Source organism: Candidatus Villigracilis sp. (genome assembly GCF_057083605.1).
Genome location: NZ_JBXMTI010000112.1, coordinates 57,672 through 115,342, shown reverse-complemented (window position 1 = coordinate 115,342; position 57,671 = coordinate 57,672). Strand labels below are relative to the sequence as shown.

General features: G+C 49.1%; 55 protein-coding genes, 1 tRNA gene and 1 riboswitch (2 of these 57 cut by a window edge). Of the genes, 40 read left to right on the top strand and 16 right to left on the bottom strand.

Annotated features, from left to right (window positions below; all coding sequences use genetic code 11):
- From AC14M5_RS16445 to AC14M5_RS16415, 7 genes are all read left to right on the top strand, one after another.
- Positions 1–117, top strand: partial view of a nuclear transport factor 2 family protein gene (locus tag AC14M5_RS16445; RefSeq protein ID WP_484030776.1) — the end only. It extends 258 nt beyond the left edge of the window; 117 of the gene's 375 nt are visible here — the last part of the coding sequence; its start codon lies beyond the left edge, outside the window; it ends in the stop codon at positions 115–117.
- A gap of 32 nt (positions 118–149) precedes the next feature.
- Entirely contained in the window at positions 150–1,550 is a 1,401-nt protein-coding gene (locus tag AC14M5_RS16440; RefSeq protein WP_484030775.1) for an FAD-binding oxidoreductase, read from the top strand.
- Between the two features lie 7 nt (positions 1,551–1,557).
- Positions 1,558–3,807 carry an ATP-binding cassette domain-containing protein gene (locus AC14M5_RS16435; protein WP_484030774.1) on the top strand — a complete coding sequence of 750 codons (2,250 nt, stop codon included), beginning with the start codon at positions 1,558–1,560 and terminating at the stop codon, positions 3,805–3,807.
- A gap of 63 nt (positions 3,808–3,870) precedes the next feature.
- Positions 3,871–5,196: an MFS transporter gene (locus AC14M5_RS16430; protein WP_484030773.1), complete on the top strand. Its 1,326-nt coding sequence runs from the start codon at positions 3,871–3,873 to the stop codon at positions 5,194–5,196.
- Between the two features lie 12 nt (positions 5,197–5,208).
- Positions 5,209–5,817: a DUF1801 domain-containing protein gene (locus tag AC14M5_RS16425; RefSeq protein ID WP_484030772.1), complete on the top strand. Its 609-nt coding sequence runs from the start codon at positions 5,209–5,211 to the stop codon at positions 5,815–5,817.
- A gap of 11 nt (positions 5,818–5,828) precedes the next feature.
- The gene (locus AC14M5_RS16420; protein WP_484030771.1) at positions 5,829–6,227 is read left to right on the top strand and encodes a DUF1801 domain-containing protein; all 399 of its coding nucleotides are present in this window, start codon (positions 5,829–5,831) and stop codon (positions 6,225–6,227) included.
- A gap of 20 nt (positions 6,228–6,247) precedes the next feature.
- Positions 6,248–6,835, top strand: coding sequence for a dihydrofolate reductase family protein (locus AC14M5_RS16415; protein ID WP_484030770.1), 588 nt, complete (start codon positions 6,248–6,250; stop codon positions 6,833–6,835).
- Positions 6,836–6,879: 44 nt separating this feature from the next.
- Here AC14M5_RS16415 and metA read toward each other — a convergent pair whose 3' ends face one another.
- From metA to AC14M5_RS16385, 6 genes are all read right to left on the bottom strand, one after another.
- Positions 6,880–7,797 carry a homoserine O-acetyltransferase MetA gene (gene metA, locus AC14M5_RS16410; RefSeq protein WP_484030769.1) on the bottom strand — a complete coding sequence of 306 codons (918 nt, stop codon included), beginning with the start codon at positions 7,795–7,797 and terminating at the stop codon, positions 6,880–6,882.
- Between the two features lie 165 nt (positions 7,798–7,962).
- Positions 7,963–9,246 (bottom strand): O-acetylhomoserine aminocarboxypropyltransferase/cysteine synthase family protein, encoded by a 1,284-nt coding sequence (locus tag AC14M5_RS16405; RefSeq protein WP_484030768.1) that lies wholly within the window; start codon positions 9,244–9,246, stop codon positions 7,963–7,965.
- Between the two features lie 280 nt (positions 9,247–9,526).
- Positions 9,527–9,643: riboswitch (SAM riboswitch) on the bottom strand.
- Between the two features lie 25 nt (positions 9,644–9,668).
- Positions 9,669–10,718 (bottom strand): aspartate-semialdehyde dehydrogenase, encoded by a 1,050-nt coding sequence (asd, locus tag AC14M5_RS16400; RefSeq protein WP_484030767.1) that lies wholly within the window; start codon positions 10,716–10,718, stop codon positions 9,669–9,671.
- A gap of 148 nt (positions 10,719–10,866) precedes the next feature.
- Positions 10,867–12,309, bottom strand: a complete 1,443-nt coding sequence (locus AC14M5_RS16395) for an aspartate kinase (RefSeq protein ID WP_484030766.1) — start codon at positions 12,307–12,309, stop codon at positions 10,867–10,869.
- Positions 12,310–12,636: 327 nt separating this feature from the next.
- Positions 12,637–13,302 carry an MT-A70 family methyltransferase gene (locus AC14M5_RS16390; protein WP_484030765.1) on the bottom strand — a complete coding sequence of 222 codons (666 nt, stop codon included), beginning with the start codon at positions 13,300–13,302 and terminating at the stop codon, positions 12,637–12,639.
- A gap of 3 nt (positions 13,303–13,305) precedes the next feature.
- Positions 13,306–13,896, bottom strand: coding sequence for a BglII/BstYI family type II restriction endonuclease (locus tag AC14M5_RS16385; protein WP_484030764.1), 591 nt, complete (start codon positions 13,894–13,896; stop codon positions 13,306–13,308).
- Between the two features lie 483 nt (positions 13,897–14,379).
- Here AC14M5_RS16385 and ilvD point away from each other — a divergent pair, with 483 nt between their 5' ends.
- The 20 genes from ilvD to AC14M5_RS16285 all read left to right on the top strand — a co-directional run bounded on the left by ilvD (position 14,380) and on the right by AC14M5_RS16285 (position 35,608).
- Positions 14,380–16,047: a dihydroxy-acid dehydratase gene (ilvD, locus tag AC14M5_RS16380; RefSeq protein WP_484030763.1), complete on the top strand. Its 1,668-nt coding sequence runs from the start codon at positions 14,380–14,382 to the stop codon at positions 16,045–16,047.
- A gap of 75 nt (positions 16,048–16,122) precedes the next feature.
- Complete coding sequence (gene ilvB, locus AC14M5_RS16375; RefSeq protein WP_484030762.1) at positions 16,123–17,814, top strand: biosynthetic-type acetolactate synthase large subunit; 1,692 nt, start codon at positions 16,123–16,125, stop codon at positions 17,812–17,814.
- Positions 17,815–17,905: 91 nt separating this feature from the next.
- Entirely contained in the window at positions 17,906–18,466 is a 561-nt protein-coding gene (gene ilvN, locus AC14M5_RS16370; RefSeq protein ID WP_484030761.1) for an acetolactate synthase small subunit, read from the top strand.
- Between the two features lie 199 nt (positions 18,467–18,665).
- Positions 18,666–19,718, top strand: coding sequence for a ketol-acid reductoisomerase (gene ilvC / locus AC14M5_RS16365; protein WP_484030760.1), 1,053 nt, complete (start codon positions 18,666–18,668; stop codon positions 19,716–19,718).
- A gap of 101 nt (positions 19,719–19,819) precedes the next feature.
- Positions 19,820–21,457, top strand: a complete 1,638-nt coding sequence (locus AC14M5_RS16360; protein WP_484030759.1) for a 2-isopropylmalate synthase — start codon at positions 19,820–19,822, stop codon at positions 21,455–21,457.
- A gap of 115 nt (positions 21,458–21,572) precedes the next feature.
- Positions 21,573–22,982 carry a 3-isopropylmalate dehydratase large subunit gene (gene leuC / locus AC14M5_RS16355; RefSeq protein ID WP_484030758.1) on the top strand — a complete coding sequence of 470 codons (1,410 nt, stop codon included), beginning with the start codon at positions 21,573–21,575 and terminating at the stop codon, positions 22,980–22,982.
- A gap of 178 nt (positions 22,983–23,160) precedes the next feature.
- The gene (gene leuD / locus AC14M5_RS16350; protein WP_484030757.1) at positions 23,161–23,748 is read left to right on the top strand and encodes a 3-isopropylmalate dehydratase small subunit; all 588 of its coding nucleotides are present in this window, start codon (positions 23,161–23,163) and stop codon (positions 23,746–23,748) included.
- 29 nt (positions 23,749–23,777) lie between these two features.
- Complete coding sequence (cimA, locus tag AC14M5_RS16345) at positions 23,778–25,340, top strand: citramalate synthase (protein WP_484030756.1); 1,563 nt, start codon at positions 23,778–23,780, stop codon at positions 25,338–25,340.
- A gap of 81 nt (positions 25,341–25,421) precedes the next feature.
- Positions 25,422–26,480 carry a 3-isopropylmalate dehydrogenase gene (leuB, locus tag AC14M5_RS16340; protein WP_484030755.1) on the top strand — a complete coding sequence of 353 codons (1,059 nt, stop codon included), beginning with the start codon at positions 25,422–25,424 and terminating at the stop codon, positions 26,478–26,480.
- 60 nt (positions 26,481–26,540) lie between these two features.
- Positions 26,541–27,455: a branched-chain amino acid transaminase gene (locus AC14M5_RS16335; protein ID WP_484030754.1), complete on the top strand. Its 915-nt coding sequence runs from the start codon at positions 26,541–26,543 to the stop codon at positions 27,453–27,455.
- Between the two features lie 266 nt (positions 27,456–27,721).
- Positions 27,722–28,699 carry a 30S ribosomal protein S2 gene (gene rpsB / locus AC14M5_RS16330; protein WP_484030753.1) on the top strand — a complete coding sequence of 326 codons (978 nt, stop codon included), beginning with the start codon at positions 27,722–27,724 and terminating at the stop codon, positions 28,697–28,699.
- A 37-nt stretch (positions 28,700–28,736) separates the two neighbouring features.
- Positions 28,737–29,345 (top strand): translation elongation factor Ts, encoded by a 609-nt coding sequence (gene tsf / locus AC14M5_RS16325; protein WP_484030752.1) that lies wholly within the window; start codon positions 28,737–28,739, stop codon positions 29,343–29,345.
- An 81-nt stretch (positions 29,346–29,426) separates the two neighbouring features.
- Positions 29,427–30,143 carry a UMP kinase gene (gene pyrH / locus AC14M5_RS16320; RefSeq protein ID WP_484030751.1) on the top strand — a complete coding sequence of 239 codons (717 nt, stop codon included), beginning with the start codon at positions 29,427–29,429 and terminating at the stop codon, positions 30,141–30,143.
- A gap of 312 nt (positions 30,144–30,455) precedes the next feature.
- Positions 30,456–30,977 (top strand): ribosome recycling factor, encoded by a 522-nt coding sequence (gene frr, locus AC14M5_RS16315; protein ID WP_484030813.1) that lies wholly within the window; start codon positions 30,456–30,458, stop codon positions 30,975–30,977.
- 57 nt (positions 30,978–31,034) lie between these two features.
- On the top strand, positions 31,035–31,781 hold the full coding sequence (locus tag AC14M5_RS16310) for an isoprenyl transferase (protein ID WP_484030750.1): 747 nt from the start codon (positions 31,035–31,037) through the stop codon (positions 31,779–31,781).
- Complete coding sequence (locus AC14M5_RS16305) at positions 31,774–32,586, top strand: phosphatidate cytidylyltransferase (protein ID WP_484030749.1); 813 nt, start codon at positions 31,774–31,776, stop codon at positions 32,584–32,586. The genes AC14M5_RS16310 and AC14M5_RS16305 overlap by 8 nt, the downstream gene beginning before the upstream one ends.
- A 14-nt stretch (positions 32,587–32,600) precedes the next feature.
- On the top strand, positions 32,601–33,593 hold the full coding sequence (gene glpX, locus AC14M5_RS16300) for a class II fructose-bisphosphatase (RefSeq protein ID WP_484030748.1): 993 nt from the start codon (positions 32,601–32,603) through the stop codon (positions 33,591–33,593).
- A gap of 155 nt (positions 33,594–33,748) precedes the next feature.
- Positions 33,749–33,821: transfer RNA gene (locus AC14M5_RS16295), tRNA-Asn, on the top strand.
- Between the two features lie 153 nt (positions 33,822–33,974).
- Positions 33,975–34,463 carry a hypothetical protein gene (locus tag AC14M5_RS16290; RefSeq protein ID WP_484030747.1) on the top strand — a complete coding sequence of 163 codons (489 nt, stop codon included), beginning with the start codon at positions 33,975–33,977 and terminating at the stop codon, positions 34,461–34,463.
- A gap of 158 nt (positions 34,464–34,621) precedes the next feature.
- Positions 34,622–35,608, top strand: a complete 987-nt coding sequence (locus tag AC14M5_RS16285) for a Hint domain-containing protein (RefSeq protein ID WP_484030746.1) — start codon at positions 34,622–34,624, stop codon at positions 35,606–35,608.
- Between the two features lie 65 nt (positions 35,609–35,673).
- Here AC14M5_RS16285 and AC14M5_RS16280 read toward each other — a convergent pair whose 3' ends face one another.
- The 4 genes from AC14M5_RS16280 to AC14M5_RS16265 form a co-directional block, all read right to left on the bottom strand.
- A complete protein-coding gene (locus tag AC14M5_RS16280; protein ID WP_484030745.1) occupies positions 35,674–36,423 on the bottom strand; it encodes an SH3 domain-containing protein in 750 nt (249 codons plus the stop codon).
- Positions 36,424–36,569: 146 nt separating this feature from the next.
- Positions 36,570–37,088 carry a hypothetical protein gene (locus tag AC14M5_RS16275; RefSeq protein WP_484030744.1) on the bottom strand — a complete coding sequence of 173 codons (519 nt, stop codon included), beginning with the start codon at positions 37,086–37,088 and terminating at the stop codon, positions 36,570–36,572.
- Between the two features lie 57 nt (positions 37,089–37,145).
- A complete protein-coding gene (locus AC14M5_RS16270) occupies positions 37,146–37,970 on the bottom strand; it encodes a DNA-methyltransferase (RefSeq protein WP_484030743.1) in 825 nt (274 codons plus the stop codon).
- A 9-nt stretch (positions 37,971–37,979) separates the two neighbouring features.
- The gene (locus tag AC14M5_RS16265; protein WP_484030742.1) at positions 37,980–38,723 is read right to left on the bottom strand and encodes a DsbA family protein; all 744 of its coding nucleotides are present in this window, start codon (positions 38,721–38,723) and stop codon (positions 37,980–37,982) included.
- Between the two features lie 279 nt (positions 38,724–39,002).
- Here AC14M5_RS16265 and AC14M5_RS16260 point away from each other — a divergent pair, with 279 nt between their 5' ends.
- The 4 genes from AC14M5_RS16260 (at position 39,003) to AC14M5_RS16245 (ending at position 43,270) form a co-directional block, all read left to right on the top strand.
- The gene (locus AC14M5_RS16260; protein WP_484030741.1) at positions 39,003–40,862 is read left to right on the top strand and encodes a VanW family protein; all 1,860 of its coding nucleotides are present in this window, start codon (positions 39,003–39,005) and stop codon (positions 40,860–40,862) included.
- 157 nt (positions 40,863–41,019) lie between these two features.
- On the top strand, positions 41,020–41,238 hold the full coding sequence (locus AC14M5_RS16255) for a Trm112 family protein (RefSeq protein WP_484030740.1): 219 nt from the start codon (positions 41,020–41,022) through the stop codon (positions 41,236–41,238).
- Positions 41,239–41,241: 3 nt separating this feature from the next.
- Positions 41,242–41,805 (top strand): HEAT repeat domain-containing protein, encoded by a 564-nt coding sequence (locus tag AC14M5_RS16250; protein WP_484030739.1) that lies wholly within the window; start codon positions 41,242–41,244, stop codon positions 41,803–41,805.
- 13 nt (positions 41,806–41,818) lie between these two features.
- A complete protein-coding gene (locus AC14M5_RS16245) occupies positions 41,819–43,270 on the top strand; it encodes an LCP family protein (RefSeq protein WP_484030738.1) in 1,452 nt (483 codons plus the stop codon).
- 68 nt (positions 43,271–43,338) lie between these two features.
- Here AC14M5_RS16245 and AC14M5_RS16240 read toward each other — a convergent pair whose 3' ends face one another.
- Both AC14M5_RS16240 and AC14M5_RS16235 read right to left on the bottom strand, forming a co-directional pair.
- On the bottom strand, positions 43,339–43,773 hold the full coding sequence (locus AC14M5_RS16240) for a DUF4870 domain-containing protein (protein ID WP_484030737.1): 435 nt from the start codon (positions 43,771–43,773) through the stop codon (positions 43,339–43,341).
- Between the two features lie 181 nt (positions 43,774–43,954).
- Complete coding sequence (locus AC14M5_RS16235; RefSeq protein WP_484030736.1) at positions 43,955–44,266, bottom strand: DUF4870 domain-containing protein; 312 nt, start codon at positions 44,264–44,266, stop codon at positions 43,955–43,957.
- Between the two features lie 114 nt (positions 44,267–44,380).
- Between AC14M5_RS16235 and fmt the strand changes: the two genes are divergently transcribed.
- From fmt to AC14M5_RS16220, 3 genes are all read left to right on the top strand, one after another.
- Positions 44,381–45,304, top strand: a complete 924-nt coding sequence (gene fmt, locus AC14M5_RS16230; RefSeq protein WP_484030735.1) for a methionyl-tRNA formyltransferase — start codon at positions 44,381–44,383, stop codon at positions 45,302–45,304.
- Between the two features lie 52 nt (positions 45,305–45,356).
- Positions 45,357–46,124, top strand: a complete 768-nt coding sequence (locus AC14M5_RS16225) for an MIP/aquaporin family protein (RefSeq protein WP_484030734.1) — start codon at positions 45,357–45,359, stop codon at positions 46,122–46,124.
- Positions 46,125–46,373: 249 nt separating this feature from the next.
- The gene (locus tag AC14M5_RS16220) at positions 46,374–47,996 is read left to right on the top strand and encodes a peptide chain release factor 3 (RefSeq protein WP_484030733.1); all 1,623 of its coding nucleotides are present in this window, start codon (positions 46,374–46,376) and stop codon (positions 47,994–47,996) included.
- A 41-nt stretch (positions 47,997–48,037) separates the two neighbouring features.
- Here AC14M5_RS16220 and arsB read toward each other — a convergent pair whose 3' ends face one another.
- Genes arsB through AC14M5_RS16200 form a run of 4 tightly spaced genes read right to left on the bottom strand, consistent with a single transcriptional unit; the run spans position 48,038 to position 50,892 of the window.
- Complete coding sequence (gene arsB, locus AC14M5_RS16215; RefSeq protein ID WP_484030732.1) at positions 48,038–49,129, bottom strand: ACR3 family arsenite efflux transporter; 1,092 nt, start codon at positions 49,127–49,129, stop codon at positions 48,038–48,040.
- Between the two features lie 54 nt (positions 49,130–49,183).
- Positions 49,184–49,438 (bottom strand): thioredoxin family protein, encoded by a 255-nt coding sequence (locus AC14M5_RS16210; protein WP_484030731.1) that lies wholly within the window; start codon positions 49,436–49,438, stop codon positions 49,184–49,186.
- An 11-nt stretch (positions 49,439–49,449) separates the two neighbouring features.
- Positions 49,450–50,499: a permease gene (locus tag AC14M5_RS16205; RefSeq protein WP_484030730.1), complete on the bottom strand. Its 1,050-nt coding sequence runs from the start codon at positions 50,497–50,499 to the stop codon at positions 49,450–49,452.
- 3 nt (positions 50,500–50,502) lie between these two features.
- Positions 50,503–50,892: an ArsR/SmtB family transcription factor gene (locus tag AC14M5_RS16200; RefSeq protein ID WP_484030729.1), complete on the bottom strand. Its 390-nt coding sequence runs from the start codon at positions 50,890–50,892 to the stop codon at positions 50,503–50,505.
- Positions 50,893–51,008: 116 nt separating this feature from the next.
- Here AC14M5_RS16200 and glpK point away from each other — a divergent pair, with 116 nt between their 5' ends.
- The 6 genes from glpK to AC14M5_RS16170 form a co-directional block, all read left to right on the top strand.
- Positions 51,009–52,544 carry a glycerol kinase GlpK gene (gene glpK, locus AC14M5_RS16195; protein WP_484030728.1) on the top strand — a complete coding sequence of 512 codons (1,536 nt, stop codon included), beginning with the start codon at positions 51,009–51,011 and terminating at the stop codon, positions 52,542–52,544.
- Between the two features lie 32 nt (positions 52,545–52,576).
- Entirely contained in the window at positions 52,577–54,283 is a 1,707-nt protein-coding gene (locus AC14M5_RS16190) for a glycerol-3-phosphate dehydrogenase/oxidase (RefSeq protein ID WP_484030727.1), read from the top strand.
- Between the two features lie 106 nt (positions 54,284–54,389).
- Positions 54,390–55,349, top strand: a complete 960-nt coding sequence (locus AC14M5_RS16185) for a glycosyltransferase family 2 protein (RefSeq protein ID WP_484030726.1) — start codon at positions 54,390–54,392, stop codon at positions 55,347–55,349.
- Complete coding sequence (locus AC14M5_RS16180; protein ID WP_484030725.1) at positions 55,336–55,980, top strand: histidine phosphatase family protein; 645 nt, start codon at positions 55,336–55,338, stop codon at positions 55,978–55,980. The genes AC14M5_RS16185 and AC14M5_RS16180 overlap by 14 nt, the downstream gene beginning before the upstream one ends.
- A 40-nt stretch (positions 55,981–56,020) precedes the next feature.
- A complete protein-coding gene (locus AC14M5_RS16175; RefSeq protein WP_484030724.1) occupies positions 56,021–57,124 on the top strand; it encodes a ketopantoate reductase family protein in 1,104 nt (367 codons plus the stop codon).
- Between the two features lie 40 nt (positions 57,125–57,164).
- On the top strand, positions 57,165–57,671 hold the 5' portion of the coding sequence (locus AC14M5_RS16170; RefSeq protein ID WP_484030723.1) for a uridine kinase family protein. Its footprint extends 1,185 nt past the window's final position; 507 of the gene's 1,692 nt are visible here — the first part of the coding sequence; it begins with the start codon at positions 57,165–57,167; its stop codon lies beyond the right edge, outside the window.

The following is a 57,671-nucleotide window of genomic DNA, read 5'->3' as shown; positions in this document are numbered from 1 at the left end:
GACCTCGGCGCGGCTGTTGTTCACATCTTCCGCTTTGAGAATGACCGCATCGTAGAACTTTGGGACCTTGGGCAACCGCTGCTAGAGAAATCACCAAACCAATATGGAATGTTTTAGAAGAAACCCCTAATTAAATTTGGAGAAATATCATGACGATCAAGAATCAGCTAACATCGAGAAAGACCAAACCCACTACCCTTTCAATTCCCAAACTCCGTACCAGCTTCAAGGGCCAGGTGATCATGCCAGGCGACGCTGAGTATGACAAGGCACGCACAGTTTTTTATGGCGGCGTTGATCGTCATCCGGCGGCGATCATCAAAGTGAAGAATGCTGCCGAAGTGGCACAGGTGATTGCATTGGCGCGCGAGCATGGACTCGAACTCGCTGTTCGCAGTGGTGGCCATAGCGGTGCTGGTCACAGCATCACCGAAGGCGGCATCGTGTTGGATCTTTCCAAAATGAAGGATCTGCAAATTGATCTTGAGTCGCGAACTGCATGGGCTGAAACAGGTCTGACTGCCGGCGAATTCACAACCGCTACAGCTGCTCACGGACTCGCCGTTGGTTTCGGTGACACCGGTACGGTTGGGCTTGGCGGTATTACATTGGGCGGCGGTGTTGGCTACCTTGTCCGCAAGCATGGGCTGACGATTGATAGTTTATTAGCCGCCGAAATTGTGACGGCAGATGGTCAAATTTTAAATGTAGATGAAAAGAATCATTCAGATTTATTTTGGGCGATTCGCGGCGGCGGCGGCAATTTCGGGGTTGCAACACGTTTCCAATTTCAATTGCATGAAGTGGATAAAGTGTACGGCGGAATGTTATTTCTGCCAGCCACAGCAGACGTGATCGCTTCCTTCATCGCCGAGGCTGAATCTGCCTCCGAGGAGCTTTCGACCATTGCGAACGTCATGCCCGCGCCGCCGATGCCGTTTTTGGCGGAGGAGCATCACGGCAAATTGATCATCCTCGCAATGATGGTCTACGCCGGCGATGTGGCGAACGGCGAACGAGCCTTTGCGCCATTCCGTGCATTAGCAACGCCTCTCGCCGATATGTTACGCCCCATGAGCTACACGGAAATGTATCCGCCGGAAGAAAGCGGAGATTATCATCCTGTTGCGGCAGGTCGTACGATGTTCATCGACTACGTTGATCGTGCTGTTGCCGAGACGATCCTTGAGCATCTAAAATCTTCAACGGCGATGATGTCTGTGACGCAGTTGCGTGTTTTGGGCGGGGCTATGGCGCGCATCCCCGAAGATGGGACAGCCTTTGCGCATCGCAAATCAAAGATCATGGTGAACCTTGCCGGGCTGTATGGAAACCCTGATGAAAAAGCTACTCATGAAGCCTGGGTGACTGAATTTGCAAAGACAATTCAACAAAGCGATAAAGGAGCATATGTGAACTTCCTTGCGGATGTGGACGAGGCGCAAGTCCGCACTGCGTATCCAGATGCCACGTGGGAACGGCTGCGCAAGATCAAGGCGCAATATGACCCGACGAACCTGTTTCACATGAATCAAAACATCAAACCTTAGAGGAATCATGCCCCAGGAATATATTGAAATACGCAACGCGCGCGAAAACAATCTCAAAAATGTGTCATTGCGCATCCCCAAGCGTAAGATCACCATCTTTACCGGGGTGTCAGGTTCGGGCAAATCGTCCATTGTGTTCGATACGATCGCCACCGAATCACAGCGCCTGCTCAACGAAAACTTCAGCATGTTCGTGCGGAACTTTCTGCCGAAGTATTCCCAGCCTGAGGCAGATTCCATCGAGAACCTGAGCATGTCCATCGTGGTTGATCAGAAGCGGATGGGCGGCGGTTCACACTCGACCGTTGGGACGATCACCGACATCAACACGATCCTGCGCATGATGTTTTCGCGCATCGGACAGCCCCACGTGGGACCTACCAACGTATTCGGTTTCAACGACCCTCAAGGGATGTGCCCGAACTGCAACGGACTCGGTCGCAAACTGGACGTGGACATGGATAAGTTCCTGGACAAATCAAAATCCTTGAATGAAGGCGCGATCCTATTTCATGAATATGCTGTAGATAGCTGGTACTGGAGTAATTTAATTAATACGGGTTTGTTCGACCCCGACAAGAAAATATCCAAATATTCTCAGAAAGAACTGCACGACTTGTTATACAGCGAACCGATCAAGGTCAAGACCAAGGTGGGTGCGAAAGACTTCAACATGACCTACGAAGGTATCATCAATCGCTTTACCAACAAGTACATCAAGCAAGATCTAAAAACCAAATCTGAACGAACCCAGAAGTCGATTGAACCCTACATGACGATGGGCCCGTGTTCCGAATGCAATGGCACGCGGTTGAATAAAACCATCTTGAAATGCAAGATCAACGGGTACAACATTGCCGACCTGACGAGCATGGAGATCCCTGAATTGATCGAAGCCGTGAAAAAGATCAAAGTGCCCGCCGCCGAGCCAATCGTCAAAGCGCTTCTCGAACGGTTACAGAACCTCGTGGATATTGGCTTGGAATACCTCAGCCTTAGTCGTGAGACGGACACTTTATCAGGCGGAGAGTCGCAACGCGTAAAAGTCGTTAAACACCTCGGCAGCAGCCTGAGCGATGTAATCTATATCTTCGATGAGCCGAGCGTGGGTTTACATCCACGTGACGTACATCGCATGAACGAGTTGTTGCAGAAACTGCGCGACAAGGGCAACACGGTCATCGTCGTGGAACATGACCCCGATGTGATCAAAGTGGCAGACCATATCGTGGATGTGGGTCCGCATGCAGGTCCGCAGGGAGGCGAGATCGTCTACGAAGGTAGTTATACAAATTTGCTCAAGGCGAACACGATCACGGGCAAACACATGCAGCAATCCATCCCGATAAAAGATTCATTTCGCACGCCGACGGGCAAGTTGCCGATCAAGAATGCCAAGGTCAACAACCTGCAAAACGTCAGCGTGAATATTCCAACAGGCGTGTTGACTGTGGTCACTGGCGTGGCGGGCTCTGGCAAGAGTTCGCTTATCAATGAGGTCTTCCAACACCAACATCCCGATGCGATCGTGATCGATCAATCTGCGGTGGGAGTCAACAGTCGTTCCAATCCCGCCACGTACACAGGCATTCTGGACGATGTCCGCAAAGCGTTTGCTTCGGCGAACAAAGTGCAGGCTTCGCTGTTCAGTTTCAACTCGAAGGGTGCGTGCGAAAACTGTCAGGGATTGGGCGTGGTCTTCACCGAGTTATCATTTTTCGATAGTGTGAAATCACCTTGTGAGGTCTGCGGCGGCAAACGCTTCAAAGACGAAGTGCTGGCGTACAAACTTAACGGCAAATCCATCAGCGATGTGCTGGCGATGAACGTGGAACAGGCGCTCGAATATTTCGAGCTCAAGGAAGTCCTGCGAAAACTGCAAGCCATGAGCGATGTGGGCCTGGACTATCTGAGTCTGGGGCAACCGCTGAGCACATTATCTGGCGGCGAATGTCAACGCATCAAACTCGCCAGTGAACTGCACAAGCAGGGGAGCATCTACATCATGGATGAGCCGACCACTGGCTTGCACATGTCGGATATCGGTCACCTCATGCAAGTCATCAACCGCCTCGTGGACACGGGCAACACGGTCGTTGTCATCGAACATAATTTGCACGTCATCAAGAACGCCGACTGGATCATTGACATGGGTCCCGAAGGCGGCAGTAAGGGCGGGAAAATTATGTTTGAGGGTACGCCAAAGCAGCTCCTGACTGCCAAGCATTCCATCACGAGTGAATACCTGCGTACTTAATGGACTCAATACCAACCCGTAAGTTGGAGACTCGATGAGAAAAGTAATTTCAAAGGATGATACATGAAAACTTTTTATCAAATTCTCGGCAATACCCTGCTTGCCAACGTCACCAATATGACCGTCTGGTTTGCGTTGATATTTTTTATATTTCTTGAAACACATTCGGTGACGGCAACTTCCATCGTTTCGGGGACATATCTGGTAGCTGTTGCAATTTCAGGCATCTGGTTTGGGAGCCTAGTCGACCATAACAAGAAAAAGAACATCATGATCCTTTCAGGCTTTGTCTCGTTGATCATTTACTCGATCGGATTTGTGGTCTACTTGACCGCCCCAGCCGAGACCTGGAAGAATCCCACCAACCCTACACTTTGGATTTTCGTGCCGCTTCTTCTGCTCGGAGTAATCATGGGCAACATCCGCGGCATCGCACTCCCAACACTGGTCACTATCCTCATCCCGGAAGATTCGCGGGATAAAGCGAATGGCCTGGTTGGCACGACCACAGGCGTCATCTTCCTCATTACTTCCGCCATCAGCGGATTCCTCGTCGGTCATTCGGGTATGTATCTGGTATTGATCCTCGCCATGGTGGTGATGGCCCTTTCGATTGCACACCTCTCGGCCATGAAAATTCCAGAGAATGAAATCGTTCATCTGGATGGAAAACCTGCCAAAGTGGATTTACGCGGTACATTCGCAGTTGTCCTCGCCATCCCCGGTATGATCGCGCTGATCTTCTTCACCACCTTCAACAACTTTTTAGGCGGCGTTTTTATGGGTTTGATGGATGCCTATGGATTGTCGCTGGTTTCGGTTCAGGTATGGGGCGTGCTTTGGGCGATCCTCAGCTGCGGATTTATCGTCGGCGGACTCTTTATTGCGAAATGGGGTCTCGGTAAAAATCCCTTATTCGCGATGTTTGCCGCCAATATTTGCATCTGGGTCATCTCCAGTGTATTTACGATCCAGCCGTCTATTGTGCTTCTTTGCGTCGGCATGTTCATTTATATCAGCGTGGTTCCGTTCATTGAAGCGGCGGAGCATACCATCGTTCAAAAAGTCGTTCCGCTGGAAAGGCAGGGACGGGTCTTCGGATTCGCTCAAAGTGTGGAGATGTCCGCTTCGCCTCTGACGACCTTTATGATTGGTCCTATTACCGAGCTTTTCTTCATCCCGTTCATGACCACCGGAGCAGGAGTCGACTTGATCGGCGGCTGGTTTGGCACCGGAGCAGACCGCGGTATTGCTCTCGTATTCACATTGACAGGCATCATTGGGCTCATTATTACCTTGATTGCGATGAATACAAAATACTATCGCTTGCTCTCGAATCGTTATATGTCAGAAGCAAGTAGTAGCGTGCTGGAAATGGAACCGTCCTGAAAAGGAGCGATCATGAAAGGTAAAAATCAGGAGACCAGTCCGTTTCCCAAAATTAGTGCCCCGGCCATGCGAGCATTGGAAACGGCTGGCTATTCTCACCTCAAGCAGTTGACCAAAGTTACCGAAGCAGAACTGGGTCAATTACATGGTATGGGCCCGAATGCACTTGGAAAACTTCGCGAGGCACTCAAAGAAAAGGGATTATCGTTTAAAGCGGAGGCGGCAAATGACGTGCCTAAAAAGAAGAAGGCTTCGCCTGTGAGCCGCACTGATAAGGTGGATGAATTCCTCGAGAATCTCAGTCACCCGCTCAAGGCGGAGGTTGAAGCGATGCGGAGCATTATCAAAGGTGTGGACAAAAACATCGTCGAAGAGATCAAGTGGAACGCACCATCTTTCAGCTACAAGAGGGAATACCTGGTTACCTTTAACCTGTGGGAAAAGAATCGCATTCATCTTGTGTTTCATAACCCCATGATATCGAAAGTAAAGAGCAAATTATTGGAAAGGGATTACGACCACAGAAGGATGGCTTATTTTTCAAACATGAAAGATATAAAAGCCAAAAAGGCAACTCTGGAAAAAGCGTTGAAGGATTTGATCAGGTTGCAGAAAAAATAAAAGGAGAAGTCATGAAAAAAATGGATGCAAAAGATGATATGGCAGCCTCTGAGCGCATCGATAAATACATTAAAGAACTCACCGACTGGCGCGGCAAATTGCTCACTCGCTTGCGCAAACTAATTCTGGATGCCGCTCCTGAACTCGCCGAGGAATGGAAATGGGATACCCCAGTCTGGTCTTACAAAGGGAATGTCGTTGCTGGCGGCGTCTTCAAGGATCATGTGAAGCTCAACTTTTTCAAAGGTGCTTCATTGAATGACCCAAAAGGACTCTTCAATGCGGGCCTGGATGCAAAGGCCACGCGTGCCATTGATTTTAGTGAGAATGACAAGATTGATGAAGCTGCCTTGAAGGAACTGGTTCGCAACGCCGCTGCCCTGAATATGTCTGGTGGAAAAAAGAAGTAATCAACTACAGGAGAATTAAAATGAGAAAACTAGTTGTTTCTGAATTTGTTACGCTGGATGGTGTCATGCAAGCGCCGGGCGGTGTGGATGAAGACATGGATGGTGGATTCAAGCATGGCGGTTGGACAGGGCCTTACTGGCATGACGACATTGGCGCGAACTTCATGCAGGAGGTAAGCCATTGCGATACCTTTCTGTTGGGACGCAAAACATGGCAGACCCATGGCGAGGCATTTGAACCGATGCCCGCAGGCGACCCATTTGGCGACATCATGAACAACATGCGCAAGGTTGTGGTCTCGACCACACTGAAATCAGCAAAAGCGTGGCGAAACTCTACCCTCATCAGCCAGAACGTAGTAGACGAAGTACGCAAGCTGAAGGAACAGCCTGGTAAAGATATTTATGTGGATGGCAGCAGTGTGTTGGTGCATACGTTGGCACAGAATAATCTGGTGGATGAATACCATCTGCTTGTTTTTCCACTCTTGCTTGGCAGTGGAAAGAAGGTTTTTCCTGATGGTTTTCACCAGGGATTAAAACTCGTTGAGACAAAAACATTTCCTTCAGGAGTTGTTTTGATGCGCTATCAGCCTGATAGAAAATAACCATCAATCGTTTACAGGGTGGTGTTACACCGCCCTGTAACTTTTTAGGGTATTTGATTTATATCGTACGGCGTGACCTGATAGACGTAGTAATTCAGCCAATTTGAATACAACAGATTTGCATGCCCACGCCAGCGGACGTTGGGTGTTTGTGTTGGGTCATCATTGGGATAATAATTCTGCGGTACGTGAATCGGTAATCCCTTGCTCACATCACGGTCATATTCACCTTTGAGCGTGAGCGGATCATATTCCGAGTGACCGGTGATGAAGAGATGACGGCCATCTTTGGTGCCGACTATGTAGATACCTGCTTCATCTGACTCTGCGAGGATATTTAGCTCATCAACTTTTTCAACATCCGCGCGGCGGATCTCGGTGTGACGGGAATGTGGGGCGAGGAAAATGTCGTCGAATCCACGCAGCAGGCTTTCGGTCGAGGAGAGGATGCGGTGCTCGTAGACTCCGAACATCTTATTAGGAAGGTCATATTTCTGGATTTGATACTTGTGATACAGCGCGGCTTGCGCCCCCCAACAAATATAAAAATTGGATTCGACATTGGTCTCAGCCCAATCCAGGATGTGAGTCAGCTCATCCCAATATTCGACTTCTTCAAAAGGCATCTGCTCCACAGGCGCGCCCGTGATGATGAGACCGTCGAATTTTTCCTTTTCAATTTCCTTGAAGGTAACGTAATGCTCCAGCAGATGATCCGCATCGGTATTCTTTGATTCGTATGTGGCGGTGTGCAGCAATGTGACTTCCACTTGCAGCGCGGAGTTGGAAAGCAATCGCAGAAGCTGCGTTTCGGTTGTGACTTTGGTTGGCATGAGGTTGAGAATCGCAACACGCAGCGGACGGATATCCTGATGCGCGGCGCGCTCTTCATCCATGATGAAAATATTCTCGCGTTCAAGTGTCGCGCGGGCGGGGAGGGTGGTTGGAATTTTTACGGGCATGGCTTTCTTTCCATATACTCGGTGGTTGAGTAGCGAGCGTTTTTTGCGAGCGTATCGAAACCACCAGTCAGCAAAGCAATTCTTGTTCCAACATTGCTCTTGAAAACTGTTGGTTTCGATACGGCGACGGAAGTACATCGTCACCTACTCAACCAACGGAGTATTTTATGCAAGCGCCTGATCAATATCCCAGAGAATATCTTCGATATCCTCGAGGCCAATGGACAGACGAATGAAATCGGGACTGACGCCCGCGGCTTTTTGTTCTTCATCTGAGAGCTGTGAATGGGTTGTGCTGGCAGGGTGAATGGCAAGCGACTTTGCATCGCCAAAATTTGCCACGTGACTGAATAACTTCAGGCTGTCAATAAACTTTGCGCCTGCCTCACGTCCGCCTTGTACGCCGAAACCTAACACCGCGCTTGAGCCTTTGGGCAAATATTTTTGAGCACGTATATAGTCAGGATGATTGGGCAGACCCGAATACGTGACCCAACTCACTTTTGGATGATCAGATAAATATTCAGCTACCGCTTGTGCATTACTTACGTGACGATCCATGCGCAGGGATAGAGTCTCCAGGCCTTGAATGAACATCCATGAATTGAATGGTGATTGACAGGTTCCGAGATCACGCAGAATTCCTGCGCGCGCTTTTGAAATAAATGCCAGCGGACCAAAATCTTCGGCGTAGACAACATCATGATATGAAGGATCGGGCGTGTTGAAGTTTTTATGGCGCTTGCTCTTTGCCCAATTGAATTTTCCGCTGTCCACGATCACGCCGCCAAGAGATGTGCCATGCCCGCCGATATATTTCGATGTGGAATGAGTGATGATGTGCGCACCCCATTCAAACGGACGGCAAAGATATGGCGTTGCAACCGTATTATCGATCATTAATGGGATGTGATATTCCTCGGCGATCCTGGCTACTTCTTCAAGCGGAAAGACATTTGCGAATGGGTTGCTGATGGTCTCACCATAAAGGATTTTCGTATTAGGCTGGATTGCGCGGCGGAAGTTATCAGGGTCAGATGGATCGACCATGGTTACTTGAATGCCCAATCGCGGAAATGTATATTTGAATTGACTGACTGTCCCACCGTATAAAGTTGAAGAAGAAACAATGTGATCTCCCGCTTCACAAATCGCGAGAATGGCCGTCGTCTGCGCAGCATGACCTGAACTGGTCTCCACCGCGCCGACTCCACCTTCAAGGTCATTGATTCGTTTTTCCAACACATTCGAGGTTGGGTTTCCAATCCGCGTATAAATATTTCCCGCTTCCTGCAATGCAAACAAACGCGCAGCGCGATCCGTGCTTTGCAGGTCATACGCTGTCGTCTGATAGATCGGCACAGCGCGGCTTCCCGTTGTCCCTTCGGGATCATATCCCGCGTGCAGTTGCCTTGTATTGAATCCAAATTTACGTTCTGTTGTAGACATATGAATCTCCTCTTGAATATGGTTTCATCTTTTGTTGCGTCACCCTGAGAGAAGCGAAGGGTCTCTTAGATAATCTTCGAGATTCTTCGCTGTCGCTCAGAATGATACAAGGTGAAATAATGTTTATCCGCTTTTCAGAAGAGTGATTTTCCCTCATCCCCAGCCCTTCCCCCACAAAGCGGGGAGGGGAGTCCCCTCTCCCTTTTTTGGGAGAGGGCCAGGGTGAGGGTAAAAAAATACCCCTTCTGAAAGTACAAGAAGAGGTACATACGATACCGTCCTCTCATCTTCCAGTGTTTGAATGGCAATTGCCATTCACTGTCGGATTTGGCACCATAACTATTGTCTGGTTGCCGAGACTTCAAAGGGCCGTTCCCTCAGTCTCTCTGGATAAGAGCGAATATTTAATTGGGCGGGTTATATCACAAAAGATTTTCGTTGACAAGTAACTCAGCATTATAGATCGAACCGCCCGCCGCGCCGCGGATCGTGTTATGTGAAAGCACAACAAATTTAAGATCAAGGATTGGATCACGCCTTAAGCGGCCGACCACTGTCGTCATGCCTTTTCCTGTTAATCGGTCGAGTCTTGGCTGAGGACGATCCGCTTCATCTCTTACGCTGATCACTGGTCGCGGTGACGATGGTAGTTCCCTCGCTGATAGCGGCGCAGCATAATCACGTAATGCTTGAATCGCAACTTCAGGCTTAACAGAATTTTCCAACTCCACGCTGACACAAACCGTATGCCCATCGATCACAGCCACTCGATTCGTATGCGCGCTGAATTGTATGTCCGCTAATTCAATTTTGGTGTCATTTAATTTGCCTAGCATCTTGCGCGGTTCCCATTCCACTTTTTCTTCTTCACCATTGATATTGGGAATCACATTGTCAATAATATCCAGCGAAGAAACGCCAGGATAACCAGCACCTGAAAGCGCCTGTAACGAGACTGCAAAAACTTTCTTCACACCGAATGCGTCATCAAGTGCCTTGAGCGCAACTGTGAGTCCCGTGCTCGTGCAATTTGGATTCGTGAGAATGCATCCGCTCCATCCGCGTTGCTGGCGTTGTATCTTCACCAGTTGAATATGCTCCGCATTGACTTCGGGGAGAAGCAATGGAATATCTTCGCCACGTCGATGGGATGATGCATTGGAACAAACCGCCGCGCCCGCATGCGCGAATTGCGGTTCAAGGTCTTTTGCAATTTCATTATGCAATGCGGAGAAAACGATCTTTGCCTGCACTGATTCTGGCGTGGCAGGTACGACGATCATATCGCCAGCGTATTCAGGCATGGGATCATTCAACACCCAACGACAGGCATCCGAATATTTTTGTCCGACCGAACGATCCGACGCGGCAAGGGCAACCACCTTGAACCACGGATGATTATCAAGCAATGAAATAAATCGCTGACCGACAGAACCTGTTGCGCCGAGCACCGCTACGGGGATTTGATTCATAATAAGAACTCCTTTGATTTATCCCTCGGTGGTTGAGTAGGGCGAATGCTTTTCTCGCCTGTATCGAAACCACCAATTGCATGTGTACTTGAAATAAAAACTTACATTTTATTGGTGGTTTCGATACGTTCTTCGCTATCGCTCGGAACTACTCAACCACCAGGGGTTGATTCACTATCAACTCATGCAACGCCCTCACCGCGCACTCTGTATCCTTCGTCTCGACCACCATGCTGATCGAAACATCGGATGAACCGTGTGCAATCGCGAGGACGTTGATATTGTTATCCCCAAGCTTGCTAAAGATCTGGCCCGCGACTCCGGGCGTGTTGCGTGTGCCTGACCCAACGGCGGTGATGATCGCCACTTCCTCCGTTACCCAGACTCGGTCAATATCACGTTCGGAAATCTCAATGGCGAAATTCCTTTGCAGAGCATCCAAAACTTGATTCGCAGATTCAGACGGGATCGCAAAACAAATGGACTGTTCCGAGGATGCCTGCGTAATAAGCGGAACACTGGTGCCTGTGGATGCCACCGCGCCAAACGCGCGCGCCGCCACGCCGGGGACTCCCAGCATCCCGCGCCCTTCAATGGTCACCAATTTTTGCTTGCGGATGGCGGTCACAGCCTTGATGACCTGCTCGCCTTTGTGAGCTTTTCCATTGGAATGTCCGTTCGCGGTGAGACGTGTGCCCGGATGAGATGGATTGAACGTGTTACAAATCCGCAGTCCGATGCCTGCTTCCACAATGGGACGGATCGTCTTCGGATGCAAAACTTTTGCGCCGTAATAGGCAAGTTCAGCGATTTCTCCATAACTGATCTCAGGCAATGTCTTTGCCTCTTTCACAATCCGCGGATCGGTAGTCATCACGCCATCCACATCTGTCCAAATCCAGACATCATCGGCGGGTAGTACGGAACCAATGATCGCGGCGGAGTAATCACTTCCACCACGTCCCAGCGTTGTGATGACACCGTCAGGCGTTGCACCAATGAATCCCGTTGTCACGGGGACGATGCCTTTATCCAAAAGCGGATTCAAAACCCTGCGCACTTTTTCAGTCGTCGCCTTGAAATCAGGGTGTGCGTTTTGAAAATGTGTATCTGTCACAATGAATTCAGTTGATTCAATCGCTCTAACTCGGATACTTCCATCATGGATCACTGCTGCAAGCAAACGAAGGCTCATCCTTTCTCCCAAAGATGCGACAGCATCCAACGCCCGTGGACTGGCTTCGCCCAGCACAGCAATGGCTTTACACAAATCCATAAACAAGAGGATCAGCTTATCAATTTCACTTTTTGTTTCGCACAATGCATCGCCCAGGATGAGTGCCTCCGCCGCAGAGAAGTGTTTTTCCCTCAGTGTGGACTCTGCGCTCGAAAGCGAATCAGTTTTCCCCTGTGCAGCGAGCGTTGCGCATTTTAATAACAAGTCCGTCACGCCAGACATCGCCGAAGTGATCACCACCACTCGCGGATATTCATCCCGCGCATTCTGTACGATTTGAGTCGCCTTCATCAGCGCGTCGATTGAACCCACAGACGTACCACCGAATTTCATCACAAGCGTTTGTTTAGGCATGATCTTCTCCTTATGTAGTTAAGACCTGACATGTCTTCGCGAAAGTCTGATTGTCTATGGCCTTTGTCCACGCGATGATCATTGAAGGCAACGGCGCGGATGAGACATGTCAGGTCTATGAGTTAAGGTAAACAAAAACGCCCCACGTTTCCGTGAGGCGTTGTGCGTTTTGAGAGTACTTTTATTTCAGTTACTTCTACCCAACACTACGCGTAAATTCCTCACGGGAGTCCGGGAGGTATTCATAGTCATGGTCATGTAGAAGTGGGCTGTATTCATATTGGGCGGTATTCTATGCGAGTGAGGAGAATGAGTCAAGGGAGTAAATTACTTTACAGTTTCTTTGATTTGCATAGCTAATTGTTTTTCTGGGCTTTGACTAGTGTAATTATATGTAGGCCATGAAGGAGAATAATCTTCAACTTCATTGCCCCACTGATCCCAACCTTTTCTTTGTCCACGCGCAAATAGTTCTAAGTATGGGCTAGGGCTACATTTTTCAATGAGCTCGTAAAGTTCATCAGGTTTTCTAGAATGTTCACGTTTTCGAGTTTTAATAATGTTTACTTGGCTTCTTCCTGGACTTAAAGTTCTTAATTTCCCACGAATCCCAAAAAGTATAATCTCAGTCGTATTTCTGAAATAAAAGCCAACTCCTCTTCCATCAGGTCCACCATCTTGTCTGATTTTGTGCCAAATAATATTTGTTTTGTATTCAAACCCCCAAGCATTTAGTACTTCTAAACCTTCTTTTAGAAGAGCATTTGGAACCCAAAGATACAAATGACTTTGTTCTGCCGCCACAAGGGAAACTGGGATTTCTTTAATTTCTTTTAAAGACAATGTGCTATACCGAGATAGACGTTTATGCTCTGGTGCAACTTTGCCAGTACGATTTTGGAATTGCCAAGGCGGATCGGCTAGAATTGTAGTGTATTGTTTTCCCTTGGTGCATTCAAGAAAATCTTGGGCGGGTGTTAAAATGTTGCTCATAATTTAGCAATCCTCAGAATATAAATTTTTAGTTATTCCAAAAACCAATATTGGACATCCGCCGCCACTACCTCCTTCAATCCTGGGAAGCAATTTTGACATGTGAGTGGTTGATGCTCCATATGACGAGCCTCTGCCTAAGTTATCAAATATATTTTGTAAATGATCGCTTCGGGTAATGATTATTCCAACACTTATTGCTCTTAAATCAAAGAGCAGACGAAAGTTGTTGAGATCACGATCAAAAAATGGATCTTTGTTATTCCATTCGATTTCAAGTGCAATTTTGTTCTTATAACAATCTACCTTGTGGGTAGGGGAATCCATTATATGTTCATCAACCTTGACTGAAGTAGAAAACTCTTTTTCAATCCAGCCCCGATGATATAAAAAATCATCAATAGACTCGGAAACTTTTGATTTCCTGCCCCCGCCCACTGTAATCCAACTTTTGCAGAGGCCAAATTGAGAAAGTAAATCAATAATGTTTTCCCATTCTTCAGGGAAATCATTTTTTAGAATAGCACAAGCATGTTTCCATTCATGAACTTCGTAATTATCAAGAATAGACTTTGGGAGTAAATCTGTGCCCATATTATTGTGATCCTCAAATTGGGTTGATTTTGAGAGTATATCATAACTGAACATCAGTTCAGTTTATTCATAAACGTATACTTTGCAAATTAACCTTTGTGCTTGAACGGAAAAATGCAGTTACCCTTAACCGAATCCTACACCAGCCCCTTGACTTATTTCCCATTCTGCCTATAATCGTGCGAAATCACACGCCCATGAATTTGTCTTTGTTCAGCCTCTCCCTTATTGTAGTCGTCCTTGCGGTCCTTATTATTAAGGATCAATTTTCGGTTAGGATGGCAACGGTGAGAGTGAAGTAACAAATCACACCTTAGTAAGTGCAAAGAGCCGCCCTAACCACGGGCGGCTCTTTTTTTATTAAATTTTCAAGACCTGACATGTCTCATCCGCGCCATTGCGTTCAATAACTTCTGCGTGGACAAAGGCGAAATATGATCAACTCCTCGCGGAGACATGTCAGGTCTAACCCAAAGGAGCACCATGAGATCAGACACAGTCAAAAAAGGTTTTGATAAAGCGCCGCACCGTGCGTTACTGCGCGCCACGGGTTTGCAGGATGACGATTTCAAGAAGCCCTTTGTTGCCATTGTTAATTCTTATGTGGATATTGTCCCCGGGCATGTGCATTTGCAGGACTTCGGCAAACTGGTCAAAGATGCTGTCCGCGCGGCGGGTGGAGTACCGTTCGAGTTCAACACCATCGGCGTGGATGACGGCATCGCGATGGGTCACATGGGGATGAAGTACTCGCTTCCTTCCCGTGAACTAATTGCTGACTGCGTCGAGACCATGATCGAAGCTCATAGATTTGACGCCATGGTCTGCATCCCGAACTGCGACAAAATAGTCCCTGGCATGTTGCTGGCCGCCATGCGCGTCAACGTCCCCACCATTTTTGTTTCGGGCGGCGCAATGAAAGCGGGCATGACTCCCGAAGGCGAAACAATTGATTTGATTTCCGTCTTTGAAGGCGTGGGTGCATATTCAGCGGGGAAAATTGATGAAAAGCGATTATCCATTCTTGAAAAATTTGCCTGTCCATCTTGCGGTTCCTGCTCTGGCATGTTCACTGCCAACTCCATGAACTGCCTGATGGAAGTGCTCGGCCTCGCTTTACCTTATAACGGCTCTGCCTTAGCCAAGACTCCTGAACGGGAAGCATTGGCGAAGAAGGCCGCCGCACAAGTGATGACTCTCATCGAACGCGACATCAAGCCGCGAGACATTGTCACCGCTGAAGCAATAGACGACGCGTTCGCACTGGACATGGCAATGGGTGGCTCCTCGAATACAGTTCTCCACGCTTTAGCCTTAGCCAACGAAGCAGGCGTGGACTATCCACTTTCGAGAATCAATTCAGTCGCAGACAAAGTTCCGCACATCTGCAAGGTGAGTCCAGCGGGCAAATGGCATATGGAAGATGTCCATCGTGCAGGTGGCATCCCTGCCATATTGAACGAGATCCAATGGGGAACGGGCATGTTGCATTTTGACCGTTTGACGGTGAGCGGTATGACCCTGGGGGAATCTATTCAAAGCGTGGATATCAAAGATGAAGAAGTAATTCGGCGTTATGACAACGCTCATTCCAAACGCGGTGGCTTGTCCATTTTATTTGGCAATCTCGCACCGAAAGGCGCGGTTGTTAAAGTGGGCGGCGTCAGCGAAGCCATGATGAAGTTTGAAGGGCCTGCCGTCATTTTTGAATCACAAGATGATGCAATGACTGGCATTCTCGCAGGTAAGGTCAAAGCAGGTGATTGCGTTGTGATTCGCTATGAAGGCCCCAAAGGCGGACCTGGAATGCAAGAGATGCTATCGCCCACGTCCGCGATTATGGGGCAGGGACTCGGCGATAAAGTTGCGCTCATCACCGATGGCCGATTCAGCGGTGGGACTCGCGGCGCGTGCATTGGTCACGTGTCGCCGGAGGCTGCGTCAGGTGGGCCGATTGGTGCGCTAAAGGCTGGGGATGTAATACAAATTGATTTAATGGCACGCAGCCTCAACGTTAAGTTAAGCGACGCGGAGATTCAGAGTCGGCTGGATGCGCTGCCTCCATTCCAATCCAAAACAACATCCAAATGGTTAAAACGATATTCATATTTTGTGACGAGTGCGGATACGGGCGCGGTGTTGGAATCGTAGGTCACGCTTTTAGCGTGACATATCCAGGCAATTTAGTAAGTCACGTTGCAAACGTGACCTACGCAAGGAGAGTGTATGAAAAAAACAGGCGCAGAAATTTTATGGGAGTGTCTCACCCGCGAAGGTGTGGAAGTGGTCTTTGGGTATCCGGGCGGGGCGAATATGCCGATCTATGATGCGATGTTGAGTTACCCCGTGCATCATGTGCTGGTGCGGCATGAACAGGGCGCGGCGCACATGGCCGATGGATACGCGCGCGCCTCTGGAAAAGTTGGCGTGGCGATGGCAACCTCAGGCCCAGGCGCGACAAATTTAGTAACGGGTATTTGCACCGCAATGATGGACTCGGTTCCAGTTGTATTTATCACAGGGCAAGTTGCCGCGCATTTGATTGGCGGCGATGCATTTCAGGAAACCGATGTGACGGGGATTACATTGCCGATCACAAAACATAATTATCTTGTAACACGGGCCGACGAAATTGCAGAAGTGGTGCGCGAGGCATTTTACATTGCCCGCAGTGGTCGCCCCGGCCCGGTGCTGATCGACATCTGCAAAAATGCGCAAGTGGAACAAACCGAATTTATTTATCCTGAAGAAGTGAAATTGCCTGGCTATCAACCTGTTGATCATGCGCCCGGGGAATTACTGGAAAGCGCGGTGAAGTTAATCGAGAAGGCGCAGCGTCCTGTCATTTTATGCGGGCATGGTGTGCTGATGTCCAAAGCTGAAGAAGCCTTGATGAATTTCGCGGTCAAGACTCAAACGCCTGTGGCAAGCACGCTCTTGGGGCTTGGTGCATTTCCAGCATCACATTCGTTGAGCCTCGGCATGATGGGGATGCACGGTGAAGTACATACGAATATGGCGATCCAAAACTCTGACCTGATCCTGGCTTTCGGTATGCGTTTCGATGACCGCGTCACTGGGACGTTGAAAACCTACGCACCGCGCGCGAAGAAAATCCATATCGAAATTGATCCTTCGGAGGTGCATAAGAACGTGGCAGTGGATGTTCCGCTCGTTGGCGATCTCAAAACTGTTCTCACTGATCTCGTGCCTTTGGTGGATGAATATGATCATGATGAATGGTTGAAAGAGATTAACGGTTGGAAGACCGAAGCCGATGCACGCAGCATCATGAACTGGCCTGAGGATGGCAAGTTGTATGTAGCGCATTTGATCGCGGATATTTGGAAAGCAACGGGCGGTGGCGCAATCGTCACCACGGATGTCGGCCAACATCAGATGTGGGCGGCGCAATATTATCAACTGGATAAACCGAATCGCTGGCTCACCTCAGGCGGCGCAGGCACGATGGGCTTTGGTCTGCCATCAGCCATTGGCGCATGGTTCGCGGCGAAAGATCAGGAGATTTGGGCCATTGCTGGTGATGGCGGATTCCAGATGACCGCTGCCGAATTGACGACTGCTGTGCAGGAGAGCGCGAATGTCAAAGTGGCGATCATGAATAACAGTTTTCTCGGCATGGTGCGCCAATGGCAGGAGTTCTTCTTTGAGAAGCGTTATTCCGCTGTCAACATGCTTTCGCCTGATTTTGTAAAACTTGCCGAGGCACACGGAGTCCCTGCAAGGCGCGTGACCCTGCGCGAAGAAGTTAACGAGGCCATTGAATGGGCGCGCAAGACTCCTGGCCCGGTTGTGTTGGAGTTCCGCGTGGAACAGGAGGAAGCCGTGTATCCCATGGTTCCCGCAGGCGCGTCGTTGGATCAGATGATACAGAGACCTGTTCGTGTCGAGAAATAAATCCGCAGATTACGCAGATTTAGCAGATTGAGATCAAAAAATAAAAATCTGCATAATCGGGTAAATCTGCGGATCAGAATTGGAGAATCAAATGAACCACACCTTCATCGCACTAGTAGAAAATAAACCTGGCGTTCTAAATCGCGTGGCTTCCTTGTTCCGCCGCCGCAATTTCAATATTGAATCACTTGCGGTTGGGCGCACCGAGAAGCCTGACATTTCACGTATGACCGTTGTTGTGGATTGTCCCAACGGCGATATGGATGCGCACAAGATCGAAGCGAATCTATATAAACTGGTCAATGTGATCGATGTGCAAGACGTCACGCATCAACCTTCGGTGACCCGCGACCTGGCTCTGATCAAAATAAAGGTCGGCCCCGAAAAACGCGCCGAAGTTAATGGCCTCGCCGAAATCTTCCGCGCCCGCATCGTGGACGTGGCTGTTGATTCGGTCATCGTTGAGATCACTGGCACAGAAGACAAGATCGAAGGCATGATCGAGCTTCTTCGTCCGCTGGGCATCGTGGAAATGGTTCGCACGGGGCAAGTCTCCATGACGCGCGGAGTCAATGACGGCGTGCGCCGTGTGGCCGGTGTTACAGGCAATCGTTTTGAAGATGTGGATGAGTTGGCGGCGATGGCGCCGTGAGCAACCATACTCCGTTGGTTGAGTAGCCCCGAATGCTTCCTTCGACAAGCTCAGGACAGGCTTTGAGGGGCGTATCGAAACCAACAAGTGAATGGTGAACAAGAAGTAACTTGAAAACATGGTGGTTTCGGTACGTTCCTCGCCAAAAGCGGCTCGGAACTACTCAACCACCAGCTTATAAAAATTATAAGGAGTAATCATGGCAAAAATAAATTTCGGCGGTACGGAAGAGGAAGTGGTCACACGCGATGAATTTCCGCTTGAGAAGGCGCGTGAAGTATTGAAGGATGAAGTTGTGGCTGTGCTTGGCTATGGTGTGCAGGGACCTGCTCAGGCGATGAACATGCGCGACAACGGGATCAACGTAATCGTTGGTCAGCGCGAAGGGACGAAAAATTGGGAAAAGGCTGTTGCAGATGGCTGGGTTCCAGGCAAGACATTATTTAATGTGGAAGAAGCCGCAGAAAAGGGGACTGTCATTCAATATTTATTATCAGATGCAGGGCAGCGCTCGCAATGGCCGAAGCTTGTGGAATGTTTGAACGAAGGCGATATGCTGTATTTCTCGCACGGCTTCTCTGTCACATTCAAAGATGATACGGGTGTTGTCCCTCCGCCGCATGTGGATGTGGCTCTCGTTGCGCCGAAAGGTTCAGGCACAAGCGTTCGCCGTAACTTTTTAGCGGGCAGCGGAATCAATGCCAGTTATGCTGTCCATCAGGATCACACGGGACGTGCAAATGAACGCGCGATTGCTTTGGGCATTGCCATCGGCGCGGGATATTTATTTCCAACCACATTCAAGAATGAAGTGTATAGCGATCTGACAGGCGAACGCGGCGTTCTCATCGGCGCATTATCTGGTGTGATGGAGGCGCAGTACAACGTCCTGCGCAAGCATGGACATTCTCCATCTGAAGCCTTCAACGAAACTGTCGAAGAACTGACTCAATCCCTGATCCGACTCGTCGGCGAGAACGGCATGGACTTCATGTATGCCAATTGTTCCACCACCGCCCAGCGCGGCGCACTGGACTGGCATCCGCGCTTCCGCGATGCGGTTGCTCCTGTGTTTGATGCGCTCTATGAATCCGTGGTCACTGGTAATGAAGCACGCATCACTCTCGAAGCGAATAGTCGCGCAGACTATCGCGAAAAATTGGAAGAAGAATTAGCCGCCTTCCATGATTCTGAAATGTGGCAAGCCGGTGCGGCGGTGCGTTCATTGAGGCCTGAGAATTGGAAGAAATAGATATGTAGGTCACGTTTGTAACGTGACTTGTGAAATAGTATGTGGCGTCACGCTTCATACCCATATCTGGGCACTTAGCGTGACCTACTGGAGTTGATTTCATGACAAGTAATTACGTTCGTATTTTTGATACTACATTAAGAGATGGTGAACAATCCCCGGGCGCGACGATGACTTCTGCTGAGAAGCTGGAAATTGCACATCATCTCGCGCGTCTCGGCGTGGATATTATCGAAGCTGGATTCCCTGCAGCCTCGCCAGATGATCTGGAAGCCGTCAGACGAATCGCTGTTGAAGTTGGGCAACCAGCTATCGGCGAGGTGGATGCGAGAGTCCCCGTTATCGCAGGATTGGCGCGCGCAAATAAATCCGATATTGATAAAGCTTGGGAAGCTGTCAAAGAGGCGCAGAAGCCGCGCATCCATACTTTTCTTGCGACTTCTGAAATCCATATGAAGCACAAATTGAAAATGGATTCCGAAGAGGTGGTACAGCGTGTTTCAGAAATGGTAGCGTATGCAAAATCATATTGTGCCGATGTTGAATTTTCACCAGAAGATGCAGGCCGCTCTGACCCTGAATTTTTATATGTGGTTTTGGGTGAAGCCATCAAGGCTGGCGCAACCACGTTGAACATTCCCGACACTGTGGGATACACAACGCCCGATGAATTTTATAAATTAATTGATGGCATTATCAAGCACACGCCTGGCATGCATAATGGCATTACTGTTTCAGTGCATTGCCATGATGATCTCGGACTCGCAACCGCGAATACATTGGCGGGGATCCAAGCGGGCGCGCGTCAGGCCGAAGTGACCATGAATGGGATTGGCGAACGCGCGGGCAACACATCGCTTGAAGAAGTTGTGATGGCGTTGAAGACTCGGCATCCTGTTTTTCAACTTGAAACAGGAATCGAAGCCAAACAAATTTCGCGCATTAGCAAACTCGTCAGCAATTACACGGGCATACTTGTTCAGCCGAATAAGGCGATTGTTGGTTCCAATGCGTTTGCGCACGAAGCTGGCATTCATCAGGACGGAATGTTAAAACATCAGACCACCTATGAGATCATGCGTCCCGAAGATGTCGGCGTGAATCAAACCAAACTTGTACTCGGCAAACATTCAGGCCGCCACGCATTGCGTAACCGACTCGCCGAGATGGGTCATTCACTTGATGAAGTTGAACTCGATAAAGCCTTCACACGTTTCAAGGAACTTGCAGACCGCAAGAAATCCATCACTGACCTTGACCTCGAAGCCGTCATTGCCGATGAGTTTTATCGTCCACGGGATGTCTATTTGATCAATGGGATGCAAGTCTCATGCGGCACTATGGGGATGCCTACCGCAACTGTTCGTTTGCGCGGGCCTGATGGCGTGATCCAAACTCAGGCCGCGATTGGCACAGGGCCTGTTGATGCAACCTATAAGGCGATTGATTCAATTATCAATGTTCCGTGTACCTTGCTTGAGTTCAACGTCCACGCCATCACTGCGGGCATTGACGCACTCGGCGAAGTGACTGTCCGCATTCAAAGTGATAACGGCTCGACCACAATGGACGCGCAAAGTGAAGTTGAATATGCGCGCGTCTATGGCGGTCACGGCGCAGACATGGATATTATCGTTGCCAGCGCCAAGGCTTATATCAATGCATTAAATAAACTCATCATCGCGCAGACCGAAGTATATGAAAAAGTCCCGAATGATTTTGGAGTGATGTTGGGATGAAGACCATGTCATTGCGAGGGCGGTGTTCTTCCGCCCGAAGCAATCTCCAACACTGTTGGAGATTGCTTCGTCGCAAAGAACAAGAGCGCTCCTCGCAATGACGACGAAGGAACCTATGTCAAAACCACCCAAAACACTCTTTCAAAAAATCTGGGACTCGCATGTTGTGGCTGAACAACCTGAATCCCCAGCCGTTCTTTACGTTGACTTGCACCTCGTGCATGAAGTCACCTCGCCGCAAGCATTTACAGGATTACGTCAACGTGGACTTAAAGTCCGCCGCCCTGATAAGACTCTTGCGACGATGGATCACTCGATTCCAACTACGCCGATAGAGGTTCCCATTGCTGACGCGATGGCCGCCGCCCAGATCAAGCAAATGGAAACCAACGCCGCCGAATTCGGGATTACCTTGCACGGCATGACCAGCCCGCACCGCGGAATTGTCCACGTCATTGGCCCTGAACTTGGACGTACCCAGCCAGGCATGACTATTGTCTGTGGTGATAGTCACACCGCTACGCATGGTGCGTTTGGTGCGCTCGCATTCGGTATCGGCACATCTGAAGTGGAGCATGTGCTTGCATCTCAATGTATATTGCAAAGAAAACCAAAGACGTATGAAGTTCGAGTCAACGGCTCACTTGCAAAAGGTGTTTCTGCTAAAGACATCATTCTTGCCTTGATCGCAAAGATCGGCGTTGGTGGGGGTACGGGTCATGTCTTCGAGTTCACAGGTGAAGCCATTCGCGGCTTGACCATGGAACAGCGCATGACTATCTGCAATATGTCCATTGAAGGCGGCGCGCGCGCTGGCATGATTGCCCCCGATGAAGTGACCTTCGAATATCTCAAAGGCCGCGAGTTTGTTCCTCAAGCTGAAGAATGGGATAAGGCAGTTGCCTACTGGAAGACATTACCCAGCGATGAAGGCGCAGTCTACGACAAGTCCATCACACTTGATGCTTCTGAACTTGAGCCGATGATCACCTATGGCACAAATCCTGGCATGGGCATGAAGATCACAGACCGAGTCCCGATCACTGAGTCATTCATTGAACCTTCACAAAAAGCCGCCTTCGAAAAAGCATTGACCTACATGGGACTTCAACCCGGTCAATCTCTTTTGGGACAAAAGGTTGATGTTGTCTTCATTGGATCATGCACCAACTCACGCATCTCTGATTTACGTCTCGCCGCTGGAATGTTGAAAGGACACAAGGTTTCTAAAACTACACGTGTGATGGTTGTGCCTGGTTCACAGGATATTAAGAAACAAGCTGAACTGGAAGGCTTGGATAAAATTTTCAAAGAGTCAGGCGCAGAATGGCGTGAAGCAGGCTGCAGTTTATGCATAGCCATGAATGGTGATGAACTCAAACCTGGTCAATATGCTGTCTCAACTAGCAACCGAAATTTTGAAGGTCGCCAAGGCAAGGGCGGACGTACTTTCTTGGCAAGTCCCGTCACTGCGGCAGCTACAGCGATCAGCGGTGTTGTCACTGACCCGCGCACAATTTTATAAATTTAAATCCATGCTGGTGGTCGAGCGCAAGCAGTCGAGACCACACCACTAAATGTAAATTTTATATTTCATTGCTGGTTTCGATACGCCCCTCAAAGAGCATTCGGGGCTACTCAACCAGCGGAGCAACCTTCAACCTTAAAACTTTCAAACCTTTCAACTCGAATCGGAAATCAAAATGGCAACTTTCACAACACTCACCTCCCGCGTCATGCCTCTGCCTGTCAACGACATTGACACGGATCAGATCATTCCCGCGCAGTTCTTGAAAGTCACAGACAAGAACAATCTCGCCGATGCTCTTTTTTATAACTGGCGCTATCACGATGATAAATCTCTCAAAACGGATTTCATCATCAACAAACCTGAATCAGCTGGCTGTCAAATCCTTTTGGCAGGTGACAACTTCGGGTGCGGGTCGAGCCGCGAACATGCTCCCTGGGCGCTCACCAGTTACGGCTTCCGCGCCGTCATCTCAACTTCATTTGCAGACATCTTCCGCAACAACTCTTTGAAGAATGGATTAATTCCGATCATCGTGGATGATGCGACTCACAAGATGCTCTTTGATTTGATAGAAGAAGCGCCTCGCGCCGAGCTGACAGTTGATCTCGCGACACAAACATTATCCTTCCCCGGAGGTTCTGTCTCATTCCCAATTGACCCATTTAATAAAACTTGTTTATTAAATGGCGTGGATGAACTGGGCTACATATTAGGTTTTGAAAAACAAATCTCAGATTTTGAAGCAAAACCCAATCTCTAATCTCTTTTATCACGCAACATGGAACGGCCATGACTTTACATAAAATCCAAATCTACGACACCACCCTCCGCGATGGGACTCAGTCCGAAGGTTTCACGCTTTCGAGCAACGACAAGATTCGCATCGCTCAAAAATTGGATGAACTCGGTGTTGCCTTTATCGAGGGCGGCTGGCCTGGCTCGAATCCAAAGGATGTTGAGTTCTTTGAACGCGCGCGTGATATGCAATGGAAGAACGCACTCATCACAGCATTCGGTTCCACCTGCCGTGTCAAAGGCGGGCCTGAAGACGATGCCAATATCAAAGCCTTGCTTGATTCCAATACGCCTGTCTGCACCATCTTCGGCAAAACGTGGACTCTGCACGTCAAAGAAGTTTTGCTCACTACCAACGATGATAATCTGCGCATCATCGAACAATCGGTTGCGTATCTCAAGGCCAATGGCAAGCGCGTCATCTATGATGCCGAGCATTTCTTCGATGGCTATAAAGCAGATTCATTCTATGCGCTTGAAACTTTGCGCGCGGCAATCCGTGGCGGTGCAGAGACTGTTGTCCTGTGCGATACCAACGGCGGGACATTACCCTGGGAAGTGGAAGGTATAGTTTGTGAGATGAAACCTGCGTTCAACCATCCATTTGGGATTCATACTCATAACGACGGTGAGTGTGCCGTGGTCAATTCGTTGATGGCGATACGTGGAGGTGCAATTCAAGTCCAAGGGACGATCAATGGGGTAGGTGAGCGCTGCGGAAATGCCAACCTGGTTTCCATCATGGCTGACCTTGAACTCAAGATGGGTTATCAATGTTTGCCCAAAGGAAAACTTGAGCATTTGTATGAGCTTTCGCATTTTGTGGCAGAAGTTGCCAACCTCACACCCGATGAACACTTGCCATTTGTGGGTAAATCTGCATTTGCTCATAAAGGCGGCGTACATGTTGCAGCCATGAGACGTTCGCCGCAGTCGTATCAACACATTGAGCCAGAGAAGATCGGCAATAAAATGCGCGTGGTGGTCTCTGACCTTTCGGGTCGCGGCAATTTATTAAGCAAAGCCGAAGAACATGGCGTGGAAGTTGAAGGCGAAGAAGTCGTTGGCGTACTCAATGACATCAAGGATCTTGAATCACGCGGCTTTTCATTTGAAGCGGCCGAAGCCTCCGCCACGATGATGCTAAAGCGCCAGGAATATGGTTACAAACCTCCGTTTGAGCTGATAGATTTTTCTGTCAACGTTGAGCATAGGCAGGGGCGTGGAATCTTTGCCGAAGCAACTGTCAAGGTGAAAGTGCAGGATGAGTTGTTTCATACTGCCGCCGAAGGGAATGGTCCTGTCAATGCGTTGGATAAGGCATTGAGAAAAGCGTTGATCAGTTATTATCCGCAACTGTCAAATTTTCATTTATCTGATTACAAAGTTCGTATCCTCGATTCAGACCACGGCACCGAAGCCATCACGCGCGTATTGATCGACACGCGCAATAACACCAGCCGTTGGAGCACCGTTGGCGCGAGCACGAATATCATTGAAGCGAGTTGGCGTGCACTGGCCGATTCCGTGGAATATGGTTTGATGGTGGCACATTGATATTATGTAGGGGCACAGCGGACGATTAACGGATCACATCCGTGGAACTCTCTGCTGTGCCCCTACGGATTGGAAATTATTTTGAAAGCAAACATTACCCTCCTCCCCGGCGACGGCATTGGCCCTGAAGTTGTTGCAGAAGCCGTGCATGTGCTGGAAGTGATCGCCAGTAAATATAAACATACATTTAATTTTCAAGAATATTTGATGGGCGGTTGTTCCATTGATAAATATGGATCATCGCTTACAGATGAAACCCTCGCCGATTGCCAGTCTGCGGATGCGGTTTTGCTTGGTGCGGTAGGCGGCCCGAAATGGGATGACCCCACTGCAAAAGACCGGCCTGAGCGCGGATTGCTTGCGCTTCGTAAAGGTCTCGGCGTGTTTGCAAATTTGCGCCCTGTCAAAGTGCATCCTGCGCTGATGGAATGGTCGCCGCTTAAGCCTGAGAAATTGCAAGGTGTGGATATCCTCGTCGTGCGCGAACTCACGGGCGGACTTTATTTCGGCTGGCCGAAAGGACGCGATATCAAAGATGGCCGTGAGCGCGCGGTGGATACGCTTGAATATTATGATTACGAAATCCGCCGAGTGATGGAGCTTGCTTTCACGTTGGCAAAAGGCCGCAAGAAAAAAGTGACTTCTGTGGATAAAGCCAACGTTTTGGAATCATCAAGACTTTGGCGTCAGATCGCAACTAAAGTTGGTGCGGATAATCAGGACGTGGAACTCGATCACATGCTGGTAGACACCGCATCCATGCGGCTGATCACTGCTCCTGTTTCGATGGATGTGGTCGTCACTGAAAACATGTTCGGCGATATTCTTACGGATGAAGCCTCGGTCTTGGCAGGGTCAATGGGGATATTGCCTTCTGCCAGTTTGGGCGAATCAACTGCCGGCTTATATGAACCGATTCATGGATCTGCACCAGATATCGCAGGCAAAGGAATCGCAAATCCGATTGGTACGATTCTTTCATCAGCCATGTTGTTACGTCACTCACTTAAGTTAGAATCAGAAGCATCCGCAATTGAAAAAGCTGTAGATGAAACCATCACCGCTGGTGCGCGCACAGCAGATATTGGCGGCAAGTTGACGACCCGTCAGATGGCGGATGAAATTATCAAAAATTTATAAACTGTAGGGACACAGCGCCGCTGTGTCCCTACACACAAAAAGGAGAATTGAGTTATGGGTATGGAATCGAAATTTATCTGGAAGAATGGTGAACTTGTGCCATTCGAACAAGCGACATTGCATTTTCTGACCCCCGCTTTGCATTATGGCGCGGCTGTGTTTGAAGGCATTCGATCTTATAACACTGCAAAAGGCCCTTCCATTTTTCGTTTGAGAGAACATGTTGAACGATTATTTGACTCGGCGCGCGTGCTGGGCTTTCGCGAATTTCCGTGGTCAGTAGATGATCTCTGCAAGGCTCACAAAGATACTGTGCGTGCGAATGGGTTTACAGATTGTTATGTGCGCCCCTTGATGTATCTTGATGCTGGCGGCTGGAATCTAAATGTGGATAGCGGCAAGCCCTCTTTGATGATCGGAGTATGGGAATGGAACAATTACCTTGGCGATGAATCGCGTGAAAAGGGAATTCGAGCGAATATCTCATCCTTCACACGCCATCATCCGAATGTAGCCATGACCAAAGCCAAGATTTCAGGCAACTATGTCAACAGCGTCCTTGCCAAGACTGAGTCACAGCGTTTAGGCTTTGAAGAGGCGATCATGCTCGACCCGCAGGGCTATATTGCTGAATGCACTGGTGAGAACCTGTTTCTTGTTCGCCGTGGAAAAGTGATTACACCTTCTACTGCACCTGTCTTGGAAGGGCTTACACGCCATGCGATTTTTGTGATCGCTAAAGATTTGGGATATGAAGTATTGGAGCAACCTGTTTCGCGCGATCAACTGTATGTGGCAGATGAAGTCTTTGTATGTGGCACTGCTGCTGAATGTATTGGCCTGAGCGAAATTGATTTCCGCACTATTGGCAATGGCAGGACAGGCCCAGTAACACGCAAAATCCAGGATGTATATCACGATGCGATTCGCGGTAAGGTGGCGAAATATGAAGAGTGGTGCGATTACGTGGGGTAAATGACGATGGACGATGGACAACGGACGATAAGTTCTTACTCGTCCGTTGTCTGTAATTGAAAATTTAGCACCAAGAATCCTGTGTTATAATCTCGCCGCTTTGATCCTTCAACTTCATTCAGGATTAATGCACATTCTGCCTGGGACGGGCAACAAGCGTCCCTGAGCGGGTCTGGCCGTAAGGCTGTATCCCCGCTAAACTCATTCCGTTCCACATCAATCTTTGGATTGCGTGTTGGAGAACGGCAAATGTTAAGGAGTAACAAATGGGCGTCATTTCCATGAAGGCCCTGCTTGAGAGTGGTGTTCACTTTGGACATCGCACAAACAAGTGGGACCCCCGTATGAAACCGTACATCTTCACAGAGCGTAACGGTATTCATATTATCGACCTGCAACAGACTGTAAAGTTGTTGAACCAGGGTTACAACGTTATCCGCGATACTGTTGCGAATGGCGGCAATGTTCTTTTCGTTGGCACCAAACGCCAGGCGCAGGAAACAGTGGCTGAAGAAGCTGCTCGCTGTGGCATGCCTTACGTCACCGAGCGTTGGATGGGCGGTATGCTCACCAACTGGGCTACCATGTATAAGCGCATCCAGGAACTGGAACGCCTTGAGAAAGTACACGCTTCGGATGAGATCACCCGCCTGACCAAAAAAGAAGGCTTATTGATCGAGCGCGAGATCACACGCTTGCAGACTCGTTTGTCAGGCGCACGTATCATGAAGCGCCGCCCCGATCTGCTCTTCATTATCGATGTTGGGCGTGAGGAAGCTGCCGTTCGTGAGGCGAACCTGCTCAAGGTCCCGATTGTGGCGTTGGTAGATACCAATTGCAACCCCCAGAATGTTGATTATGTCATCCCTTCCAACGACGATGCCATTCGTGCCATCAAATTGCTTGTTGCCAAAATGGCGGATGCCGTGCTCGAAGGCAAAGCCATGCGCAAGGAAGAAGAACCTGAGATGGCTGGCGATGCTAAAGCTGAAGGGAAGCCAAAATCCCGCCCATCTCGCAAGCCTGTTGTCGAAACAGAGCAGGATGAGAATATGGGTGAGGATGCACTGCTGGGTGAATCCACTCTGGCTAAGTTGAATGTCAGCCGCAAGGTGGATGACGTTGTACCAGCCGAAGAAAAAAAGGTGGATAATGTTGTCTTAGCTGAAGAACAAATTGAAGAAGCTAAGAAACCAGAAGCCCCCAAGGCAAAAGATGATACTGCCAAAGACGCAGCAGAATAATTAACAAGAAGTGCCAGGATAAGTTAAGGATTGTGAAATGGAAATAACAACAGAGATGATCAAGCAACTGCGGGCCGCAACCAACGCCCCCATGTTGGATTGCCGCAAAGCGTTGCAGGAAGCGGATGGAGATTACCAGAAAGCTGTAGATTGGTTGCGCGAAAAAGGCATGGCTACCGCTGCCAAGCGCGCCGACCGTGAAGCATCCAACGGCGTGGTGGAAATGTATTCCCATGGCGGCGGACGTGTGGGCGTGATGGTTGAGATCAATTGCGAAACAGATTTTGTTGCCCGCGCTGAACAATTCCGTACCCTTGCGCATGAGATCGCATTGCAGATCGCGGCGAGCGCACCAAAATATATCACTGCAGAGGAAATCCCTGCGGCAGAACTCGAACATGAAGCAGAGATCGCCCGCGCCCGTGCCAAAGAAGAAGGCAAGCCTGATAACGTTCTGGCAAAGATCGTGGAAGGCCGCGTTGAAAAGTATAAAGATGAAGTCTGCCTGATGCGGCAGGCTTACATTCGTGACGAGTCGCTCACCGTTGAAAAGCTCATTTTGCAAAATGTGGCTGCCATTGGCGAGAACGTGATCGTTCGCCGCTTCCAGCGTTGGGAGTTGGGCGAAAGCACGAATAAAGCATAAGTTTAAAAAGCCAGCCTTCGGGTTGGCTTTTTTTCTAATTGGTGTAAACTCTTAGTCGGTTGAATCAACAAGGAGACAAGAATGGCTGAGTTGAAGTATAAAAGAATCCTGCTCAAGTTAAGTGGCGAAGCGCTGAGTGGTAAATCAGGTTTTGGCATTGACGTGGATGAGGCCGAGTCCATTGCCAGCCGCATAAAGCAAGTCCGCGAGATGGATGTGGACGTGGCTGTGGTAATGGGGGCGGGCAACTTGTGGCGCGGCAAGCAGGGGCTCGAGCGCGGCATGGATCGTTCCACTGCAGATTATATGGGTATGCTCGCCACAGTGATGAATGCCATGGCTCTGATGGATGCCCTCGAACGACAGGGTGTTTACACTCGCGTCATGTCTGCGATTGAGATGCGCGCGATTGCCGAGCCATACATCCGCCGCCGCGCCGTGCGCCATCTTGAAAAGGGACGTGTGGTCATTTTTGGCGCAGGGACGGGCAATCCGTTTTTCTCCACAGATACTGCCGCAGCTTTGCGTGCCACTGAAATAGACGCGCAAATTGTTATTAAGGCCACCAAGGTGGATGGTGTTTATGATGCGGACCCCAAGAAGAACGCGGATGCGGTAAAGTTTGACAAATTAACTTACATCGAAGTCCTCAACCGCCGCCTGGAAGTAATGGACAGCACCGCCATCACCCTCTGCATGGAAAATAACCTTCCAATTCTTGTGCTCAACCTTTGGGATTCAAAGGCGCTGATCGGATTTTTACACGGTGAAGAAGTGGGTACTCTGGTCACAAGTTAATTTCGTGGTTTTTCCTTATGCATTCTTCTTTCCCTTCGCGAGTGAAGGGAAAGAAGAATGTTTTTATTTCCTGATAGGCTCTCAAATTTTTGCATATCCTCTCACTTTTTTTCGCTCCCATAGCCTAAATTCTTGTTTTAAGGTATCCTTATGTGGTACATATTTTTACAAAGTGCCGCGTAAATAGCTAAACCAGAATTTGCTATACCTGTAATTTTCCAGGCAGATTTAGCAATTTATACAACCAGCGGTAGGAGGAAGATAGTGAGTACCGATGAAGTTAAAGACCTGTTGAAAGATGCTGAATCCCGCATGAGCGGTGCGATCCAATCTCTTTCGGATGATCTAGCCGCAATTCGCACGGGGCGAGCCAGCCCGGCTCTGATAGAAAAACTGCCCGTCGAATACTATGGCACGCCGACGCATCTTATGCAACTTGCCTCCATCAGCGTGCCTGAACCCCGCTCGTTGATGATCAAGCCCTTTGACGTATCTTCCATCAAGGATATTGAGAAAGCGATCCGAGCCTCAAACCTCGGCTTGAATCCCAATTCCGACGGAAAAGTCATACACCTGAACCTGCCTCCGCTTGATGAAGAGCGCCGCCGCGAGCTGGTGAAGCAAATGAACCATCGCCTTGAAGAAGCCCGCATTGCTGTGCGCAATATCCGCCGTGATTTGCACAACGACATTCGTGAATACGAAAAGGAAAAACTGATCACGGAAGATGATCTCAGGCATGGCGAGGAAGACCTGCAAAAATTGACCGATAAGTTTGTGGAAGATATCGCCAGGCACGGTGTGCACAAAGAAAAAGAAATCATGGAAGTCTAGAAATATCTTCTTTTCCGATGCGAAATAATGTATGGCATCGGGATAGAATGCAAAAATATGGCTGAATCCCCCCTCAATATCCCTTTGGAAAAAGTCCCTCAACACATTGCCATCATCATGGATGGCAATGGACGTTGGGCTCTTCAACGCGGTTTGCCACGCCTGGCAGGGCACAAGGCGGGTACAGAAAACCTGCGCCGTGTCATCCGCTCCACGGTTGAGTTTGGTGTTAAGTATCTAACGATCTATGCCTTTTCCACCGAAAACTGGGGACGCCCGCCTGAGGAAGTGAAAGGATTGATGCTCATCCTTCAGGATGTGATCGACCGTGAACTAAACGAGCTCCATAAAGAAGGTGTGCAGTTGCGTCACATTGGGCGGTTGGAAGGACTTGACCCGCGCATCCAGAAAAAAGTTCTTAAAGCCATTGAGCTTACCAAGAATAATGACCGACTCATCTTAAATGTCGCATTTAATTATGGTGGACGGGACGAGATCGTCTTTGCCATTCAAAAGATTATCGCTGATGGCATTCCAGCCGGGGAAGTAACGGACGAATTGGTAAACAAATATTTGTTCACTGCCGGCGTGCCCGACCCTGACCTCATCATCCGTACCTCAGGGGAATTGCGTGTGAGCAATTTCCTCATCTGGCAGGCCGCTTATTCTGAATGGTATATCACCCCAACCTTCTGGCCCGATTTTGACAAGGAAGAATATCGCCGCGCATTGGAAGACTTTGCCCATCGCGACAGGCGCTTTGGAAAGGTATCATCGGGGGAACTTCAGGAATCCAATGCGTAGAAGGCTGATCACAACCCTTGGTTTGACTCTTATAGGAATGCCCGCCATAATTCTTGGCGGCATCTTTTATTTTCTATTGATGGGCACATTCCTGATCGGTGCAATATGGGAATATGTCCACCTGTTTCGCGCGGTGAAGTTTGAGCCGCAGATGCAGATCACAGTGGGAGGCGTAGCGCTCATTCTGATTGCGCGCATGTTCTTTCCACAATATGCCATGCCTGTTTTTGCAGGGACCATCCTCCTTGCATTGGCATTTCACCTTTATGCATACGAGCGCGGCAGAGACCAGGCCGCGCTTGATTTTACTGTGACCGTTGCGGGGTTGGTTTACATCGGCTGGGTTGGTGCATACCTGCTCGACCTGCGCACGCTCCCCGAAGGCGGCTGGTGGTTCATGCTGGTTCTGCCCTCCGTCTGGCTCGCGGATTCAGGCGCATATTCGATTGGCCGAGCCTATGGCAAACATAAAATGGCGCCGCGCCTCAGCCCCAAGAAAAGTTGGGAAGGTTATGCAGCCAGTGTATTCACTGGCATGATCGGCGGAGCATTCCTTGTGTATGCTTATTCTGCCTATGGAAACCTCGCGGGCGATATTACAATCTGGCAGGGTGCTGTTCTTGGACTCATCCTCGGTGCACTGACACCATTGGGTGACCTGGGCGAAAGCATGATCAAACGCCAGTCTGGTATTAAAGATTCGAGCGATATTATTCCCGGTCACGGCGGCTTTTTTGACCGCGTCGACTCATGGTTGTGGGGCGCAGTGATCGGTTATTACTTCCTCGTTTGGTTCATACTATAAACTCTGGAGGCAAAATGGATGTTCTTGGCCAGACCCCAACTCGAAACCTCGCACTCGAACTCGCACGCGTCACCGAAGCGGCGGCGATGTTGGCAGGTCGCTTTATGGGACGAGGCGATAAAGAAGGGGCGGATCAGGCAGCGGTGAATGCGATGCGGCTCGTCCTCAGCACAGTGGATATGAACGGAGTCATCGTTATCGGGGAAGGGGAAAAGGATCAGGCTCCGATGTTGTTCAATGGCGAGTTTGTGGGTAACGGCTCACAACCTGACGTGGATGTTGCTGTGGACCCAATTGACGGGACTCGCCCTTTGGCCTTTGGCCGCTCGAATTCGCTGGCGATGGTGGCGATTGCGCCGCGAGGGACGATGTTTGACCCCGGGCCTTTTGTGTACATGAACAAGATCGCGGTGGGGCCAGAGTCCAAGGGAAAGATCGATATTGAAAAAAGCATCACGGAAAATTTGCACGCCATTGCAAAGGCAAAAGGCAAGGCCGTTGAAGACTTGACCACCATCATCCTTGACCGTCCGCGTCATGATGCGATGGTGGCTGAGATTCGAAAAGCTGGCGCACGCATCAGGCAGATCCCCGATGGTGACGTAGCCGCGGCTTTGATGACCGCCTGGTCTGATTCGGGTGTGGATGTTTTGTTTGGTGTAGGCGGCACGCCTGAGGGTGTGATCACGGCCTGCGCCTTGCGCGCCATGGGCGGCGAGATCCAAGGCAAGTTATATGCACGTGACGATGCAGAATTACAGCGCGGACGCGATGCAGGCTATGACTTCGACAGGGTGCTGACCATGAATGACCTGGTTGCATCTGAGGATGTATTCTTTGCAACGACTGGCATCACGGATGGTGAGTTGCTCAAAGGCGTTCGTTATTATGGTGACCGTATCACCACAGACACTCTGGTGGTCCGCGGACTAACAGGTACAGTCCGCCAAATCTCCGCCACGCACACCACAGACAAGCTGGATAATTTGAGTTCGATAAGGTATTAAGCAGGCATCATGTCATTGCGAGGCGGTGTTCGCCCGCCGAAGCAATCCCCGACTCAGTCTGAGATTGCTTCGGGCAAAGAACAAGAGCGCCCTCACAATGACGAAAAATATTTACTTGACATTCCCCATACTGACCCGTATAATGTCGCTCGCATTCCTTGCTAGCTCAATTGGCAGAGCGAGCGGCTGTTAACCGCTAGGTTCTAGGTTCAAGTCCTAGGCAAGGAGCTTTTGACCCCTAAAATTTCGTTTTAGAGGTCATTTTTTTATTCAATGGATGATTTCTTTATGGATGACAAGCCCCCCACAGGGACATTTATCAACGTGTTGCTGCATAACACATAGTTGGCAGCTTCATCCAAAAAAGCGAATGGATAAAATATGCGTAACTTGCTAATTGTTCTAGTTGTGAGCGTTTGCTCATTATTGCCGATGGGCTGCTCGACAAATGACGAGTCTGTTTACCTTACGCCTGTTACACAGGCAACCCTATCTGCGTATGGAAAAATTGGCTCTTCTCCTGTCAAAAATAAACTAGATGCAGTTATTGTCGCGCGAATATCGATGCAGGGATTAAGGAAAGTTAGCGTCGGAGATCCTCTGGCGGTTTATGTTGAAAAGATCAGTATCTCAGAAGCCAGCCAGAAGATTGGGTGGAATCCTTCACACTCAGGGCAACCCGAAAACATGATGGTTTGGCTCGTTATCTTTGAAGGTGAATGGCTGTGGATATTTCCTATGCCTGATGAACAGGGCACTATCCCTACCTCGGAACCTCCTTCGCATGGATGCATGTTTTCTCTCCATGACGCTAACGATGGAGGCGAAATTGCTGCAGGGGATGTTAGATGCCCATCCGAGATAAAATAAATGTATGTCAATAGGAGTAAAGTCTAAGCCCGCTAGGAGTCCTAGGCAAGGAGCCAACCAACAAGACCTCCGAGTTTTTAAAAACTCGGAGGTCTTTGCTTTCACCTCTCATATGTCATTAACAGATTTGCGCAATACTGGGATCAAAGGATAATGACATGAAAGCTTATATCGTTTTTGCGATCATTATTACGACAGTCCTAAATGCTTGTGCTTTATTATCTTCAGAGCCTGTAGAAATAACTGCTGAAGTGAGCACCATACTCCCCAGTACGGTGGGACCTCCCGATACAGAAGCGCCTTTTGCAACACCTGCGCCACCCACACCGCTCCCAACCATCCAATCTGGGTTGCCTCCAACCGAACTGAAATATCGAGTGCTGGATCAATTTCCAGATTTCTTCTTCTGCGATCCCGATTATTATCCGATAGCCTTTGCCGATGAAATGGATTTGGCCAGGCAACGTTTCCCCGAACTGCAAGCCAATCAGGAAGAATTTCAGGTTATTCTGGATCGTAATGGATTAAGAGCCTTGTCCACTTTTACAGATGACCAGAAATTACTGATCTATCGCGAACACAAGAAATTAGCAGCAGTTTATTTTGAGCTGGAAAAAGATAGATTCAAGTTTCAAATACAAACTGGAGTTGAAGGGCAGCAAGGTTTCATCATCAAGGGGACGATTGAAGGTGATGGATCAATTGATGTCCAGAACCGCGAACCCAGCTTCCCAGCCTGCCCGATTTGTCTTACCTCGAATACCTTGATCGATACCCCTCAGGGAATGATCTCTGTGCAGGATTTACAAGTGGGTGATTTGGTCTGGACAATGAACGCAATGGGCAAACGCACTCCTGCCGCCATCCTGAAAACCGTCCGTGTGCCTGTTCCTGCAAACCATCAAATCGTCCATGTTGTTTTGGAAGATGGACGCGAGCTTTGGGCTTCTCCCGGTCACCCGACAATTGATGGGCAGAAATTGAGTGATCTCAAGCCTGGCGACCTGTTGGATGGAGCCCGGATAACTCTCATCGAGCGCCTGCCCTACGAAGGAATTGCAACATACGACATCCTGCCGTCTGGAGATACAGGTTTTTATTGGGCAAACGGAATTCTGTTAGGTAGTACGCTGACGAAAAGGTAGTAGTAGCGACTTCAGTCGCTTTTACGACTAGCTGACGACTCGAGGCTTTACTTGAAAGTCTTATTTTACGGCAGGTACGCAGGCCACGGAATTTCCGCAGGCCCTGCATACCCATGCTTCTCTTGCACATACACCCGCCCATGTGACGGTTCATCACAGCCTGCTTCGTCTACAAAAGTGATGAAAGGCAGGGTGGATACCAATGGGTCGAAGAAGAATTCTCCGTTTTCACAGCGCCAGGTTTCGATGATGTATGGGAACATATTGTCTCTTTCATAATCCCCTCGGCTGACAGGGACATGAATCCATGTGACAGTGACCTCGTCCCCTTTGCGTTCGGCTGTCAAGACGGTAGTAGGCGCATAGTAAGGTGTGACGATGAGTTTGAAACCGTCGGGGTACATCGGTTTGAGGGTTTGCGGGTCACCTTGAATGCTCACAAAATTCGGGTGGATCCAACAACGCTGAGGTTCGTTTTCCACTAATACCCATTTGCCATCTTCCACGCGTCCGATCAAATTAATATTCGCTCCCTTTTTGAAAGCGAAGAGATAAAGATATTCCGGGCCAGGGCCATAACGACAGCTTAGCAAGTCTGCGGTGACTGTGGCTTTCAGGCCCTCCACGTAAGGGATGGGTGTGAGAGTCTCTGTCGGTGGGATGGGCGTGAAGGTTTCAGTTGGAGGAATGATGGTAAAAGTTGGAGTAGGTGAAAATGTCTCAGTAGCAGGAACAGGTTGAGAGGTTGGGCTTGAGGCGGGAGCGCAGGCTGTGAGGAAAAGAATTGAAATTAATAAGGTCAAAAATTTTTTCATTGTTGATTGCTTTCAGTTTCAAAGTGTCACCCTCCCGAAGGACATCGGGACGATGTGAGCGGTAGCGAAGGGTCTCTCTTCTCGAAAGTAAGAGACTCTTCGGTCGCGAAGTACGCTCCCTCAGAGTGACACGAGTGAAATTGAATTTACTTATTCCATTCCATAAATTTGATCGGATCAATATCGCTGTTGGGGAGCAAAGTGAGTTTGTCTTTTCGACCCTCGCGAGTATAGATTTTATAAAGTGCATCTTTTGCGGATTTTACTTTTGCAACGAGATTTACTTTTTGGTTGACCACCGCCAGCAGGTCCAGCCGTTTGACTAGAAGAAAAGTTTTTTCCTTATCAAAGGCGATCAAATCGGCCTTGCCGAATAACCAGCCGACCTTGCCGCGCACATTCTGAAGCTCCACCCAGGTGAGATCGGTTTGCAAGCTTTCATCATTACGCTGGATTCGTTTCCCGCTTTTCACTTCAACTTTATATTTTTTATCTTCTTTTTCGACCAGAAAATCCCAATGCTCTTCGATGTTTTCATTGTTGGTTGACGCGGAAATTTTCCAGCCTTGTTTAACGGCTGCAAGAATAAAAAGATCCTCGGCTTTGTTGCCTAGCTCAAGCGAATCTTTTTTATCGAAGCGGTTGCGGGAATTGGCACTCTGCATGTTTTTAATCACAGATCAACGCAGATGAAAGGGATTGAGAAAAAACTGATCCGAAAATCAGTGTTTATTCCTTTTATCTGTGGTGGATTTTTTCTTTTTAACTTCAACTTGCACGGGCGTTATGCTTTCCAAAATTCGTTTGCGCGCGAGCTCACAGTATTTTTCATCTATATCCAGGCCAATACCTTTTCTGTTATTCGATATGGCCGCGATCAAAGTTGTTCCGCTTCCGCAAAAGGGGTCGAGCACCACGTCATCCACATAGCTGAAAAGTTTTACGCACCTGCGCGGCAATTCGATCGGGAAGGGCGCAGGGTGACCGATCTTCTTTTTGCTTTCACCGTTGAATGTCCACATGCCATTCGTCCAGTCCATGAATTCCTGCCTGCTCACGTCCGACACTTTGCTTCCGCTTGTTTTCTTCCAACTCTTTTTATAAAGCACCACGATCAATTCCACAGGCGCGATCACATAAGGCGCGGATGCGCTCATCCATGAACCCCATGCCGTTCTGCGTGAGATATTCCCCTCGTTCCAAATGATGGTGGAATGATATTGAAAGCCAATCTCTTTTGCAATCGTCGTCAGGTCTGCGCCCATGCTTTGCTGGCCGCCTTTGTTTTTATCAAGCGGAATGTTCAAACAAAAACGCCCGTCATCCTTCAACCAATCAAAACAACGCGCCATCCATTTTTTGCTGAACTCCAAATACTCCGCATAGGTCACATCATCCTTATGCGAGTTGTATTGAATATCCACGTTATACGGCGGCGACGTGATGATGAGGTCAACGCTGCTGTCTTCAATAAGCTGGGTCGATAGTACATCACCTTGAATCAGTGTAAATTTTTCATTTTGAAAATGGATTTTGGATGGCTTCATTAATTTGATTTATCCGCTCTGTGTATTGAAATTTCCGTTCAATGCATCTTCGATATATTGTTTCAGGATGTCGAAAGGCTGCGCGCCCTCCACTTTGACTCCATTGATGAAGAAGGTCGGCGTCGCGCGGACACCAGCCGCTTCAGCATCCGCCGCATCCTGCTCCACTGTCCCTTTATGCTTTCCCTCGCTCAAACAGGATTCGAACTCCTGCATATTCAGGTTCAACGCTTCGGCATACTTGATCAATTGGTCATGCGTAAAATCGCCAACGTTTTCGCCCGTCCAATTTTTATAAAGCGTATCGTGATATTCCCAGAACTTTCCCTGATCGCCTGCACAATAGGCTCCCTCCGCCGCCCATGCGGATTCAGGCCCCAAAAATTCACCGACGGAACGATATTCAAAATATACTTTTCCAGTGTTGACGTATTCCGCGATCAAATGCGGTTCGGTCTCGTGCCAGAACTTCAGGCAATATGGACATTGAAAATCGCCGAATTCTACGATGTATACTTCGGCTTTTGGGTCGCCCATGGTATTGCTCTGTGTCACCTCACGCGGAAGTTCTTCCGCAACTTGAATATTATCTGGGATCAAATTTCGGACAAAGTCCGGTCCCACAAATACTAATGTGCCCACAAAAACTGCCGCGCACAGAATCACTGCACATCCGCCCGCCGCAATCCATGTACCCCAATGGGGTTTGGAAGTTTCCTGTATGGGTTCATTAGCAATCTGTTCTTCGATCATTTACTCCTCCGAGAGGTTCAGATTGTACCGTGAAATGGGTTGTATCATCTCTCAAAGACCAACCACTCAAATTGACGAAATAACCTCCACCATTGAGAACACACCGTTCGTGCTGCGAGCACATCGGTGGGAGACGGCAAAGTTCACAGAGATTCTTAGGAGTTTTTTCTCCGTGTCTCAGTGACTCTGTGGCAATACCTCTATTCCTAATCTAAATCTTATTTAAACATCACAAATCAATTCTGTTTTTTCGTTATAATCATTTACATGGAAACATTAATGTCTCGTCGTAATCTGTTCAAGCAGATCCTTGCCGTATTAATTGGTGGATTTGTAATATTTTTAGCCATTATTATTGTGTGGATGATCGGTTATCAACTGGTTTACGCAGGGAGGATATTCCCCGGTGTTTCCGTGGCAGGTGTTGATCTATCGGGTCTCTCCCGCGATGAAGCCGCGCTGAAACTGAGCCAAACATTATCCTATCCCATTACAGGAAAAGTCTTATTCCGCGATGCGGATAGAGTTTGGGTGGCATCTCCCGCAGAATTGGGTATGGTCTTCGACCCAACTGCCAGCGCCACAGCCGCTTATAACCATGGACGAAAAGGCGGCTTGTTCACCGCCCTGGCAGGCCAGATCGGCGCACGCGGACTCGGCTCTGATGTTTCGCCCGTTGTGATCTTTGATCAACGCGTGGCTTATACCTACCTGCAAAATATCGCAGCGCAGGTCGATCAGTCAGTTGTAGAGGCAAGCTTACGCGTGGAAGGAACGAACGTCGTTTCGGAGCCTGGTCGCCTGGGGCGTGCAATAAATCTTGATGCCACTTTAGTCTATCTTGCGTCGCAGTTACAATCCTTCCGCGATGGAGAGGTGCCGCTTGTCATTCAGGAGACATCACCAAAATTATTAGATGTTTCCTCGCAAGCCGAAGCCGCCCGCAAAATTCTCAGCCAGCCATTGACGATTACCATTCCCAATTATCGCGAGGGCGACCCCGGCCCATGGACTTTCGATATTCCCGTTCTCGCAAACATGCTGGCAGTGAATGTCGTTGATAATGGCGGTGCGGCAGAAATGCACGTTGGGCTCGACCCTGCTGCACTGCGCGATTCCTTGAATGACCTGAAAGTTTTGGTGGATCGCAACCCCGCCAATGCCCGCTTCGTCTTTAACGATGATACTGGTGTGATCGAACCCATTGATGTCTCAGCCATTGGCCGAGTCATGGATGTAGAGGCCAGCGTCGCTTTGATCAATGATGCGTTATCAAGAGGCGAACATACCGTTGCCCTGAGCGTTGCAGAACAACAGCCCGCCGTTGCCGATACAGCGAACGGCGCAGAGTTGGGCATCACTCAACTTATCATGGAGCAGACCACATATTTTTATGGCTCCAGCGCTCCGCGCATTCAAAATATCACTGCCGCGGCAGAACGTTTCCATGGTGTGCTCGTTGCTCCCGGCGAAACCTTTTCCATGGGGAGTGTGCTTGACGATGTCAGCCTTGATAACGGTTTTGCCGAAGCTCTCATCATTTATGGTGGACGCACGATCAAAGGTGTGGGCGGGGGCGTGTGTCAGGTCAGCACCACGCTTTTTCGCGCAGCGTTCTTCGCGGGCTTTCCCGTGGTTGAGCGAAATCCTCATGCCTATCGTGTTTCTTATTATGAGATGAATGCTGGCGGTTCCGTTGACCCTAATTTTGCAGGCCTGGATGCTACTGTCTACTTCCCATTTGTGGATTTCAAATTCCAGAATGACACCCCCTACTGGCTACTAATGGAAACTTACGTTAACGCCAGCTCCATTACCTGGAAGTTCTATTCCACCTCAGATGGACGCAGTATTATTTGGGATACCACCGGCCCCTCCAATGTTGTCCCAGCGCCCTCACCAGCCTTTGAAGAGAACCCTGAATTAAGAACCAACGAGATCAAGCAAGTGGATTATGCTGCCCAGGGTGCAGATGTTACTGTCACCCGCACGGTCTGGCGCGATGGGCAAATTTATTTTTCAGATGAATTCCTTACACACTATGAACCCTGGCAGGCAATCTGTCAATATGGCCCCGGTACAGAGGACCCGGAACGCGCAGCTAAAAAGAAACAGATTTGTCAGTCTCCAAATTCATAAATAACAGGGGTTTCGTTTTATCCGCTAATCTGCGCCAATCTCCGCGAATTTTTGAAAAGATTAGTGAGGATTAGCGGATAATTTTTGAGTGAGCGAAAGTCCTGAATAAATCACATATCTCTGCATGGTACAATCCCAACCTGAAAAAGGAGAATCTATGGTTAGCTCGGAATTGCTTGAAATATTACGTTGTCCGAATTGTGTGCGTGAAAAAGAAGGCTTGCTTGTGTTGCATAAAGATACCTGGCTTATCTGCCAGGATTGCGGACGCAAATATCCGATTGTGGATGATATTCCCGTGATGTTAATTGACGAAGGGGATAAGTGGATCAATACCGCGCAGGATGCTCTCCCGATCCCGCCGCCTGCCAAATAAAGAATGAAAGATCTTCTGGCTGAATTGACCAGTGGAGACGATACACGCGCTGAAAATTCCATTCCTGAAATTATAAAATTGGGATTGGATGCGATTCCAGCCTTATTGGAATTGACTCGGTCACTAGAAGCTGATACTCGCTGGTGGGCAGTGCGCGCCCTGGCTGCCTCGCCTCACACGCGGACCGTTGACCTGCTCCCACTCCTCAACGACTCAGCGCCGGAAGTGCGTGCCGCAACCACTCTCGCATTATGCAATCATCCACACGAAGATGCTGTCGAGGCTTTGATCCATGCGCTGGCAGATGAAGATCCGCTCACGGCGGGGTTGGCAGGAAATGCCCTCGCGAAGATTGGAAGTCCCTCGGTGCCGCGCCTGCTTCAGGTCATGAATGAAGCGCCGACAGGCATCCGTATATTAGTTTTGCGCACGCTTTCCGAGATCCGCGACCATCGCGCCATTCCAATCATGATGAAATGCCTGGGCGAAGAATCCGCTGTGTTACAGTATTGGGCACAGGAAGGCCTGGAACGACTTGGGCTGGATATGGTATACATGAAGCCTTGAGGTTTTTGAAAAAATGAATAGATTAGAATTCTTGAAAAAAATAAAATTCCCCAAACTTGAGCGTCCATCTGTTAAGCAGTTGATATTCTGGGGCGTGGCTGTGGTGTTGAGCGTTGTTGTGTTCATCTTCGTTAGCAACTTCATAGCCTGTTGGGGTCTGACGGACCTGCCAGGCACACCACCTGAAAGTTGCGCAGCAGATGCGGGTGGCCAAACTCAATTCAACCCTGAAGGCACGCCTATTGCGCCTGAGGATTTGCCTCCCACGCCAAACCTCGCTCCTGAAGTTCCATTGCCTCCCGCTTGGGATGGTGCCAGCCGTATCAACATTCTCTTTATCGGATTGGATGCACGTGATTGGGTGGAGAATCAAGGCCCACCTCGTTCAGACACCATGATCCTTTTTACCATTGACCCGATTACAAAGACAGCGGGCATGCTATCCATTCCCCGCGATCTGTGGGTCAATATTCCCGGTATAGGTTACAGCCGCATCAATACTGCCTATTCAAGCGGAGAAGGCAATCAATTCCCCGGTGGGGGACCTGGTCTTGCCATGAAAACGGTCGAACAGCTATTGGGTGTTCCAGTCCATTATTACGCTCAAATTGATTTCCTGACTTTTGTTGATATGGTCAATGTGATTGGCTGTATCTGGGTCGTTCCTGAAGAACGCCTCGTGTTGGATCCTATCGGTGGTGGGACCGATCATGTGATCATTACACCGGGCGGTGAGCGTAAGCTCTGCGGTTGGAAGGTTCTTGCCTACGCCCGCACTCGCCATACCGACGCAGGCGATACAGGCCGCTCCAAACGTCAACAGCAGGTGATCTTCGCTCTTCGGGATCAGATATTCGAGCCCGATGTATTTCCTTCATTGATTGCCCAAGCCCCCACCCTTTATAAACAACTTTCCAGCGGTATTCATACTAATATGTCTTTTGAAGATGCCCTTAAACTGGCTGTGCTTGGCAAGGATATTCCACCGGAGAGCATCAAAACCGGTGTGATCGATACCACCATGGTTACTTTTGACAATGTAATTCTGGGCGGCGAAAAAGCAAGCATCATGAAACCTATCGCGGACAAGATTCGCGTGTTGCGCGACGAGATATTCACCTCAAGTGGACCTCTCAGCCCGATGGCCCAAGGTGACCCGGCTGTGCTGATGCATGACGAAGAAGCGCGCGTGCGTATCCTGGACGGTACATTTACTCCCGGGCTTGATCAACGTGCAGGTCAATTTTTCCAATCCTATGGCATGAATGTGACGGAGATCGGTTCCACTCCTGAACCCTATGGCTCAACGGTTATTGTCTTGTATGGGCCCAAGCTTTATACCTTGCGATGGATGCAGAGTGCCTTCGGTATTACAGCCAGCCAGATCAGGTTTAGCCCCGACCCAGCCTCTACTGTAGATATCGAAATTCGGATCGGTTCAGACATTGCGGGAAGCATTCCGTAAATAAGGAATTTTCAAAGTTAACAAAAATCATTCCCTTCAATGAGAAATTGAGAAGGGGATGATTTTATTTAACCAGTCAACGTGCTTCGTACCCAATCACCAATCAGCCAATATTTGAAATCCTGTCCTTGGCTGGCTTGAATGCCGCCATAGATACCGTATCCCAGCCCCACTAAAGGCATGGCACTGATCACACAGGCAAAGGGAATGCATATCAGGCCAATGAGTACAGCGCTCAGTGCGCCCGTAATTGCCCATGCTATCCCGGTTAGAATTCCACCGCCAATCCACCAGACGAGTTGTGAAATTAACGCCTGTAAGGACTGATAAGCAACATAACGCGAACGGTCTTTATAAATCATATAAATCCCCAAAGGGACTAGCGGCCCCAAAAAACCTGAGACCAAATTCACCAGAACACCCAAATGAGCGATCATCGCCCATTGACGTTCTTCTTCAGGTGTGAGGGGCAAGGGAGGGGATTGAGGTACTTGTTCGTTCATCGCATTCTCCTTTTATATTATTGGGCGAGTCTATCATGATTATCGCTTGTCTCATAAATAAGTAAACTTCTACATAAAAATTGCGGGGAAATATCACAACTCTGGTTTAGTGAACTATGCGACACTATGTAAACAAAAAAAGACTCGCGGCGAGCCGCGAGTCTTTTCTATTTCAGAGTGATTATCCCCAACCCTGATTGCGAATGAAATCGCTGATCATCGGGATCCTCACATCCTGACCCTGATACGCCTGATAGGCCCACCAAAGCATGACGAGGAAGAGGATGGCGCCAAAGCCACAAGTCACGGTTGAGAGAATGGATAGCACAACGGTGGCAACTAATGACTGAACCGCATTGAATTTAACATATGGGCGGTTTTTCTTGTCTTCCATGAAGAGAACAACGAGAGCGATGAGAGGGATGACATAACCGAGCATTGCCCAAAGCTTATCATCACTGGTGATTTCCGAGTTCATTGGTGCTTGAGACATGATTTATTCCTCCGAATAGGTTGGTTTGGTTTTGTAATATTTTACAACTAATCCCACCAACATGCAACCAGTATATTCACCCAAGAGTACTGTATGCTGCGGTAAAATTATTTCATGTCCATCAAAATTGTTTTCATGGGATCACCTGAGTTTGCATTGCCATGCCTCGCTGCGTTGGCCGCTGCGCGAAACTATGAAGTTGTAGGCGTGGTGACTCAGCCAGACCGTGCGTCCGGGCGCGGGCGTGAATTGAAGTCGCCTCCTGTAAAGAAACTTGCGCTTGAATTGAATATCCCCATTATCCAACCTGAAAAATTACGCGCACCTGAATCCATGCAACAACTTCAAACCTGGAAGCCAGATTTGATCGTTGTTGCGGCTTTTGGCCAAATCTTAAAGAAGGACGTGCTCGATCTTCCACGCTATGGATGTATCAACATCCATGCCTCTTTATTGCCTCGTTGGCGGGGTGCGGCTCCTATCAACGCGGCCATTCTGGCGGGCGACGAAGAGACGGGTGTGACCATCATGAAAATGGATGTGGGATTGGATACCGGCCCCATGCTCGCGAAGAAATCCATTCGCATCCGTCGAGGCGATACAACTGGTTCCGTTTTACAGGCATTATCCACCCTGGGAGCGGATCTCCTGATCGAAACCCTGCCTGATTATTTATCCGGTAAGCTGATTCCAGTTCCGCAGCCCGAAGAGGGCGCCACTTACGCACCGATGTTAAGGAAGGAAGATGGCTTGCTTAATTTCACATATCCCGCCCATGAATTGGAACGACGAGTGCGTGCGATGAATCCATGGCCAGGTGCATGGTTCAAATGGAATGGAAATGTGCTAAAGGTTGCGCGGGCCTCTGTCAGCGAGGTGGGAGGCATGGGCATTGGAAGCAGGCTCATAGTCGATGGAAGACCCGCTGTCATGTGTTCGGATGTCGCGTTGATCCTTGATGAAGTCCAGCCTGCGGGCAAAAAGATGATGGCGGGCAAGTCATTCCTCTCCGGGGCAAGGGATTGGGAAACGTCGTAGCGTAAAGGTACCCAGAGGGTTATATATCTCAAACCATTTCTTTGGAGGAATCATGTTCAATTCAAAAGTGTTTCTCGCTGAATTCATTGGCACGTTCGCGTTGGTGTTCATTGGCGCCGGTGCGGGCATCGCCGGTGCCGGGCTGGTTGGCGTGGCTCTTGCGCACGGCTTTACACTGGCTGTGTTCGCTTATGCCTATGGACATATTTCCGGCACGCACGTCAACCCCGCTGTGACATTTGGCCTGGTTTTGAATGGAGCGATCAAATTGGGTGAAGCGCTCTTTTATTGGATCGCCCAATTTTCGGGCGCGATCTTGGCTGGATTCATTCTTTATGTTATTTATGGAGATATATCAGGTGGCGCAACTGTGGGTTCCCTGACCACTGCGGAAGCTTTACAGTCGGGCGGTTACAAGGTCATATTGCTGGCTATATTGGTAGAAACAGTATTAACTTTTTTTCTTGTTAATACTGTTTTACATACAGCGGTGGCCGGTAAAGGCGGTGCATTTGCAGGCTGGGCCATCGGCACAACCCTTGCGTTTGCCATTTTAGCTGGCGGACCGTTGACTGGCGCCTCCTTAAACCCTGCGCGCACTTTTGGCCCTGCGCTTTTCGCTGCACCAAGTTTTGCAGTTGGTGCTACCTGGGCTATCTATATTTTGGGGCCATTGATGGGTGCAACGCTTGCAGCCCTCGCTTATAACTTTTTTTATGGAATTACTGATACTATGCCTGAACCTATGGTTGAGGCAGTTCCTGCAAAAGCAGCGAAGAAACCTGCTGTGCGCAAGACTGCAAAGGCTGCAAAGAAATAAAGCATAAGTTATATACAAATTTGCAATCCCTGCCAATTTGGCAGGGATTGTTTTTAAATGCTCCTTGCGCCGTCCTCGGCGCAAGATTTACTAGCACATCTGCCCTGGTGGGCGGTACTAGTGAAACGCCGCCGAGGACGGCGGCTCAAGCCTCTCATTGCAATCCCTGCTAATTTGGCGGGGATTGTTTTTTATTCTCTGAAATCTATGCTAAAATTCACAGCCTTGTTGGTTTCTGGAGAAAAAAATATGCAAGATGAACTTTCAGTAATTACTACCGATCATAACCCCTCCTTGAGAGATGCGATTGCCGCCCGCCGTACTTTTGCCATTATCTCTCACCCGGATGCGGGTAAGACCACGTTAACCGAAAAACTGCTCTTATACGGAAATGCGATTGAACTGGCTGGGAATGTGCGCGCCCGTAAAAATCAGCGTGCCACCACTTCGGATTGGATGGAGATGGAGCGCGAGCGTGGGATTTCGATCACATCCACGATTTTGCAATTCCCTTATCAGGACCGCATCATAAACCTGTTGGATACACCTGGTCATCAGGATTTTTCTGAGGATACTTATCGCACCCTTTCAGCCGTTGATAGCGCGGTGATGGTGATCGACGCGGCGAAAGGCATTGAGTCACAGACTTTGAAGTTATTTGAAGTTTGCCGCAAACGCGGGATCCCGATCTTTACCTTCATCAACAAAATGGACCGGCCCGCCCACGACCCTTTGGATCTGCTAGATGAGATCAAAAAAGTGTTGGGGATGGAACCTGTCCCAATGAATTGGCCCGTGGGGGATGGCCCCGATTTTCGCGGGGTATATGACCGCGAATCCAAAAGGGTTTACTTATTCGAACGCACCGAGCGCAACGAACGCGCGGCTTCCGAGTCATTTATGTCTTTAGAAGAACTGGCGAAAAATAAAATTTTATCTGATGTACGTTACAAAGAATTAGCTGAAAGCATACATCTATTGGATGAAGTAGGGGTGGTATTCGACCATGAGAGTGTATTGAAGGAAAAGCAAACCCCGGTCTTCTTTGGCAGTGCGGTCACAAATTTCGGCGTGCGCTTATTCCTGGATGCTTTCGTAAAATATGCTCCAGTTCCCCAATCCTATTTGAGCGATGCAGGGACAATTGCTCCGCATCATTCTGAGTTCTCGGGCTTTATCTTCAAGATCCAGGCCAATATGAATCCCAAACATCGCGATAGCGTCGCTTTTTTGCGCATCTGTTCGGGGCGCTTCGAACGCGGCATGGATCTGGTCCATTCCCAAAGCGGGAAGACTTTGCGTTTGCTGCGTCCTTACAAACCTTTTGCAAACGAGCGCGAGATCGTTGACGAAGCCTTTGCGGGCGATGTGCTTGGGATTCCAAACAATGGAGATTTCGCAATCGGTGATTCGCTTTGTTCAGGAATGCCTGTCCGTTTTGCATCCATCCCACGCTTTCAACCTGAACACTTTGCATTATTGCGAAATACCGATCTGAATAAACAGAAACAATTCGCAAAAGGACTCTCCCAATTGGAAAGCGAAGGCGCAGTTCAAGTGCTGTATAACATCAATGCTTTCAAGCGTGAGCCGATTTTAGCTGTCGTTGGTCAACTTCAGTTTGATGTTGTGCAGGCGCGCTTGAAAGCGGAATACAACGTACCAACCGAATTGGAAAGATTGCCGCATGTGCTCCTGCGCTGGATCAAGGGAACAGAAAAAGCGATTGAAAACCTGCCAAACCGCAGTGAAGCCATCATCGCCCGCGATTCGCGCAATGAGTGGGCAGCGCTCTTTAGCACGCCCTTCTTCCTAAAATATTACGCTGAGAAACATCCCGATCTGCAATTTGTGGATATAACTCAGGTATAAACAAAAAGCGGCGATTGATTTCAATCGCCGCTTTTCTTGTCCTACTTCACAAACTGTTCGCTTGGGGATAAGCTTCCTGCACCACCAAAATATTTCTTCTGAAAGAAGAACGCCACATTCACCAGCCCGATCATCACAGGTACTTCAATCAATGGGCCGATCACTGCCGCAAAGGCCGCACCAGAGTTAATTCCGAATACAGCTACAGCCACCGCTATGGCTAACTCAAAATTGTTGCTGGCGGCTGTGAATGAAAGTGTCGTTGTCTTGGAATAATCCGCGCCGACTTGTCTTCCCATCCAAAATGAAACAAGGAACATCACTACAAAGTAGATCAAAAGCGGGATGGCGATGCGCACCACATCGAGCGGAAGCTCTACGATCACGTCACCTTTGAGCGAGAACATCACGACGATAGTGAAAAGCAAGGCGATCAGGGTCATTGGACTGATCTTCGACACAAAGACCTTGTGATACCAATCCCTGCCTTTCGCGTGGACAAGAAATAGGCGTGTGAAGAAACCTGCAATGAATGGGATACCCAAATAGATGAATACGCTCTTTGCAATTTCGCCGATGGTAATCTTCACAATGTTGCCTGTCATACCGAACCATGTGGGTAATACAGTGATGAACACATAGGCATACACGCTATAGAACAAAACCTGGAAGATGCTATTGAACGCGACCAGCCCCGCCGCGTATTCGTTATCACCTTTTGCCAATTCATTCCACACGATGACCATTGCAATGCAACGCGCCAGCCCGATGAGAATGAGTCCCGTCATATATTCGGGATAGCCGCGTAAAAACACAACCGCGAGAATGAACATCAGTATGGGGCCAATCACCCAGTTCTGAACGAGTGAAAGACCGAGAATTTTCCAGTTGCGGAACACATCACTCAATTCGTCATAATGCACCTTTGCCAGAGGCGGATACATCATCAAAATCAGGCCAATTGCAATTGGGATATTGGTTGTTCCAACAGATACAGCTTTGTTGAAGTCTGCAACTGCTTTAGGGAAGAGAAAACCGATCCCCACGCCGAGGGCCATTGCGAGGAATATCCATAGCGTCAGGAAGCGGTCCAGTGTGGAAAGCTTTTTTGTAGCGCTGATCTCTTTTTTCATCATGTCTCCGAATATTAATTTTGTGCAAGTAGTTTGATCATTGTGCGCTGAATATCATTGCGCAATTTCCAGAGCATTCGCAACCCAGGTGGTCACTTCAGCGGGGGTGGGGATACGACCCGTTGAAACAACTTTTTCGTTGATGACAAGACCAGGTGTGGATAGGATGTTGTAAGCCATGATGTCGTTGTAGTCGGTCACCTTGATGACATCGGCTTCAATCCCCATTTCAGTAACGACTTTACGGGCGATCTGTTCCACGCGCTTGCAATTGGCGCAGCCCGAACCTAAAACTTTTATAGCTATCATATTTTCTCCTCTTACAAAATGCCATTGAAAAGATAACCTATGAAAATGATCGCAATGGCAATGACACCTATAAATACGGCGATCAGCTGCGGTTTGAGCACGCGGCGTAAAATGATCGTCTCTGGCAGGCTCAGCCCAACAACAGCCATCATGAAAGCGAGCACCGTTCCCAGAGATGCTCCCTTTTCCATCAACGCGCTCACGATGGGGATGATGCCCGCCGCGTTTGAATAAAGCGGGATGCCAAGCAAGACAGCCGCAGGCACAGACCACCAGGCTTGTTTGCCCATGATCCCGACCAGTGCACTCTCAGGCACGTAGCCATGAATCCCTGCACCTACAGCAATGCCCATGACAACATACAGCCAAACCTTGCCAACGATCTCTTTGACAGAGTTCCAGGCACGTTCAATCCGGTCATTCCAGGTTAATTTTTCATCTAAAACTTGCCCTGCCCCGCTTTTGATCTGCCAGACAAAATCTTCTACATAGCGTTCCATCCTGAGTCGGCCGATCACCATGCCTGCCAAAATGGCGATGAATAAACCAGATGCGACATATAGCCCGGCGACTTTCCAGCCGAATAATCCAAAGAGCATGATGACCGCTACCTCATTGATGGTAGGCGCAGCAATGAGAAACGAGAATGTCACACCTAGCGGGATACCTGATTCTACGAAACCAATGAAGAGCGGTACGGCGGAACAGGAGCAAAATGGTGTGACGATGCCAAGCATGGCTGCAAAAATATTCCCGACGCCCTCGCGTTTTCCACCAAGCATGGCGCGGGTCCGTTCGGGGCTGAAGAAGGTGCGAATCATTGAGATGACAAAGACCATGCCCGAAAGCAGAAGCAAAATCTTTGGCACATCATAAAGGAAGAAGGCCACAGATTCGCCGAAGCGAGAATCACGCGCGAGCCCCAAAGCGGAATAGGAAATCCAGTCTGCGAGAGGTTGAATAACGTTATAGCCGGCCAGCCATGCCAGAACGGCGATGACAAGCATGGTAAATAAGCGTTTGTTTGTTTGAGGTATTGATGATGAGGAAAGTGTGGTCATAGCTCACAGGCTCGCTGCGGGAATAAGTACGGGTGAACATTGCGGGCATTCACATGATGGATTGAGCTGCGTGTTGATATGTGTAGAAACGGTTTCAGCGGAGAGTCCGCTCAGAGTGGCGGTGGCAGTGATCAGGTCCAGAAAGGAGACGTCTCTGATTCGATAGAAAACGTAACGACCTTCACGTCGATCCCGCAAGATATCCGCTTTGCGGAGTGCCATCAGATGTTGAGAAATATAGGCTTGCCGCCAGCCAAGCGCGGTTTCAAGATGGCAAACGCAGGCTTCGCCGTTGCCGATGGCGAGCAGGATGGCAATGCGCTGGGGTGATGCCATGGCTTCCAAAGGTGCGGCGATCTGTTGTGAGATTTTATCGAGGGATTGTTTTTTCATATTCATAAACCTGAATGTATTATAGAAACATATTCAGGTTTATGAATGTAACGAATGTCATGTTTTTGGGCGGTTGTTTTTCACTTTTGTTTTACAATTGGTTTGTGAGGTTAACCATGAAGAAATATGTCGCCGCAATTGATCAGGGTACGACCAGCACTCGTTTTATGGTTTTCGACCACGGTGGGAATATCGTTGCTGTTGACCAGAAGGAACATGAACAAATTTATCCAAAGCCAGGCTGGGTGGAGCATGACGCGCTTGAGATTTGGCAGAATACGAAATCTGTGATCAATGGCGCGTTATCTAAAATGGTCAATGGTCAATCGTCTGTCGTCGAGGATATCGCAGCGATAGGTGTGACAAATCAGCGCGAGACCACTGTTGTGTGGGATAAGAATACGGGCAAACCTGTTCAGAACGCGATTGTCTGGCAGGATACGCGGACCGATGTGATTATTTCAAAACTTGCCAAATCAGGCGGGCAGGATCGCTTCCGTAAAAAAACGGGTTTGCCGCTTGCCACTTACTTTTCGGGCCCGAAGATCAAATGGATTTTGGGCCATGTAAAAGGTGCGAAGGAAAAAGCCCAAAAAGGTGAATTGCTGTTTGGCAATGTCGATACCTGGCTGATCTGGAACTTGACCGGTGAGCATGTCACCGATGTGACCAATGCCTCACGCACAATGTTGATGAATCTCAAGACATTGGACTGGGATAATGAGATATTGAAGGTGATGGGAATTCCACGTGCAATGCTGCCGAAGATCAAATCGTCTTCGGAGGTTTATGGTTTTGTAGGGGCACAGCGGAAAGATTCAAGGTCCGAATCTAAAGGGTCCGCTGTGCCCCTACAAGGCGTCGCCGTGGCAGGCGATCTCGGTGACCAGCAAGCTGCGTTATTTGGTCAGACTTGTTTCAAGGCGGGTGAAGCGAAGAATACTTATGGCACTGGCTGCTTTATGTTGATGAATACTGGCGAGAAGCCTGTGCAAAGCAAAGCGGGACTTCTCACTACGCTTGGATACAAAATTGGAATTAAAAAGGCCGTGTATGCATTGGAGGGATCCATTGCGATTACGGGCGCACTGATCCAGTGGCTGAGAGATAATTTGGGACTGATCCAGGCTTCGGCGGAGGTGGAAGCATTGGCGAAATCTGTTGAAGATAATGGGGGGACATATTTTGTCCCTGCGTTTTCTGGTTTATATGCGCCCTATTGGAAATCTGATGCGCGCGGCGTGATCGTGGGGTTGACGCGCTATGTCAACAAGGGTCATATCGCAAGAGCCGCATTGGAGGCAACTGCGTATCAGACACGCGAAGTGCTGGATGCAATGGAGAAAGATTCGGGTGTGAAACTGCGCGCGTTGAAAGTGGATGGCGGCATGGTCTTCAACGAATTGCTGATGCAATTCCAGGCTGATATTTTGAATGTGCCTGTAGTACGTCCGAAGGTTGCGGAAACCACCGCCTTGGGCGCAGCCTATGCCGCAGGGTTGGCAGTTGGCTTTTGGAAGAACACGGATGAATTAAAAGCCAATTGGGGGCGTGATAAGGAATGGTCTCCCAAAATGGACTCAAAACGCCGCGCGGGTTTATACTCGGGTTGGAAGAAAGCTGTGACTCGCACGTTTGATTGGGTCGAATAAAATAAATTATCAAGCATCATCGGAACGTTACTATGAATCGAAGCGAAATCCTTTCCTCTCTCAAAACAAATCCAAAAATATCCGTGCTCATCGTGGGCGCAGGAATCAATGGCATTGGAACATTCCGTGATCTTGCTTTAAATGGCGTGGATGTTTTATTGATCGATCGCGCAGATTTTTGTTCAGGCGCGAGCGCAGCATCTTCACACATGGCACACGGCGGGATTCGTTATTTGGAGAACGGTGAATTTCGTTTGGTGCGCGAGGCAGTGGGGGAACGCAATCGCATGATCCAGAATGCGCCACACATTGTGAAGCCGCTTCCCACAACCATCCCTATCTTCAAATATTTTTCTGGCATTCTCAATGCGCCGCTTAAATTCTTGGGCTGGCTGGATAAACCCTCCGAGCGCGGTTCGCTGATTATTAAACTTGGTTTGATCATGTACGATGCTTACACTGGTAAGAACCGTACGGTGCCAAGACACAAGCTTTTATCACGTGCCAGCTCGCTGGCAAAATGGAACAAACTTAATCCGCAGGTAGTCAGCACTGCCACATATTACGATGGATTGATCTCGAACCCTGAGCGCCTGGCTCTCGAAATTCTTTTGGATGCAGAAGCCGACAGCCCCAATGCGCGCGCCTTGAACTATACGAGCATGGTCAGCGGCGAAAAGGACACGATCATCCTGCGCGATGAGTTGAGCGATGAAACCTATGAGGTTCATCCGAAGCTGGTAATTAATGCCGCAGGCCCTTGGATCGATTTCGCCAATCGCAGCCTGGGTTTGTCCACGCGTTTTATCGGGGGCACAAAAGGTTCTCATCTCGTTTTGGATCATCCCGAATTGCGCGCCGCCATAGGCGAGAACGAATTCTTCTTTGAAAACAAGGATGGGCGTATTGTGCTCATCTTCCCTTTGCATGACCGCGTTCTAGTGGGCACCTCTGATATCAAAATCGACCATCCCGATGAAGCCCGTTGTACTGATGAAGAGATCGACTACTTTATCGACATGATCGCGCGCGTATTCCCATCCATTAAAGTGACTCGCGAGCAGATTGTCTTTCAATTTACAGGCGTACGTCCGCTGGCTAGTAGTGGCGCAAAAACCACAGGTCAATATAGCCGCGACCATCATATTGAAGTGTTGAGCGGCGATTGGACAAATTTAAATTTTCCCGTCTATTCATTGGTAGGCGGCAAATGGACTTCCTTCCGTGCTTTTGCGGAACAGGTCACTGATAAGGTGCTGGCTCATCTTGGCAAGACGCGCCAGAAAAGCACGCAGGATCTTCCCATTGGCGGCGGGCGTGGCTATTCAACAGATGCCAACGAACAGAAACGTCAAATCGATGGCTTTGCCGCGTGGACTGGCTTGAGCAAGGAACGGCTGCACACTTTGTATGCGCGCTATGGCACGCGCACCGAAGCAGTTGCATCTTTTATCAATCGCACCGCCGATGCGCCTTTAAAATCCCTGCCTGATTTTACGCGCCGCGAGATCGCCTTTCTTGCGCAAAATGAAAAGGCTCTTCATCTGGACGATATTCTGTTGCGCCGCACCATGCTTGCCATGCTGGGACGATTGACAAAGGATAACGTGGAAGAGATCGCCGATGCGATGGGCGCGGCACTTGGCTGGAGCGTTGAGCAGAAAACTGCCGAGGTGGAACGCACCCTCCGTTTGCTGGCTGACAGGCATGGGGTTGTCCTGAGCGAAGCCGAAGGATGATGCGCATCATCTAGCTTATACCGCCGTCCCCGGCGGCTTTTTCAACTCTGTGCCGGGGACGGCGCAACGAGCAAAGCATGGTCATGCGCATGGTAAAATCTTTGCGATGTCTCCCAAAAAACAAAAACTCAAAGTTGACCTGATCATCCCCGTCTTCAACGAATCTGAAGTGATCGGCCAAACCTATGCGGATATTCGCCGCGTAGTGGATTCGCTTCCCTATGACTTTAAATTCATTTATGTGGATGACGGTTCAAACGACGGGACAGTTGATACGCTCCGAAAAATCGCGGAGGCCGACCCGCGCATTTCCCTGCTCCAGCTAAGCCGCAACTTTGGGCATCAGGCCGCGCTGACAGCCGGCATGGACGCCTCGCATGGCGATATGATGATTTCCATGGATGGTGATGGTCAGCATCCGCCTGAAATGCTCCCGAAAATGATCAACCTTGTCCAACAGGGATATGACATTGTGCAAGCCCAGCGCCTCGATGATGGCAATTCCATTTCGTTTAAAAAATTTACGTCCAATTTTTTCTACTGGTTGATTAATAAGATCAGCGGTACTCAGGTCTTGCAGGGCGCAGCGGACTTTCGCGCACTATCACGCAATGCGTTAGATGGCCTTCGTTCCATGCACGAGTATCATCGTTTTCTGCGCGGCATGATCTCATGGATGGGGTACAACAGCGTCATCCTTCCCTATCATGAGCCTGCTAGAATTGCGGGCAAGTCAAAATACTCTCTGGGTAAAATGTTCCGCCTTGCATCGGATGCGGTCTTTTCCTTTTCTCTTGCACCTTTATATATCGGATTAAGTTCAGGCCTGGCATTCTTTGTTCTGGCGATTGCACAACTGGCTTATGTTTTGATCTTGTGGCTGACGGGCCACACAGAGCGCGTGGTTGCAGGCTGGAGTTCATTAATGGGAGTCATGTTGATCGCAAGCGGTATCATCATGATCCTGCTGGGTTTTATCGGTGTGTATGTCGGATATATTTTTCAGGAAGTAAAACGCCGCCCGATTTATTTGTTGAAGGCGAAACTGCCAGATGACGGAAATTAGACCCAAACCCTTTTACATTACCTTGCTGCGTCACGGTGAATCGGTTGGGAATGCAGAATCGCGCTGGCAGGGGCAGGCGGATTTTCCGCTGACCGAAAAGGGACGGGCACAGGCAATCGCCCTGGCTGAGCGTTGGAAAAAAGAAAATGTGAAATTCGATCACATTATCTCAAGCCCGCTCACACGCACGAAGGAAACATCTGAGATCATCGCTTCGGCTTTGAGTCTAAAAATTGAGTTCGAGCCCCTCTGGCTTGAGCGTGATAACGGCGAGTTTGCCGGGCTTACCGCGCACGAAGTCCGCCAGAATTTTACGCACCCACCATTTACAACGCCCTATGATCCTGTTGGCCTTGACGGGGAAGGCGATTGGGAATTGTTCCTGCGCGCAGGACAGGCTCTGCACGACTTGTTGAAACGCGAACCCGCAAGATATTTGATCGTCTCGCACGGGGGCTTGCTAAACCAGGTGATGCACGCGGTCGTGGGTGTAGCTCCTCAAGCCAACAATACAGGCACGCGTTTCCGTTTTGGCAATACGGCCTTTGCCCAATTGATCTATTCTCCGCACCAGCACCGTTGGGCAATTGATAAACTCAATGACCACCTCCATTGGCCCGAGGACGAATAATTACCCGACCACTAATCCCACCTTGTAAAATCGGAGCGTCATGGCACAAACTCTTCCTCAATCCGCTGAACTAAAATTCCTCCTCTTTGGCGCTGGTGCTATTGGCACTTACATCGGCGGATCTCTCGCACTAGCTGGGCACCAGGTCGCTTTTGTGGAACAGCCCAAAATGGTGCAGGAGTTGCGCGAGAAGGGCTTACGACTTGATCTAACTATTGATAAAAGAAGAAACACAAAAGATGCATTCAAAATTGATCCACGCTCTTTCGTGATCGAGCCTTCGCTCGAAGCAGCTTTGAAATTCGGCCCATTTGACGTGGCCATTTTTGCACTGAAATCTTTCGATACCATTCCCGCATTGGAAGGTTTGAAACCCTTTGCCGAAAAACTTCCCCCGATCCTGTGCCTTTCCAACGGCGTGGAAAATGAACAGGCCATAGCCAGAATACTCGGCGCAGACAAAGTCATTTATGGCACGGTCACCACTGCCATTGGCCGCCGCGGAGTCGGTGATATTGTCCTCGAAAAATTGCGAGGTGTTGGCGTGGCAACCGGGCACCCACTCTCGGAAAAACTTGTCACAGCTTTGGATCGTGCCTATCTCAAATGCCATTTGTATCCCGACGCGCACAGCATGAAGTGGTCGAAGATGTTCACCAACCTGGTCGCCAACCCAACCTCTGCCATTCTCAATATGACAGCCGCACAGGTGCTGGCGGACAAAGAACTCTACAAACTCGAAATTAATATGCTTCGCGAATGCCTGGCGGTGATGAAGGCGCAAAACCTCGAAGTGGTTGACCTGCCTGGGACACCCGTCACTGCATTGGCGTTTGCGACCAAACTACCCATCTGGCTTTCCAAACCACTACTCTCCCGTGCCGCAGGCAGTGGACGGGGCGGCAAGATGCCATCTTTTCACATTGACCTATATTCAGGCCGAGGCCAAAGCGAAGTAGAATTTTTGCATGGAGCAGTTGTCCGCGAAGGCAAGGCACGTGGAGTGCCAACCCCCGTCAATGAATTGCTTACAAATACGCTAATGGCACTGACCAAAAAAGAAATCCCGCTTGAAGAATTCGCGGGAAAGCCTGAGAAGTTGCTCGGCTTGCTAAAAGTCGAAAGTCAAACGTCAAAGGCTTAGCATTCCGACGTTCGATTTTTGACGTTTGACCCACACGATCATGATCCAATTCACTCAACCCAGTCAAAACGTTGAAATCCACCTACCTGACGGCAAGACTCTCTCTGGTCCGCGTGGCACCCAGATAAGAGAGTTCCTTGCCGCGGTCAAAGATGACTATTCTGCGCCCATCGTAGCTGCCATCATCAATAACCAAATTCACGAACTGACTTTTCCCATTGAATTTGAATCACGCTGCCAGCCTGTTACCATGGATACCGCCGATGGCGCGCGCATCTATCGCCGCTCGCTTGTCTTTCTGCTTGAAATGGTTTTTGCCCAACTCTTCCCCAGGACAAAATTGACCATCGACCATTCCGTTTCATCGGGCGGATATTATTGTCAGGTGACAGGCCGCAGAAACCTTTCACAGGCAGAACTGGATACCCTCAAAGCACACATGAGAAAAATAATCAAGGAAGATCATCTCTTTGTGCGCAATGAAGTCCCCCTGCAGGAAGCGATCGAATATTTTAAGCAGCATGGTTATGAAGACAAAATACAACTG

Coding starts and splice junctions, on each gene's coding strand:
- AC14M5_RS16440 (WP_484030775.1), top strand. CDS start 150: ATGACGATCAAGAATCAGCTAACATCGAGAAAGACCAAACCCACTACC.
- AC14M5_RS16435 (WP_484030774.1), top strand. CDS start 1,558: ATGCCCCAGGAATATATTGAAATACGCAACGCGCGCGAAAACAATCTC.
- AC14M5_RS16430 (WP_484030773.1), top strand. CDS start 3,871: ATGAAAACTTTTTATCAAATTCTCGGCAATACCCTGCTTGCCAACGTC.
- AC14M5_RS16425 (WP_484030772.1), top strand. CDS start 5,209: ATGAAAGGTAAAAATCAGGAGACCAGTCCGTTTCCCAAAATTAGTGCC.
- AC14M5_RS16420 (WP_484030771.1), top strand. CDS start 5,829: ATGAAAAAAATGGATGCAAAAGATGATATGGCAGCCTCTGAGCGCATC.
- AC14M5_RS16415 (WP_484030770.1), top strand. CDS start 6,248: ATGAGAAAACTAGTTGTTTCTGAATTTGTTACGCTGGATGGTGTCATG.
- metA (WP_484030769.1), bottom strand. CDS start 7,797: ATGCCCGTAAAAATTCCAACCACCCTCCCCGCCCGCGCGACACTTGAA.
- AC14M5_RS16405 (WP_484030768.1), bottom strand. CDS start 9,246: ATGTCTACAACAGAACGTAAATTTGGATTCAATACAAGGCAACTGCAC.
- asd (WP_484030767.1), bottom strand. CDS start 10,718: ATGAATCAAATCCCCGTAGCGGTGCTCGGCGCAACAGGTTCTGTCGGT.
- AC14M5_RS16395 (WP_484030766.1), bottom strand. CDS start 12,309: ATGCCTAAACAAACGCTTGTGATGAAATTCGGTGGTACGTCTGTGGGT.
- AC14M5_RS16390 (WP_484030765.1), bottom strand. CDS start 13,302: ATGAGCAACATTTTAACACCCGCCCAAGATTTTCTTGAATGCACCAAG.
- AC14M5_RS16385 (WP_484030764.1), bottom strand. CDS start 13,896: ATGGGCACAGATTTACTCCCAAAGTCTATTCTTGATAATTACGAAGTT.
- ilvD (WP_484030763.1), top strand. CDS start 14,380: ATGAGATCAGACACAGTCAAAAAAGGTTTTGATAAAGCGCCGCACCGT.
- ilvB (WP_484030762.1), top strand. CDS start 16,123: ATGAAAAAAACAGGCGCAGAAATTTTATGGGAGTGTCTCACCCGCGAA.
- ilvN (WP_484030761.1), top strand. CDS start 17,906: ATGAACCACACCTTCATCGCACTAGTAGAAAATAAACCTGGCGTTCTA.
- ilvC (WP_484030760.1), top strand. CDS start 18,666: ATGGCAAAAATAAATTTCGGCGGTACGGAAGAGGAAGTGGTCACACGC.
- AC14M5_RS16360 (WP_484030759.1), top strand. CDS start 19,820: ATGACAAGTAATTACGTTCGTATTTTTGATACTACATTAAGAGATGGT.
- leuC (WP_484030758.1), top strand. CDS start 21,573: ATGTCAAAACCACCCAAAACACTCTTTCAAAAAATCTGGGACTCGCAT.
- leuD (WP_484030757.1), top strand. CDS start 23,161: ATGGCAACTTTCACAACACTCACCTCCCGCGTCATGCCTCTGCCTGTC.
- cimA (WP_484030756.1), top strand. CDS start 23,778: ATGACTTTACATAAAATCCAAATCTACGACACCACCCTCCGCGATGGG.
- AC14M5_RS16335 (WP_484030754.1), top strand. CDS start 26,541: ATGGAATCGAAATTTATCTGGAAGAATGGTGAACTTGTGCCATTCGAA.
- rpsB (WP_484030753.1), top strand. CDS start 27,722: ATGGGCGTCATTTCCATGAAGGCCCTGCTTGAGAGTGGTGTTCACTTT.
- tsf (WP_484030752.1), top strand. CDS start 28,737: ATGGAAATAACAACAGAGATGATCAAGCAACTGCGGGCCGCAACCAAC.
- pyrH (WP_484030751.1), top strand. CDS start 29,427: ATGGCTGAGTTGAAGTATAAAAGAATCCTGCTCAAGTTAAGTGGCGAA.
- frr (WP_484030813.1), top strand. CDS start 30,456: ATGAGCGGTGCGATCCAATCTCTTTCGGATGATCTAGCCGCAATTCGC.
- AC14M5_RS16310 (WP_484030750.1), top strand. CDS start 31,035: ATGGCTGAATCCCCCCTCAATATCCCTTTGGAAAAAGTCCCTCAACAC.
- AC14M5_RS16305 (WP_484030749.1), top strand. CDS start 31,774: ATGCGTAGAAGGCTGATCACAACCCTTGGTTTGACTCTTATAGGAATG.
- glpX (WP_484030748.1), top strand. CDS start 32,601: ATGGATGTTCTTGGCCAGACCCCAACTCGAAACCTCGCACTCGAACTC.
- AC14M5_RS16290 (WP_484030747.1), top strand. CDS start 33,975: ATGCGTAACTTGCTAATTGTTCTAGTTGTGAGCGTTTGCTCATTATTG.
- AC14M5_RS16285 (WP_484030746.1), top strand. CDS start 34,622: ATGAAAGCTTATATCGTTTTTGCGATCATTATTACGACAGTCCTAAAT.
- AC14M5_RS16280 (WP_484030745.1), bottom strand. CDS start 36,423: ATGAAAAAATTTTTGACCTTATTAATTTCAATTCTTTTCCTCACAGCC.
- AC14M5_RS16275 (WP_484030744.1), bottom strand. CDS start 37,088: ATGCAGAGTGCCAATTCCCGCAACCGCTTCGATAAAAAAGATTCGCTT.
- AC14M5_RS16270 (WP_484030743.1), bottom strand. CDS start 37,970: ATGAAGCCATCCAAAATCCATTTTCAAAATGAAAAATTTACACTGATT.
- AC14M5_RS16265 (WP_484030742.1), bottom strand. CDS start 38,723: ATGATCGAAGAACAGATTGCTAATGAACCCATACAGGAAACTTCCAAA.
- AC14M5_RS16260 (WP_484030741.1), top strand. CDS start 39,003: ATGTCTCGTCGTAATCTGTTCAAGCAGATCCTTGCCGTATTAATTGGT.
- AC14M5_RS16255 (WP_484030740.1), top strand. CDS start 41,020: ATGGTTAGCTCGGAATTGCTTGAAATATTACGTTGTCCGAATTGTGTG.
- AC14M5_RS16250 (WP_484030739.1), top strand. CDS start 41,242: ATGAAAGATCTTCTGGCTGAATTGACCAGTGGAGACGATACACGCGCT.
- AC14M5_RS16245 (WP_484030738.1), top strand. CDS start 41,819: ATGAATAGATTAGAATTCTTGAAAAAAATAAAATTCCCCAAACTTGAG.
- AC14M5_RS16240 (WP_484030737.1), bottom strand. CDS start 43,773: ATGAACGAACAAGTACCTCAATCCCCTCCCTTGCCCCTCACACCTGAA.
- AC14M5_RS16235 (WP_484030736.1), bottom strand. CDS start 44,266: ATGTCTCAAGCACCAATGAACTCGGAAATCACCAGTGATGATAAGCTT.
- fmt (WP_484030735.1), top strand. CDS start 44,381: ATGTCCATCAAAATTGTTTTCATGGGATCACCTGAGTTTGCATTGCCA.
- AC14M5_RS16225 (WP_484030734.1), top strand. CDS start 45,357: ATGTTCAATTCAAAAGTGTTTCTCGCTGAATTCATTGGCACGTTCGCG.
- AC14M5_RS16220 (WP_484030733.1), top strand. CDS start 46,374: ATGCAAGATGAACTTTCAGTAATTACTACCGATCATAACCCCTCCTTG.
- arsB (WP_484030732.1), bottom strand. CDS start 49,129: ATGAAAAAAGAGATCAGCGCTACAAAAAAGCTTTCCACACTGGACCGC.
- AC14M5_RS16210 (WP_484030731.1), bottom strand. CDS start 49,438: ATGATAGCTATAAAAGTTTTAGGTTCGGGCTGCGCCAATTGCAAGCGC.
- AC14M5_RS16205 (WP_484030730.1), bottom strand. CDS start 50,499: ATGACCACACTTTCCTCATCATCAATACCTCAAACAAACAAACGCTTA.
- AC14M5_RS16200 (WP_484030729.1), bottom strand. CDS start 50,892: ATGAAAAAACAATCCCTCGATAAAATCTCACAACAGATCGCCGCACCT.
- glpK (WP_484030728.1), top strand. CDS start 51,009: ATGAAGAAATATGTCGCCGCAATTGATCAGGGTACGACCAGCACTCGT.
- AC14M5_RS16190 (WP_484030727.1), top strand. CDS start 52,577: ATGAATCGAAGCGAAATCCTTTCCTCTCTCAAAACAAATCCAAAAATA.
- AC14M5_RS16185 (WP_484030726.1), top strand. CDS start 54,390: ATGTCTCCCAAAAAACAAAAACTCAAAGTTGACCTGATCATCCCCGTC.
- AC14M5_RS16180 (WP_484030725.1), top strand. CDS start 55,336: ATGACGGAAATTAGACCCAAACCCTTTTACATTACCTTGCTGCGTCAC.
- AC14M5_RS16175 (WP_484030724.1), top strand. CDS start 56,021: ATGGCACAAACTCTTCCTCAATCCGCTGAACTAAAATTCCTCCTCTTT.